This is a genomic window from Bacillus sp. MM2020_4, assembly GCF_011250555.1.
In the GTDB taxonomy this organism is placed as follows: Bacteria; Bacillota; Bacilli; order Bacillales; family Cytobacillaceae; genus Neobacillus.
Map to the genome: position 1 here is coordinate 57672 of NZ_JAANMZ010000001.1, position 57671 is coordinate 115342.

General features: G+C 38.6%; 56 protein-coding genes, 1 pseudogene and 2 riboswitches (2 of these 59 cut by a window edge). Of the genes and pseudogenes, 41 read left to right on the forward strand and 16 right to left on the reverse strand.

The genetic code is table 11. The features are described 5' to 3' along the window. Positions 1-159, reverse strand: the beginning of a protein-coding gene (locus G6554_RS00305; protein WP_166237654.1) for an alpha/beta fold hydrolase. 690 nt of this gene lie to the left of the window's left edge; the window shows 159 of its 849 coding nt (coding positions 1-159); the start codon lies at positions 157-159; its stop codon lies beyond the left edge, outside the window. A gap of 152 nt (positions 160-311) precedes the next feature. Here G6554_RS00305 and G6554_RS00310 point away from each other — a divergent pair, with 152 nt between their 5' ends. The 4 genes from G6554_RS00310 to G6554_RS00325 all read left to right on the forward strand — a co-directional run bounded on the left by G6554_RS00310 (position 312) and on the right by G6554_RS00325 (position 4041). After that, positions 312-506 carry an IDEAL domain-containing protein gene (locus G6554_RS00310; RefSeq protein WP_166237655.1) on the forward strand — a complete coding sequence of 65 codons (195 nt, stop codon included), beginning with the start codon at positions 312-314 and terminating at the stop codon, positions 504-506. A gap of 336 nt (positions 507-842) precedes the next feature. Beyond that, positions 843-2489, forward strand: coding sequence for a copper resistance protein CopC (locus tag G6554_RS00315; protein ID WP_166237656.1), 1647 nt, complete (start codon positions 843-845; stop codon positions 2487-2489). A gap of 20 nt (positions 2490-2509) precedes the next feature. After that, complete coding sequence (locus G6554_RS00320) at positions 2510-3160, forward strand: YcnI family copper-binding membrane protein (RefSeq protein WP_166237657.1); 651 nt, start codon at positions 2510-2512, stop codon at positions 3158-3160. 314 nt (positions 3161-3474) lie between these two features. Continuing rightward, positions 3475-4041 (forward strand): hypothetical protein, encoded by a 567-nt coding sequence (locus G6554_RS00325; RefSeq protein ID WP_166237658.1) that lies wholly within the window; start codon positions 3475-3477, stop codon positions 4039-4041. Positions 4042-4089: 48 nt separating this feature from the next. Here the strand turns inward: G6554_RS00325 and G6554_RS00330 are convergent, their stop codons facing one another. Next, positions 4090-4731, reverse strand: a complete 642-nt coding sequence (locus G6554_RS00330; protein ID WP_166238111.1) for a DUF6198 family protein — start codon at positions 4729-4731, stop codon at positions 4090-4092. Between the two features lie 234 nt (positions 4732-4965). Here G6554_RS00330 and G6554_RS00335 point away from each other — a divergent pair, with 234 nt between their 5' ends. The 9 genes from G6554_RS00335 (at position 4966) to G6554_RS00375 (ending at position 17990) form a co-directional block, all read left to right on the forward strand. Then, positions 4966-5415 carry an SRPBCC family protein gene (locus G6554_RS00335; protein WP_166237659.1) on the forward strand — a complete coding sequence of 150 codons (450 nt, stop codon included), beginning with the start codon at positions 4966-4968 and terminating at the stop codon, positions 5413-5415. Between the two features lie 258 nt (positions 5416-5673). Further along, positions 5674-8439 carry a phosphoenolpyruvate carboxylase gene (gene ppc, locus G6554_RS00340; RefSeq protein ID WP_166237660.1) on the forward strand — a complete coding sequence of 922 codons (2766 nt, stop codon included), beginning with the start codon at positions 5674-5676 and terminating at the stop codon, positions 8437-8439. Positions 8440-8571: 132 nt separating this feature from the next. Next, on the forward strand, positions 8572-8802 hold the full coding sequence (locus G6554_RS00345) for a heavy-metal-associated domain-containing protein (protein WP_166237661.1): 231 nt from the start codon (positions 8572-8574) through the stop codon (positions 8800-8802). Positions 8803-8807: 5 nt separating this feature from the next. Continuing rightward, positions 8808-10655 (forward strand): heavy metal translocating P-type ATPase, encoded by a 1848-nt coding sequence (locus G6554_RS00350; RefSeq protein WP_166237662.1) that lies wholly within the window; start codon positions 8808-8810, stop codon positions 10653-10655. Between the two features lie 218 nt (positions 10656-10873). After that, positions 10874-13477 (forward strand): bifunctional acetaldehyde-CoA/alcohol dehydrogenase, encoded by a 2604-nt coding sequence (gene adhE, locus G6554_RS00355; RefSeq protein ID WP_166237663.1) that lies wholly within the window; start codon positions 10874-10876, stop codon positions 13475-13477. Between the two features lie 377 nt (positions 13478-13854). After that, the gene (locus G6554_RS00360) at positions 13855-15486 is read left to right on the forward strand and encodes a long-chain-fatty-acid--CoA ligase (protein ID WP_166237664.1); all 1632 of its coding nucleotides are present in this window, start codon (positions 13855-13857) and stop codon (positions 15484-15486) included. A 111-nt stretch (positions 15487-15597) separates the two neighbouring features. Beyond that, positions 15598-16329 carry a hypothetical protein gene (locus G6554_RS00365; protein ID WP_166237665.1) on the forward strand — a complete coding sequence of 244 codons (732 nt, stop codon included), beginning with the start codon at positions 15598-15600 and terminating at the stop codon, positions 16327-16329. An 18-nt stretch (positions 16330-16347) separates the two neighbouring features. Then, positions 16348-16890, forward strand: a complete 543-nt coding sequence (locus G6554_RS00370) for a polyhydroxyalkanoate biosynthesis repressor PhaR (protein WP_166237666.1) — start codon at positions 16348-16350, stop codon at positions 16888-16890. A 20-nt stretch (positions 16891-16910) separates the two neighbouring features. Further along, positions 16911-17990, forward strand: a complete 1080-nt coding sequence (locus G6554_RS00375; protein ID WP_166237667.1) for an alpha/beta fold hydrolase — start codon at positions 16911-16913, stop codon at positions 17988-17990. 71 nt (positions 17991-18061) lie between these two features. Here the strand turns inward: G6554_RS00375 and G6554_RS00380 are convergent, their stop codons facing one another. Continuing rightward, positions 18062-18844, reverse strand: coding sequence for an alpha/beta fold hydrolase (locus G6554_RS00380; protein ID WP_166237668.1), 783 nt, complete (start codon positions 18842-18844; stop codon positions 18062-18064). 147 nt (positions 18845-18991) lie between these two features. Between G6554_RS00380 and phaQ the strand changes: the two genes are divergently transcribed. After that, positions 18992-19429: a poly-beta-hydroxybutyrate-responsive repressor gene (phaQ, locus tag G6554_RS00385; RefSeq protein ID WP_166237669.1), complete on the forward strand. Its 438-nt coding sequence runs from the start codon at positions 18992-18994 to the stop codon at positions 19427-19429. Next, positions 19410-20009, forward strand: coding sequence for a hypothetical protein (locus G6554_RS00390; RefSeq protein WP_166237670.1), 600 nt, complete (start codon positions 19410-19412; stop codon positions 20007-20009). The genes phaQ and G6554_RS00390 overlap by 20 nt, the downstream gene beginning before the upstream one ends. Positions 20010-20158: 149 nt before the next feature. Here G6554_RS00390 and G6554_RS00395 read toward each other — a convergent pair whose 3' ends face one another. Genes G6554_RS00395 through G6554_RS00405 form a run of 3 tightly spaced genes read right to left on the reverse strand, consistent with a single transcriptional unit; the run spans position 20159 to position 21865 of the window. Continuing rightward, a complete protein-coding gene (locus G6554_RS00395) occupies positions 20159-20743 on the reverse strand; it encodes a hypothetical protein (protein ID WP_166237671.1) in 585 nt (194 codons plus the stop codon). Positions 20744-20786: 43 nt separating this feature from the next. Next, a complete protein-coding gene (locus G6554_RS00400) occupies positions 20787-21227 on the reverse strand; it encodes a DUF6114 domain-containing protein (protein WP_166237672.1) in 441 nt (146 codons plus the stop codon). 38 nt (positions 21228-21265) lie between these two features. Then, positions 21266-21865: a DUF6230 family protein gene (locus tag G6554_RS00405; RefSeq protein WP_166237673.1), complete on the reverse strand. Its 600-nt coding sequence runs from the start codon at positions 21863-21865 to the stop codon at positions 21266-21268. A 289-nt stretch (positions 21866-22154) separates the two neighbouring features. Between G6554_RS00405 and G6554_RS00410 the strand changes: the two genes are divergently transcribed. The 4 genes from G6554_RS00410 (at position 22155) to G6554_RS00425 (ending at position 24361) form a co-directional block, all read left to right on the forward strand. Then, positions 22155-23336: a response regulator transcription factor gene (locus G6554_RS00410; RefSeq protein ID WP_166237674.1), complete on the forward strand. Its 1182-nt coding sequence runs from the start codon at positions 22155-22157 to the stop codon at positions 23334-23336. A gap of 181 nt (positions 23337-23517) precedes the next feature. Then, positions 23518-23943 (forward strand): CotY/CotZ family spore coat protein, encoded by a 426-nt coding sequence (locus G6554_RS00415; RefSeq protein ID WP_166237675.1) that lies wholly within the window; start codon positions 23518-23520, stop codon positions 23941-23943. A 148-nt stretch (positions 23944-24091) separates the two neighbouring features. Beyond that, the gene (locus tag G6554_RS00420) at positions 24092-24196 is read left to right on the forward strand and encodes a YjcZ family sporulation protein (protein WP_166237676.1); all 105 of its coding nucleotides are present in this window, start codon (positions 24092-24094) and stop codon (positions 24194-24196) included. 21 nt (positions 24197-24217) lie between these two features. Next, positions 24218-24361, forward strand: a complete 144-nt coding sequence (locus tag G6554_RS00425; RefSeq protein WP_166237677.1) for a YjcZ family sporulation protein — start codon at positions 24218-24220, stop codon at positions 24359-24361. Positions 24362-24407: 46 nt separating this feature from the next. Here G6554_RS00425 and G6554_RS00430 read toward each other — a convergent pair whose 3' ends face one another. Then, positions 24408-26144 carry an AAA family ATPase gene (locus tag G6554_RS00430; RefSeq protein WP_166237678.1) on the reverse strand — a complete coding sequence of 579 codons (1737 nt, stop codon included), beginning with the start codon at positions 26142-26144 and terminating at the stop codon, positions 24408-24410. A gap of 157 nt (positions 26145-26301) precedes the next feature. Further along, positions 26302-26562 carry a hypothetical protein gene (locus tag G6554_RS00435; protein WP_166237679.1) on the reverse strand — a complete coding sequence of 87 codons (261 nt, stop codon included), beginning with the start codon at positions 26560-26562 and terminating at the stop codon, positions 26302-26304. A gap of 168 nt (positions 26563-26730) precedes the next feature. On the opposite strand from G6554_RS00435, the gene G6554_RS00440 reads away from it, so the two are divergent. From G6554_RS00440 to G6554_RS00455, 4 genes are all read left to right on the forward strand, one after another. Further along, entirely contained in the window at positions 26731-28311 is a 1581-nt protein-coding gene (locus tag G6554_RS00440) for a peptide chain release factor 3 (RefSeq protein WP_166238113.1), read from the forward strand. Positions 28312-28429: 118 nt separating this feature from the next. Next, a complete protein-coding gene (locus G6554_RS00445) occupies positions 28430-28894 on the forward strand; it encodes a hypothetical protein (protein ID WP_166237680.1) in 465 nt (154 codons plus the stop codon). 181 nt (positions 28895-29075) lie between these two features. Then, on the forward strand, positions 29076-29822 hold the full coding sequence (sigI, locus tag G6554_RS00450; RefSeq protein ID WP_166237681.1) for an RNA polymerase sigma factor SigI: 747 nt from the start codon (positions 29076-29078) through the stop codon (positions 29820-29822). Next, entirely contained in the window at positions 29819-30865 is a 1047-nt protein-coding gene (locus G6554_RS00455) for an anti-sigma factor domain-containing protein (protein ID WP_166237682.1), read from the forward strand. Before sigI ends, G6554_RS00455 begins: the two co-directional genes overlap by 4 nt. Positions 30866-30906: 41 nt before the next feature. Here G6554_RS00455 and G6554_RS00460 read toward each other — a convergent pair whose 3' ends face one another. Both G6554_RS00460 and G6554_RS00465 read right to left on the reverse strand, forming a co-directional pair. Next, positions 30907-31110, reverse strand: coding sequence for an alpha/beta-type small acid-soluble spore protein (locus G6554_RS00460; RefSeq protein WP_166237683.1), 204 nt, complete (start codon positions 31108-31110; stop codon positions 30907-30909). 150 nt (positions 31111-31260) lie between these two features. Continuing rightward, on the reverse strand, positions 31261-31614 hold the full coding sequence (locus tag G6554_RS00465) for a DUF3905 domain-containing protein (protein WP_374049553.1): 354 nt from the start codon (positions 31612-31614) through the stop codon (positions 31261-31263). A 136-nt stretch (positions 31615-31750) separates the two neighbouring features. Here G6554_RS00465 and G6554_RS00470 point away from each other — a divergent pair, with 136 nt between their 5' ends. Beyond that, the gene (locus G6554_RS00470; protein WP_166237684.1) at positions 31751-31912 is read left to right on the forward strand and encodes a hypothetical protein; all 162 of its coding nucleotides are present in this window, start codon (positions 31751-31753) and stop codon (positions 31910-31912) included. Beyond that, positions 31912-32043 carry a hypothetical protein gene (locus G6554_RS25935; RefSeq protein WP_278187262.1) on the forward strand — a complete coding sequence of 44 codons (132 nt, stop codon included), beginning with the start codon at positions 31912-31914 and terminating at the stop codon, positions 32041-32043. Before G6554_RS00470 ends, G6554_RS25935 begins: the two co-directional genes overlap by 1 nt. Positions 32044-32057: 14 nt before the next feature. Here the strand turns inward: G6554_RS25935 and G6554_RS00475 are convergent, their stop codons facing one another. Continuing rightward, on the reverse strand, positions 32058-33806 hold the full coding sequence (locus G6554_RS00475; RefSeq protein WP_166237685.1) for a B12-binding domain-containing radical SAM protein: 1749 nt from the start codon (positions 33804-33806) through the stop codon (positions 32058-32060). Positions 33807-34151: 345 nt separating this feature from the next. Between G6554_RS00475 and G6554_RS00480 the strand changes: the two genes are divergently transcribed. From G6554_RS00480 to G6554_RS00490, 3 genes are all read left to right on the forward strand, one after another. Continuing rightward, entirely contained in the window at positions 34152-35165 is a 1014-nt protein-coding gene (locus G6554_RS00480; RefSeq protein ID WP_166237686.1) for a 2-oxoacid:acceptor oxidoreductase family protein, read from the forward strand. Continuing rightward, complete coding sequence (locus G6554_RS00485) at positions 35165-37459, forward strand: thiamine pyrophosphate-dependent enzyme (RefSeq protein ID WP_166237687.1); 2295 nt, start codon at positions 35165-35167, stop codon at positions 37457-37459. The genes G6554_RS00480 and G6554_RS00485 overlap by 1 nt, the downstream gene beginning before the upstream one ends. A gap of 178 nt (positions 37460-37637) precedes the next feature. After that, the gene (locus tag G6554_RS00490; protein WP_166237688.1) at positions 37638-38762 is read left to right on the forward strand and encodes a PAS domain-containing sensor histidine kinase; all 1125 of its coding nucleotides are present in this window, start codon (positions 37638-37640) and stop codon (positions 38760-38762) included. A 52-nt stretch (positions 38763-38814) separates the two neighbouring features. Here the strand turns inward: G6554_RS00490 and mtnK are convergent, their stop codons facing one another. After that, positions 38815-40017 carry an S-methyl-5-thioribose kinase gene (mtnK, locus tag G6554_RS00495; protein WP_166237689.1) on the reverse strand — a complete coding sequence of 401 codons (1203 nt, stop codon included), beginning with the start codon at positions 40015-40017 and terminating at the stop codon, positions 38815-38817. A gap of 101 nt (positions 40018-40118) precedes the next feature. Then, positions 40119-40277, reverse strand: a riboswitch (SAM riboswitch). Between the two features lie 223 nt (positions 40278-40500). On the opposite strand from mtnK, the gene G6554_RS00500 reads away from it, so the two are divergent. The 10 genes and pseudogenes from G6554_RS00500 to G6554_RS00545 all read left to right on the forward strand — a co-directional run bounded on the left by G6554_RS00500 (position 40501) and on the right by G6554_RS00545 (position 48953). Continuing rightward, positions 40501-41679, forward strand: coding sequence for a pyridoxal phosphate-dependent aminotransferase (locus G6554_RS00500; RefSeq protein WP_166237690.1), 1179 nt, complete (start codon positions 40501-40503; stop codon positions 41677-41679). Positions 41680-41757: 78 nt separating this feature from the next. Further along, a riboswitch (SAM riboswitch) is annotated at positions 41758-41869 on the forward strand. A gap of 71 nt (positions 41870-41940) precedes the next feature. Continuing rightward, the gene (mtnW, locus tag G6554_RS00505; RefSeq protein WP_166237691.1) at positions 41941-43152 is read left to right on the forward strand and encodes a 2,3-diketo-5-methylthiopentyl-1-phosphate enolase; all 1212 of its coding nucleotides are present in this window, start codon (positions 41941-41943) and stop codon (positions 43150-43152) included. Next, positions 43153-43257, forward strand: a pseudogene (gene mtnX, locus G6554_RS25650) (2-hydroxy-3-keto-5-methylthiopentenyl-1-phosphate phosphatase); the annotation flags it as partial. A gap of 25 nt (positions 43258-43282) precedes the next feature. Further along, positions 43283-43912: a methylthioribulose 1-phosphate dehydratase gene (locus tag G6554_RS00515; RefSeq protein ID WP_166237692.1), complete on the forward strand. Its 630-nt coding sequence runs from the start codon at positions 43283-43285 to the stop codon at positions 43910-43912. A gap of 27 nt (positions 43913-43939) precedes the next feature. Then, the gene (locus G6554_RS00520) at positions 43940-44473 is read left to right on the forward strand and encodes a 1,2-dihydroxy-3-keto-5-methylthiopentene dioxygenase (protein WP_166237693.1); all 534 of its coding nucleotides are present in this window, start codon (positions 43940-43942) and stop codon (positions 44471-44473) included. Between the two features lie 228 nt (positions 44474-44701). Next, the gene (locus G6554_RS00525; RefSeq protein ID WP_166237694.1) at positions 44702-44944 is read left to right on the forward strand and encodes a Spo0E family sporulation regulatory protein-aspartic acid phosphatase; all 243 of its coding nucleotides are present in this window, start codon (positions 44702-44704) and stop codon (positions 44942-44944) included. 550 nt (positions 44945-45494) lie between these two features. Continuing rightward, positions 45495-46319, forward strand: a complete 825-nt coding sequence (locus tag G6554_RS00530) for an electron transfer flavoprotein subunit beta/FixA family protein (protein WP_166237695.1) — start codon at positions 45495-45497, stop codon at positions 46317-46319. A gap of 30 nt (positions 46320-46349) precedes the next feature. Then, complete coding sequence (locus G6554_RS00535) at positions 46350-47381, forward strand: electron transfer flavoprotein subunit alpha/FixB family protein (RefSeq protein WP_166237696.1); 1032 nt, start codon at positions 46350-46352, stop codon at positions 47379-47381. Further along, the gene (locus G6554_RS00540) at positions 47374-48669 is read left to right on the forward strand and encodes an FAD-dependent oxidoreductase (protein WP_166237697.1); all 1296 of its coding nucleotides are present in this window, start codon (positions 47374-47376) and stop codon (positions 48667-48669) included. Before G6554_RS00535 ends, G6554_RS00540 begins: the two co-directional genes overlap by 8 nt. Further along, positions 48669-48953 carry a ferredoxin family protein gene (locus G6554_RS00545; RefSeq protein WP_007086187.1) on the forward strand — a complete coding sequence of 95 codons (285 nt, stop codon included), beginning with the start codon at positions 48669-48671 and terminating at the stop codon, positions 48951-48953. The genes G6554_RS00540 and G6554_RS00545 overlap by 1 nt, the downstream gene beginning before the upstream one ends. Before the next feature lie 227 nt (positions 48954-49180). Here the strand turns inward: G6554_RS00545 and G6554_RS00550 are convergent, their stop codons facing one another. The 3 genes from G6554_RS00550 to G6554_RS00560 all read right to left on the reverse strand — a co-directional run bounded on the left by G6554_RS00550 (position 49181) and on the right by G6554_RS00560 (position 52593). Continuing rightward, positions 49181-49519 (reverse strand): hypothetical protein, encoded by a 339-nt coding sequence (locus G6554_RS00550; RefSeq protein WP_166237698.1) that lies wholly within the window; start codon positions 49517-49519, stop codon positions 49181-49183. Positions 49520-49702: 183 nt separating this feature from the next. Further along, positions 49703-50941, reverse strand: coding sequence for an MFS transporter (locus G6554_RS00555; protein ID WP_166237699.1), 1239 nt, complete (start codon positions 50939-50941; stop codon positions 49703-49705). A gap of 149 nt (positions 50942-51090) precedes the next feature. Beyond that, complete coding sequence (locus G6554_RS00560; RefSeq protein WP_166237700.1) at positions 51091-52593, reverse strand: ATP-binding protein; 1503 nt, start codon at positions 52591-52593, stop codon at positions 51091-51093. Between the two features lie 203 nt (positions 52594-52796). Here G6554_RS00560 and G6554_RS00565 point away from each other — a divergent pair, with 203 nt between their 5' ends. Continuing rightward, positions 52797-53237 carry a MarR family winged helix-turn-helix transcriptional regulator gene (locus G6554_RS00565; protein ID WP_166237701.1) on the forward strand — a complete coding sequence of 147 codons (441 nt, stop codon included), beginning with the start codon at positions 52797-52799 and terminating at the stop codon, positions 53235-53237. Between the two features lie 95 nt (positions 53238-53332). After that, positions 53333-55027: a M3 family oligoendopeptidase gene (locus G6554_RS00570; protein ID WP_166237702.1), complete on the forward strand. Its 1695-nt coding sequence runs from the start codon at positions 53333-53335 to the stop codon at positions 55025-55027. A 57-nt stretch (positions 55028-55084) separates the two neighbouring features. Here the strand turns inward: G6554_RS00570 and G6554_RS00575 are convergent, their stop codons facing one another. Further along, on the reverse strand, positions 55085-57229 hold the full coding sequence (locus tag G6554_RS00575) for an ATP-dependent Clp protease ATP-binding subunit (RefSeq protein WP_166237703.1): 2145 nt from the start codon (positions 57227-57229) through the stop codon (positions 55085-55087). Positions 57230-57419: 190 nt separating this feature from the next. Here G6554_RS00575 and G6554_RS00580 point away from each other — a divergent pair, with 190 nt between their 5' ends. Continuing rightward, positions 57420-57671 carry the 5' portion of a GerAB/ArcD/ProY family transporter gene (locus G6554_RS00580; protein ID WP_166237704.1) on the forward strand. It continues 792 nt past the right edge of the window, so the window shows 252 of its 1044 coding nt (coding positions 1-252); the start codon lies at positions 57420-57422; its stop codon lies off the right edge, out of view.

The following is a 57671-nucleotide window of genomic DNA, read 5'->3' on the forward strand; positions in this document are numbered from 1 at the left end:
TTTTTTTAATAGGGAGATCAAATGACGGAATGTGAAGGTGGATGAAAGAAAGCCATGCAATAAAACTAACGTTTTTTCGGATGTTTGGTGTGGATAAAATTCATAATAGACATTAATGTTATTTACCTGTTGACTGCCGGTGAATACGTCCCGTTCCATTTATGGTTCCTCCTGTTCCCACATGAAAATAATTAAAATTACTATTCCCCATTTTTTATTCTTACATCAATAAAGCAAAAAATAAAAATAAAATATTTGAATTTTTAGATAATTAAATGTATAATGAAAAAAAGCTCAAGGAGTTGATTTCCATGGAAAAGAAATTACTAAATTCACCCCAACATTCGGAAGAGTATACAGATGCTGCAGTTGCTGAGATGTTCTTAAACAATGTCCTGCTTGAATTTAAGAAGGAAAAGATCCGTAAGGAAATCGACCAAACATTACAGGATGGTAACAAAGATTTGTTTCTTAAACTATCAGAGGAATTAAAGAAAATTTCGTAACTCCATTACTAACGAACCTATTTCTATTAAAAAGAATCCCCAATCCTTTGGACTGGGGATTCTTGGCCGTTCCAGCTGCTGAACACAATTGTAACTATTTTAAACCGTTTTGGGGCCAATTACGGTTTTTTTTATTAAAAAAATGAAGAAGGTATAAGCTATTGAAAAGAGTAATGATTGAAGAATAGTAAAATGTTCAATAATTAGCCATAATTAATTACAATCTTATTATTGTTAATACATTTTATTACCGTTATCATTGTTTAGATAGTGTAAATAGAATGAAAGAAATGTACGGGGCAAAATGGAGCCATTTGTGTTTGGGGGTGTTATGAATTGTATTATAAAAGTAAATTTTTCATGTTTATGGTAATCGTTTCCCTTTTCCTGTTTTTATTTCCGTCTATTTTTTCTGCCCACGCTTACATTAAGAAATCGACGCCAATAGAAAACCAAATGCTTGAACAAGCACCAAAAGAAATAACGATTCAATTTGATGAAACCGTCCAGCCAGCCTTTAATTCGATAAAAGTGTTTGATTCGGATGGGAACAGGGTTGACAAAAAAGATGGACGGATTGACCCAAAACAGCCGTCCATACTAAAAAGCGGGTTAAAGAAAAATCTTCCTGAAGGTACTTATCGAATAAAATGGAAGGTTGTTTCAAGTGACGGTCATCCTGTTGAGGGAGTTATCCCTTTTCAAATCGGAACTAAAGACCAAGGCCCAGCTAAAATACATAAAGAAACAACCGGCTACACACCGAAAGCAGATCTTATTATTATCCGCTGGGTGCAATATCTAAGTAATGCTTGCTATGTTGGGCTCCTGTTTTTTTACATGGTGATTTTGCCGAAGGAATATCGGAAAAATGGATCCACTGATAAACTGTTCCTAAGATTGTTAAGTTCGAGTTTGGTACTCTTATTCCTTAGTATCCTGCTCAGTTTGCCATTGCAAGCAACCATTGAATCTGGTTTCCCATGGAGTGAAGTATTTAGCTTTCAAACATTCGAAAATATGTTGATGAACACAAACTTTGGCCAAGCATGGATTTACCAGGTTGCTATCCTTTTGACATTGGCCCTCATAACATCATTTATCGGGATGGCGGAAAGCACGAAAAGGATTCTTCTATGGGTCTGTCTAGCTTTAGCCACGGCATTGCTTCTAACAAAGGCACTAACAAGCCATGCAGCGGCCCAAGCCAACCAATTATTAACGATATCTATGGATTTTCTTCATTTGCTGGCGGCATCAATTTGGATAGGAAGTTTAATTGGATTTGTAGCACTATTTTCATGGTGTAAAAACGAAAAAACGAAACAAGAATATTTACAAATGATGAAAGGTTTCTCTAAGTGGGGAATTATTCTCGTTCTTCTTTTAACCTTTACGGGGGTGTTTGGCAGCCTATTATATATCCCAAATCCTTCTTCACTTATTCAAACAACTTATGGAAAAGTGTTAACTAGTAAGGTTACACTGTTTTTGTTAATGCTGATACTTGCAGGTGTAAATTTTATAAAGGGAAAAGGAAAAAAAGAAAAGGGACTTTTTGCTTCCTTATGGGGCGAACTTTCCATTGGGGTGATCATCCTGATTCTATCTGTCGTTCTAACCAATTTACCTACAGCGATACAATCTCCAGGGCCATATAAGGAAACCAAAACAGTTCAGGGCAACCAAGTGACATTAAGGGTAACCCCTAATACTATTGGAGAAAATCTATATGAACTTACGCTACAAGATCGGCAAGGGGAGCCCATCAAGGATATTGAACAATTACACTTAACTTTTTCCATGACTGAAATGGATATGGGAAAGGAAACAGTCAATCTAAAAAAGGTTTCCGATGATAGGTTCGAGGTGCAAGGTTTGCATTTTATCATGGCAGGTGAATGGAACGTACATGTTCACATTTTGACGAAGTCGTTGGAAAGCATTGATACAGATTTTCACGTTTTAGTCGGAAGCCAATAAAAGAATTGGAGGAAATCAATATGAAAAAAACGATTTTAAAAATATCCAAGTTACTCATTCCAGCAGTTATTAGTTTATTTTTCTTTACCAGTATGGCAAGTGCTCATGTGACAGTAGTTCCAAAAACATCGGTAACCGGTGCATGGGAAACCTATACTTTAAAGGTTCCAGTTGAAAAAGATGTTGCCACAACTAAAGTAACCGTTAAGACTCCTGAAGGCGTAGAAATTATGTCCTACCAACCAGTTCCAGGGTGGACATATACAGCTGAAAAAGATGCAAGTGGAAAAGTAAAAACCTTCACATTTGAAGCAACTGGTGAGGGGATCCGAGCTGGGCAATTTCAACAATTTGTGTTTGTAGCAAAAAACCCTGAAAAGGCTTCTAAAGCAGCATGGGATGCATTTCAGTATTACAAAGATGGCAGCATTGTAGAGTGGACAGGTGACGAAAAATCGGAGTCACCACATTCCATTACGGATATTGTGACGGCAACTTCAACAGATCACCATGATTCAGCGACAACAGAACATGCAGAAAAAACAGATAAGGCGCCAACCGCTGACACTGAGAATGAGGATGAAACATCCGATTCTCTGCCACTTATCTTATCTGGTGCCGCTGCGTTACTTTCACTTATAGCACTTGTACTTGCCATTCGAAAAAAATAACAAAGAAACAGGAGAAGCCTTGTGCTCTCCTGTTTTATTTATATATTAGGGGAAATATACCAAATTCCGCTCCTAATCTAATAAACTCTCGACTATCATTTCATAAACAGTAAATTCCGTACTAAGTAAAAATAAGTTCTTCCTAGTATACGCCTTCATTAGGAATCGTAACTAAGCCCCAGGTCTTAGTTGGAAATAAAACCTGAGATTGTTCCCAATATAATAGAAGCCGTTTAGACTATTTATAGGGAATACTTGGGGATTTACTTACATTCTCCTCCCAATTGAAGATGAGTTTGTTGGAGGTATTAAATATGGAGCGGAAAATATATGTCCTTTTAACTGACACTGGTACAATTTTTACAAAAATAATAAAGTTTTATACGAAGAAGCCCCACAATCATGCATCCATTGTGGTAGATGACCATTTTAACAAGGTTTATAGTTTCGGCAGAAGAAACCCAAGGAATCCTTTCATGGCTGGATTCGTACAGGAGAATATTCGAGGTGGTTTATTTAGAAATGCCGATTGTGCTATTTATTGTGTCACGATCACAGATAACCAATTTGAAAAACTAATCGCTAAAATAAGAGAAATGGAGGAGCATAAGAGTAATTACAAATACAATCTTATCGGTTTAATTGCGGTAATGCTAAACATGGAGATTGACCGCAAGAATGCGTTCTTTTGCTCCCACTTTGTTGCAACCCTTCTTGAGGAATCAGGTATTCCAATAAAAAATCAAAAGCCGCTTTCCCTTGTAACCCCGCATGATATTAAGGAATCAGCCTCTCTAAAATTAATTTACGAAGGGAAGCTATCAAGTTACGTTCAAAATTATTATCAACCATATTGTCACGATAGAGTGGAAGTCATTTAAGGTGATACCCCTGTTTTTACTGAGATAGCAGGGGCATTACATTGATTATCAAGCAATTCTTTCTTGCGTCTCGCCTTTTTTCACTTTGACTTTTTCCACAAACACTTTAAACAGCTTTAAAGAGCGTTGAAAAACCGGGCTTTGTATAAAGGTATAAAGGAATGTGGCGATAAACACAGGACCGCCTAATATGAACCCGATAACGAGGATGAAACTTTCAACGATCATACGAGCTTGGCTTACTGACAATCTAGTTTTATCAGAGATCGAGAGCATAAAGCCATCCCGTGGACCGGCACCAATCCCTGCTGCTACATACATCCCGCCACCGATACCCGTGATGAACACTCCAGAAAGGAGAATCAGATAATCGAGCCATGTATTTGTTGCTTTTGGGAGAATATCTAACCAAAGAAAAAAGTCCATTATGGGACCAATACACAGTGCATTTAAAATGGTTCCCAAGCTTATATAGGTGCGAGCAACAAAAAAGGAAATGATGATTAAGACGAGCCCGCAGATAACGCCCCATGTACCAATGGTTAATCCAAAATGCTGATAAAGTGCCACATTTAAGACTTCCCAAGGATGCAGCCCCACATATTTAACCTTAACTGCGATGGCATTACCTAGGCCAAAAAAGGTGAGCCCCAAAAAGAATAAACAGTACTGAAAGAGTTTCAACTGTATGTCCCCCATAAATTCTAGTGACTTTTCTGAATATTAAAACCTATCTACATATCTTAAAATGTACTGTCACATTTTTCAATAGTTAATTTGAAATATGGCTAAGAATACAGCCGTACCGTTTACGAAAAATGAAGGTATGTTTCTTCTATAAACAATAAATGCAACATATAGTTAATAAAAGGCCTTCAGTCGTATGAAGGTCTTTTACTTTGACAATGAAAGAGGGATACACCAATGCCAAGCGAATTGCAACAAGTAGAATTAGATATCCCAATTGAGGTGATTTGGGACTTTATTAGAGACGAAAATAATTGGGCGCCACTTGTCCCTGGGTATATTCAACATGAAAAAATGAATGAGCGTCAAATCAGCTGGGAATTTAAAAGCGACCTTGTTGTCATGAAAAAAAAGGTTACACTCGTCATTGATATTAAGGAGTGGAATGAACCGAGTAAGGTGAGCTTTGAATTAAAAAGGAAGAACGAAAAGTATATTGGTGAAGGGTATTTTGAAGCAAAAGCCATAAATAGAAATAAAACACGAATTACTGGATTTCTCGAAATCAATGCAACAGGGCCAATGGGGACATTAGCAAATAACCTTTTCAAAAAAGCAATTCAAATAACGGATGAAGAAGTGACTGTTGCGATCTCTTCAAAGCTTGAAGAATTTACTAGAAAATAAATCAAAAAGAGCAACCCCTGATAAACAATGGGTTGCGGCTTTTTACGGTGATGATGATCGGAAAACTTATGTATTAGTAATTGATAAGATAGAATAACTAAGGAATCCTGCTTCATATTGGAGCAGGATGGTTTTTTATATGTTCTTTTTCAGTCTAAAGTGATAAAGTAAATTTAAATATTGAACATTTTCATAAAAAAATGTTATATTTATATATAAAATTTAGCGAATCTTTTGAATAAGGGGAAGGTGATCCATATGGCAATTGAAGAATCGAAAGTAAATGACAGCAGTCTTCCATTACGCCGCGATGTAAAATTACTTGGGAATATGCTAGGAGAAATCCTGGTAAACCATGATGGTCAGGAACTCTTTGAAAAAGTAGAAAAAATAAGACTTATGTGCAAAACACTTAGGACTCACTTTGATCAAGAGATTTACACAGCCCTAAAAGAGGAGATTTCCAGCCTAAGTTCGCCAATGCGGAAACAAGTTATTCGTGCATTTTCGATGTATTTCCATTTGATCAATGCAGCAGAGCAGAACCATCGAATTAGGAGGCGTAGACAGTATCAACTCCAGGACGAAACGATTGTTCAGCCTGCATCAATCGAGAGTGCTATCCTTAAACTGAAAGAAAATGACATTCAAGATGAGGTTATTCAAAATGTATTACAAACATTGTCGCTGGAACTAATCATAACTGCACATCCTACGGAGGCGACAAAACGTTCTATTCTTGAAATTCAGCAAAGAATAGCGGCATTATTAAACCAGCTTGATCATCCATTACTGTCGACAAGAGAGCAAAAAAAGCTAGAAGAGAGCCTTTTTAATGAAGTGGCGATTCTTTGGCAAACGGATGAATTGCGTGAACATAAACCGACTGTGCTGGATGAAGTCAGGAACGGGTTGTATTATTTCGATCAGACATTATTTGAGGTACTACCTGATATTCATCAGGAGGTAGCAGAGTGTCTTGAAAAAAACTATCCGAACACTTCATGGGATGTTCCCAATTTCCTTCGTTTTGGCTCATGGATTGGCGGTGACCGCGATGGTAATCCAAATGTTACCCATGATGTTACTTGGGGAACACTGGAAAGGCAGCGGAGGCTTGTCTTAAAAAAATATAAAAATGTTTTAATAGATTTAATGAAACGATACAGTCATTCTACGAAAAGGGTTAAGGTTAGTGACGAGCTTCTTTCCTTTCTTGAGGAAAAAGAGGATGTATTTTTAACAGAAGAGAAAAAATGGCCGATAAAAACAGAAGTTTACCGACGGGTTTTCGCTATGATCATTGAAAGAATACGGCAGGTTGGTAAATCCGACACGGGTTATCAATCAGCTGATGAATTATTAGCCGATTTGTTCATGATTGACAATAGCTTAAAACAACATCATCCAACAGCACATGAATTAAAAATTATTCAAAAGTTGATTCGTCAAGTTCAGCTGTTTGGCTTCCATTTAGCCACACTTGATATCCGGAACCATAGTGGTGAGCATGAGGCAGCTATGACGGAAATCCTGCGCAAAGTACAAATTGCCGAAAATTATGCAACACTTTCTGAAGAGGAAAAGGTAAAAATATTGCAGGGAATTCTTATGGACCCTCGACCACTCCTTCTACTAAATGAAGATTATTCCGCTGAAACACAGGAAATGATTAAAGTGTTCCAAATGATTAAAGCGGCGCATGAGGAATTTGGAAAGCGGTCGATTTCTGTTTATCTTGTCAGTATGACGAAATCTTCAAGTGACTTACTAGAGGTTCTTGTTTTAGCAAAAGAAGCCGGAATTTACCGACTTCATGCCGACGGAACACTAGAAAGTCATTTACATGTGGCTCCATTACTAGAAACAATCGATGATTTATCTGCTGGTCCAGCCATCATGGAAAGACTTTTCAACATGCCTGTTTACCGCAATCATTTGCAAATTATGGGGGACCAGCAGGAGATTATGCTAGGTTACTCTGATGGAAGTAAAGACGGTGGAACGTTAACGGCTAACTGGAAGCTGTATAAAGCACAGATTGAAATACATGAAATGGCAAAAAGGTATCAGATTGGCCTTAAATTTTTCCATGGGCGCGGGGGATCATTAGGACGTGGCGGTGGTCCGTTAAATAAAAGTATTCTTTCACAACCGGCAGAAACAATCGGCGATGGCGTTAAAATTACTGAACAAGGTGAAGTGCTCTCTTCAAGATATCTTCTTGAGGATATTGCCTATCGTAGTTTGGAACAAGCGACCTCTACCTTGATTCTAGCTGCCACACATGTTTCAAAAGAAGTGGAGCAGGGGCAATTACGCGAACAGGTTTGGGAAGAAGCTATTGAGGAAATCTCAAGTGATTCTTTAGCAAAATATCAAGCACTTGTATTTGGTGATCCTGATTTCCTTACCTACTTTAATCAAGGAACACCCTTAAAAGAAATCGGTGACCTAAATATCGGCTCAAGACCGATGAGTCGTAAGAATAAAGGCAGATTTGAGGACCTAAGGGCGATTCCGTGGGTATTTGCATGGACACAAAGCCGTCAGCTGCTTCCTGCGTGGTATGCTGCCGGAACAGGTTTAGACAACTATGCGGCAAAAAGTGAGCAAAACCTTAAGCTTCTACAGGAAATGTATGGGAAGTGGCCGTTCTTTCAATCAACCATTAATAATCTACATATGGCTTTGATGAAAGCAGACATTACAACGGCAAAAGAATATTTATTGCTTGTAGAAGATCAATCAATTGCAGATAGAATTTTTGGCGATATTCTCGAAGAGTATGAAAAAACAAAGGCAATTCTTCTTAAAATTACCGGTGATAAAGAATTGCTTGATCACACACCAAATATCAAAGAATCTGTCTACAGACGAAATCCCTACGTGGATCCGTTAAACTTTTTACAAGTTGATCTTATTAGAAAGTTACGAAAACAGGAGGAGCCGAGTGAAGAGTTACTCACGGAAGTGCTTCTCACTATCAGCGGAATCTCCGCCGGTTTACGAAATACAGGTTGATATAGATTTAAAAGGCGATAAACTTTTTAAAAAAGGTTTATCGCCTTTTTTTATAAATTTGACAACGGTCAAGGTTGAAGTATCTCATTCCCTATAAGATTAAGAGGAAATAACAGAAAGGGGAAATGAACAATGAAAACTATTAAATTGCACCTGGAGGACCTTACCTGCCCAAGCTGTATTAAAAAGATTGAACGAGCACTTTTAAATACGAAAGGTGTCGAAGGGGCACAGGTACTATTTAACTCTAGCAAAGTAAAGGTTGTTTTTGATGAGGGTATCATTGAATCAACTAGTTTAAAGGATGTAATTGAAAAATTAGGCTACCAAGTGTTGAGTACAAACGAAACAAACGGGAGGTGATAAAAATGAATCGAAATATGAGAGGAGCTATCGTCTTTATTTCAGGCAGCTTGCTTGCAGCTGCCTTTTTATTTCACTTTATCAAAATAAATGTCTTACAAGATGCGATGCTCATCCTTGCTACCTTAATAGCTGGTTATCCTATCGTAAAAAAGGCATGGCAATCCGCTAGGATGAAGGCCTTTAGTATTGAGTTACTTGTCACGATTGCCGTGGTGGGGGCAATGATACTGGGGGAATATGTGGAATCTGCAGCTGTTACCTTTTTGTTTTTACTAGGGGCATACCTTGAAGCACATTCTCTCGAAAAAACACGGAATTCATTAAAATCTTTGATGGAAATGACCCCTCTTAAAGCCACAGTGAAAAGAGAGGGGAAATCAATCATTGTTCCCGCTGAAGAGGTCACTAAAGGAGAACTTTTACTCATTCCCTCTGGCGAAAAAATTGCTGTTGACGGAATAATAACTTCGGGTCAAGCATTCTTAAATGAAGCAGCGATTACAGGGGAGTCTGTCCCTGTCAGAAAACAAAAAAATGATCATGTATTTAGTGGAACGATCGTTGATAGCGGATATATTGAAGTGCTGGCTGAAAAAGTCGGGGAGGACACGACGTTTTCCAGAATTATTGAGCTAGTGGAAGAGGCCCAAGAGTCAAAGGCGAAAACTCAGAAGTTTTTAGAAAAGTTCTCCAACCTTTATACACCAGCGATTATTATTCTATCCCTGATTGTCTTTGTTTTTACGAAGGATATTGAATTAACGCTGACCTTCCTGGTAATAGCGTGTCCGGGTGCCTTGGTCATTTCTGCGCCAGTATCGCTTGTTGCGGGGATTGGGAATGGTGCTAAGTACGGTGTCCTGATAAAAGGCGGAGAAATAATGGAGAAACTGGCAAAAATCGATGTTGTTGTGTTTGATAAGACGGGTACACTCACAAAAGGGCAGCCGGAGGTAACAGCTATTCAAACCTATGGAATGGATGAGGATGAATTTTTAACGATGGTGGCTGAGGCAGAGGTTATTTCGGAACATCATTTAGGTCGGACCATTGTAAAAGCAGCCGTAGGCAGAGGATTAAAACTTATAAATCAGCCTAATGATGTTGAGGTGATGAAAGGGCATGGTATAAAAGCAACCATCAAAGATAAAAAGTTGGTAATTGGGAATAGAAAATGGATGAATGAAAATCAAATACCTATTCCTGATACGGTGGAAGTATACGCAGAGCAGCAAGAGTTGGACGGAAATACAGCGGTTTTCACTGCATTAAACAATACCATTATCGGCGTTATTTCAATTGCCGATCAAATACGAGATGAGGCTGCTAAAACGATTCAAAAGTTAAAGCAATGCGGAGTAAAACAAATAGTTATGCTTACAGGAGATAACCGGCACACAGCTAATAAAGTCGCAAATCAGCTCGGAATGGACCAATATTTTGCTGAACTTCTCCCAGAAGATAAAGTAAGGCAGATTAAACAACTTCAACAGCAGGGTTATAGGACAGCTATGGTCGGTGATGGCATCAATGATGCACCTGCCATTGCAATCGCCGATATTGGGATTGCCATGGGTGGGTCAGGAACTGATGCGGCAATGGAAACCGCGGATATGATCATTATCTCTGATAAGCTTGATAGGCTAGTTCATGGATATACATTAGCGAAAGCAACTGTCAGTAATATGAAGCAAAATATGTCTTTTGCTGTTGTAACTGTTGTGATTTTATTAGCAGGAGTTTTATCCAAGAATATTTTTCTTGCCGCAGGGATGTTCATTCATGAATTTAGTGTATTGGTGGTTATCTTAAATGCACTTAGACTTGTGCGATATAAATATGCCCCGTGACTGGTGCGGTAAAATTTTGAACATTTTGTGAACTTTTTAATAATGAATGGCTATTCATTCATTTTGGCACAAAGTTCGACATTATTCGATTCATGCAACATGGTATATTTTAGCCAGAATAGGAATAAGGGAGTGAATCTGAAGAGCTCACGCACTGGTTGAGGAAGCCTCATTCTTTTGAAAATGCAAAAGTTTATAAATTCTGGAGGGGATTTTGAATGGCTGTAAAAGAAAAAGTGGTCCAAGAAAAACATTTAGTTCCGGAAATGATTGATACATTAGCCAATAAAGCTGCAAAGGCATTGGAGGAGTTTCGCTCCTTCAATCAAGAAATGGTAGATGAAATTGTTAAGCAGATGGCGCTAATAGCTCTCGAAAATCATAAATACTTAGCAAAGCTGGCTATTGATGAAACAAAAAGAGGGGTCTATGAAGATAAGGTTTTCAAAAATATGTTTGCTACCGAGTGTATCTATAACAACATTAGAGATATGAAAACGGTAGGAGTTATAAGTGAAAATGAAAATGAAGGTATGGTTGAAATGGCCGAGCCAGTTGGTGTCATTGCCGGAATAATCCCCATTACAAATCCGACATCAACCGTTATATTTAAATCGTTAATTTCACTTAAAACAAGAAATCCAATTATATTTGCCTTTCCGCGTTATGCACAAAAATGCTGTACGGTTGCTGCTGAACTGCTTAGGGAGGCGGCCATAAAAGCGGGGGCACCGGAAAATTGCATCCAGTGGATTGAAGTTCCTTCCCATGAGGCATTCCAAACCTTAATGAAACATCCATTGGTTTCGCTCATACTTGCAACAGGTGGACCTAACCTTGTCACAGCTGCCTACAGTTCTGGAAAGCCTGCACTTGGTGTTGGGGCTGGGAATGTACCGTGCTATATCGAAAAAACAGCCAATATCAAACGGGCTGTCAATGATCTTATTCTATCAAAAACGTTTGACAATGGGATGATTTGTGCTTCAGAACAGGCGCTTATTATTGACAAAGAAATATATGACGAGGTAAGGCAGGGGTTAATTGTTAATAACTGCTATTTCCTAAATGAAGAGGAGCGTCAATTGGTAGAGCAAATCGCTATTGATCCAAAACACGCTGCACTTAACCCAATGATTGTTGGATTACCTGCCTATTTGATTGCAAAAATGGCGGGGGTAAATGTTCCAGTCAATACAAAAATCCTAATTGCCGAGTTAGAAGGTGTAGGCCCGAACTATCCACTTTCTTGTGAAAAGTTAAGCCCGATTTTAGCCTGTTATAAAGTTAACAGTACGGCTGAGGGTTTGCAGATTGCTGCGGAAACATTAGAATATGGCGGTCTTGGGCATTCTGCGGCACTTCACACAGCTGACCAAAATCTAATCGAACAATTCTCACTGCAGATGAAAGCGGGACGAATTATTGTCAATACACCATCAACCCATGGGGCAATCGGGGATATCTATAATACATCGTTGCCATCTTTGACAATTGGATGTGGAACTTATGGAGGTAACTCTGTGTCGCAAAATGTCGGAGCAGCGAATTTAATCAATATTAAAAAGGTAGCGAAAAGAAGAAAAATGACGCAATGGTTTAAAGTGCCTTCACAAGTTTTCTTTGAGCAAAATTCCATTCAAATACTTGCACAGATTCCAGGTATTTCGAAAGCATTTATCGTTACCAGTGGAAGCTCTATAAAAAATGGCTATGTTGATAAAGTTCTCTATTATTTGAATAAGAATGGTGCAAAAATCCAGTTCGAATCCTTCTCAGAAGTAGAACCAGATCCTAGTATTGAGACGGTTATGAATGGTGCAGAAAGAATGAGAAGGTTCCAGCCGGATTGCATCATCGCCCTTGGTGGCGGTTCGGTTATGGATGCAGCAAAAGCGATGTGGCTTTTCTACGAACATCCAGAGACTGATTTCCATAGCTTAACACAAAAGTTCTTTGATCCGTCAAAGAGAGTCGTAAAATTTCCGGCTCTTCGCAGTAAAGCAAAATTGGTGGCAATCCCAACCACATCTGGGACAGGTTCAGAGGTTACTTCTGTTACCGTTATTACGGATAAAAAGACCAATAAGAAATATCCACTGGTAGATTTCCAACTGACGCCTGATATTGCCATTGTAGATCCACAGTTTGTCATGACAGTTCCGAAACAGGTTACTGCAGACACTGGGATGGATGTTCTGACCCATGCAATTGAGTCTTATGTATCAGTTTTGGCAAATGATTATACAGACGGGTTGGCACTTAAGGCCATCCAGCTCGTTTTTGATTATTTGCCGCGGGCATACAGTGATGGAAGTGATGAACTAGCAAGGGAAAAGATGCATAATGCATCGACAATAGCAGGAATGGCTTTCGGTAATGCCTTTTTAGGTATTAATCATAGCCTTGCCCACGTGCTCGGGGCTGAGTTTAGTATCCCGCATGGACGCGCAAATGCTATCCTCTTGCCGCATGTAATCCGTTATAATGCCGCAAAACCGAATAAGTTTATGACTTATCCTAAATACGAACATTTTATTGCGGATGTACGCTATGCGGAAATTGCCAAAATGCTTGGACTCCCCGCGAGCACAACAGAAGAAGGGGTTAACAGTTTAATCAAGGCAATTGTCAACCTTGCAGACGAATTAGATATTCAGATGAGTATTCAAGCAAATGGTGTTAATAAAGAAATGTTTGAAAACAAAGTAGCCTTACTTGCCGAAAATGCATTTGACGATCAGGATACCATTGCAAATCCAAAACAACCATTTATTAGCGAGCTTGCAGAAATATATCGTCAGGCTTTTAGGGGCGTATAAGTATGAAGGTCAGTCCCAGGATGTATGCTGGGACTGACTGAAAATGGTTATTACTTTAAGCAATTCATCTATAGTAATTTCCTTTTTTGATATAACTATATAACTGTCAACAGGATCAAAAAAAAACGAATGTTTTGTGAACAATCACGAGTACTTGTCGATTTTAATCTCCTTGTGCCGAAATTAGACTTAAAACACCCCTTCTCGAACTTAAAATTATGAAAATTGATGAAATATGTCGAAAACAGTACATTTACAAATATCTATTTTAAAACAATAATTTAAGTGGATTCAACTTCTTCCAAGTTTAATAGGGTGAAAGGTTTCAGTTTCACTTTCATGTTTCATTTGGTAGAGAAAATAAGGAGGGGAATAATATGGTTTATCAGAAAAAGCCATGGCTGAAATTTTATGATCCAAGAATTAGCAAGGTAGTATCAATTGAATATGATTCATTATTTGACCTATTAAGGCAGGCAGCAAATATTCATCATGATAATCCGGCGCTATCGTTCTTCGGAAAGTCTTGGAGCTATAAGGAAACCAGAATGATTTCTGAATGGCTTGCCGCTTCATTATATCGGGTCGGGCTGAAAAAGGGTGAGAGATTGGCTATCATGCTCCCGAACTGCCCGCATTATATTTTTAGCTTATTTGCTACATTTCGGTTAGGCGGTATTGCCGTTCAAGTAAATCCCATGTATGTCGAGAGAGAAATTGAATATATCCTCAATGATTCCGATGCGGAATACATGGTTGTTTTTGAAGCATTCTATCCTAGAGTAAAGCAGGTCCAGCCGAATACATCTTTGAAAAAAGTCATTGTCGTTGGGTTTGGAGAAAATAAACTTCCGCTTGCAGACGGAGATATTTATTTTGAAGACTTTTTAACACATGATAATGTGATGCCTGATATTCCCATTGATATTCATGATGATGTAGCCCTACTTCAATATACTGGCGGAACAACCGGGGTATCTAAAGGGGTGATGCTTACACATCATAATTTACTGGCCAATATTATTCAGGTATGCGATTTCACCTATAATGCCGTCGATGAGAAACCTGAAAACTTCAAAATTGTAAGTGTTCTGCCAATGTTTCATGTATATGGGCTCTCTTGTAATGCACTATCAGCCATAAGAATCGGCTGTAATCAGCTCATTTTACCTCGATTTGATGTTAATGAAGTGTTAGAGCTAGTTAAACGTGAGAAACCGTTTCAAATGACGGCTGTTCCGACCATGATTTTTGCTTTGAATAGTCACCCAAATTTAGAAGATAGTAATATCGGTGATATTTATTATTTAAGCAGCGGCGGCGCACCGCTCCCAATTGAACAAGTTAAATCATTTGAAAAAAGGGTGGGGGCAAGATTATCGGACGGCTACGGATTATCAGAAACAGCTCCATCAGCTATCTCTACGCCGCCATTCCTGCCGCGGAAATTAGGAAGCGTTGGTATTCCGCTCCCAGGTACCGAGGCAAGAATTGTAGAAGAAACTTCAGAAGGGATTATAGATGTACCAGTTGGTGAGGCTGGAGAGTTAATCCTTCGCGGACCACAAGTGATGAAAGGATATTGGAAGCGTCCCGGGGATACAGAAATGGTGTTAAAAGATGGCTGGCTATTTACCGGGGACATCGCAAAAATGGATGAAGACGGCTACTTTTACATTTTGGATCGCAAGAAGGATATTATTATTGCAAGCGGCTACAATGTTTACCCACGTGAAATTGAAGAGGTGCTGTACCAGCATGAAGCGGTGGAGGAAGCAATTGTCATTGGTGTTCCAGACACATACAGAGGAGAAACAGTAAAAGCCTTTGTTAAGCTAAAACCAGGTACAGATATAACACCGGAAAAACTGATAGATTTTGCAAAGATAAATTTAGCGCCTTACAAGGTGCCGAAAGAAATTGAAATACTAAATGAACTTCCTAAATCATCTGTCGGCAAGTTATTAAGGAGAATGTTACGACAAGAACAGGAAAAAGCTCAAGTATAAACACACCCCAGAAAAAGCATTAACGCATGCGATTCTTCTCTACAATACTTCATCATAGACACACTTTCACAACAATCACGCACATAATTTCTTTATAAAGGAGCGAGAAAGATGGCTGGAAAAAAAGAAAATGAAAAAGAATCAAAAAAGGTTAAAGAACTCCATGAGACACAGCCGGAAGCTGAAGTAAAGTCAGTAAATGAATCAATCGGAAGTAAGGAAGAGGACCCAGTGGTTAAGGTCCAGTCAACGGAAGAGAAAACTATAGAAAAGGACGATAGCGATGAACAGCTTTCCAGCCTTGACATTCTATGGCGCAAGGCATTTGGTGAGCTAGATGAATGGGCAAGCCGCGCTGATTTTCGTGATGAAGTTTTCTTGAAGAAGGCAAATCTTTTTGCTGAAAGTGTTCAGCGTAACCAAGGGAATGCTATTGAAATCGCTGCACAATTTTACCAAGAATTCTCTGCTTGGGAAAAGACAGCTAGAGAGGAATTCCTAATGTCTACAACCAGCCTGCAGCACTTTTTTCCCCTAAAGTCTTATGAAGATATTAATGGGAAAATTGATCAAATTCAAGAAAAGACATTGGCGATTCTTGCAGCACCGTGTCAAAAGATAGCAGGAAATCTGTCAATGGATAAGTATCTCGAAGTGATCGACCAATATATTACTCTTCGGAAAAAAGGCAGAGAACAGTATATTAAATCGGTTAAGCAAGCCGGGAACTTAATTTACGAAAATCAGAAGGGTTTTGTTAATCTCTTTGCCCGACAAATCAAAACGTTAATGTTCCCATTAAATAAATACTTAGAAAAAACAGAAGAACTAACCAAATCATAATTCAAGGGGTGCTGCAACATGTCTAATGAACAAAATTTTGATCCATTGTTTGGGTTCAAGCAATTAAGTGGAATGTGGGAAAAACAATTAAACGATGTATTATACAATCTGACCGACAATAAAGAATTTGTTCGGACTGCAAGTGTAGGATTAAATACCTATTCTCGATACATGAAGCAGCTGAGGAAAAATCAAGAATTTGTTGCAGCTCTAATGAATATACCCACTAAAAAAGATGTTGCAAATGCCGCCAAACTATCCATTCAGGCGGAGGAAAAAATGGATTTGTTAGAGGAGCAACTCTGGAATTTACAAGATAGTGTTAGTTCAATTTCAAAAGAAAACGTAAGAATGTTCGAAGAAGTCATAACTATTGTCATGCAAATGAAGAATGAATTTCAAAAAGTATCCCAGGAAATGACGGAAATCCACAATGTGAAAGCAGAACTTGCTTCCTTGAAAAATCTTATCGAAAAAAAAGAGAAGGAACAGCAGAAGAAAGAACCAAAAAAAATACAAGATAAAGAATTAGTGCTCATCGGTACTAACACATCTAAATAACATGGAAGAGGGCTATGAAAATGAGCACTAAACTCTTAGGAACAAACCTATTTCCGCTGTTAAACATAGAGAAAGAAACAAAACGGTGGAATAACCTTTATAAAATAATGACTGAGCCCAAACCGGATATTGTCCCTACACCACGACAGAGTGTTTGGAAGAAAAATAAAACAACCTTATGGTACCATCCTGCGATGGAAAAAAAACATGATGTGCCAATTTTTCTAGTCTATTCTCTTTTGAACAAGGTATACATTCTGGATGTAGGCGAAGGTAGCAGCGTTGTTGGGGGTCTGACAGAGCGTGGTTATGATGTCTACTTGTTGGATTGGGGTTCACCAGGTCTTGAAGATAGTGATATTACACTCGATAAATATATTATTGATTATATGGAGAATGCCCTTAAGCGAGCACTAAGACATTCCGGTGCAAAGGAAATATCTCTTGCGGGATATTGTTTGGGTGGAACAGTAGCAGCCATCCTGGCATCTATTACGAAATTACCAATAAGAAATTTAACTCTTGCTGCTGTTCCAATTGACTTCAGTATCGGGATTGTTCCTGACAAGTGGCTTGCAGGTCTTCAAAATGGTTCACTAAGTTTTGACCAATTTGCTGATGCCCATGAAACCATTCCATCAGAATTTCTCTATTTGATGTTTAGGGTACTATCACCCGTTTACGGAAGCCCTAAAATCAATCTCATCACGCGTGCGCATGACGAGGACTATGTAGAAAAATGGCGCCGCATGGACAAATGGACTAAAGACACGGCTTCCTTTACAGGTGCTGCCTTCAAGCAGATGTTTAACGATCTTTATAAGGATAATAAACTCTTAAAAGGTGAATTGATGATTGCTGGCAGGAAGGTAGATTTAAAGAATATTACATGTCCGCTTTTTGTTTTCTCTTGTTCACGCGATACTCTTGTGTTAGATAAGCAAAGCCTGCCAATTATGGATTTAGTCTCAAGTGAAGATAAGACGTATGAGGTTTATGAAGGGGGACATGTTTCACTGGCATTAACAGGTGTGTTCGCTGAAATTTGGGATAAATGGTTATCGTCACGTTCACTTCATAAGCAAAAAGAACTTGTTTAACCTTAGAGAAACCAGAATAAATTAGTAACGGGAAGATGGGTGGGGACCTGATTCTTCCCGTTACTCAAAGATTATATTGCTGATTTTTGTTGATTGAGAAACCTTCTTAATAGGCGGTTAAACCGGTCTTTTGCTTCCAATTTGGCAAGATGACCGGTATTCCGCATAATAATAAATTCCGAATGTGGTATCAACTTATGCATGGATGCCTGAATCCATACAGGTAAAACAGAGTCATACTGCCCCCCAATAATTAATGTAGGGACATTGATTTTTGGCAATAGGGCGCGGTTATTGACTTCAAGACAATTTTTCAAGGATTCAAGAAAAATCTGATGTTTTGGCCGGAAAAAGTGACGAAATTTTTCTGTAGTTTCCTTACGCCAGGAATACAATGCCATACGTCCAAGGAATTCCTCTTGTATTCCTGCTGTCGTAACGGCTTCAAACTTTTCTTTACGATTCTTAAAAAACCAACTTCTTAGTTTCTTCGGAAAAAAGTGGAATGTACTGACTAACATGAGTGAACGACAGAGGTGTGGAGCTTGACGGTAGATTTCCTGGGCAACGGCTCCGCCCATTGACAGACCTAGGATGTGAGCGTTTTCAATTTTTAACTCCTTCAATAATTCAATTAAGTCTGCGGCAAAGTTTGGAATCGAAATACCATCCGTTTTTGTACATTCCCCATGACCGCGTAAATCAGGAATAATTAATTCAAATTGGTCGGCTAACTCGAATTGATGTTGCCATCCCTCTTTGACTTCACCTAACCCGTGGATGAGCACGAGTGGTTCCCCTTTTCCTAAATGCAAAAAAGGTACACCTAATTTGCTGACTCTCGTATTTTCCATTTTACACCACCTTTTCATTTTATTAAGTTTATAACCAAGCCCACCCAATTGTAAACATCTAAATTCTATTTTTACATATATTTATTTTACACATTGACATAATATGACTCATAGGTGTAAAATACATGTAGGTGAGGTGATAAAGATATGGTAAACCAAGATAATCAATCAGTCAATCCATCCAAAAATTTTGTGCTGCCATTTATTTTATTGCTTCTTAGCAAAGTTTCTCTTCATGGATATGAACTTAGCCAAAGGTTGGAGACATTCGGATTTAAGACCCTTGATCAAGGGAACTTATACCGGATGTTAAGACAGTTGGAGAAGGATGAACTTGTTTCATCAGAATGGGATACAGCAGGAAGCGGGCCAGCAAAAAGAAGATATTCCATTACAAAAGCAGGGGTTACATACTTAAAAGGCTATGCCAATCAACTAGAAACCTATCAATCCATCCTAGACCAATTCTTCAAGATGTATTCCAGTGTTCTTGAGCTCTATATGCCTTCTTTTCAAAAGAGGGATCCAATAGAGAAAGTAAAAAAAAGTAGGAGGAGGAAGGACGATGGCACAGAAAAAGAGTGAAACGGTTCTTACTACGGATGAAAAAGTCATTCCAACAGTAGAGGAATCGATCGTTGTAGGATCATTTGTTACCACATTTTGGGATCAGTACGAGCAATCACGTGAACGTGCTGAGCAGCTTCGGGAAAACCGAGAAGATGCCTATGTTAATGCGGTAAGGGAGGTCATCAAGTTCAATAAACAATACCGTAAATCCTTGGCAACATTATATGAGCAAGCGAAAAGAACAAACAAGGATATGGCAACTGAACTGATGCATCAAATTAATAGAGGTAAAGAAGTTGAGAAAGAAGAAACGATCCATGTAAATGACCGAGCAGAATTAAAGAACCAATTGAAAGAGGTTACAGGTCAATTAGAGAAATTGGCGCTTACACCAATTCGATCTATCTTCCATATCGTCGATCAACTAGAAGACAATTTCGAAAAAAATGCAGAAGCAAACATTGCCAATAACCGTGGTCGTAGAAATGCTTGGCTTGCTGTTCGAAAGGAATATGTGAAGAAGGCCAGAAATACCCATTTAAATCTAGTAGAACGCGGCAAGAACGGTTTCAAAGAACTAATCAAAACTCCGTAACCATATTTATTATTAAGGGGAATTAACAGCATTGATTGACAATAGAATCCTTAACAAAAGCTAGAACCACAGTCTTTTTACAATATAAAAAGATTGTGGTTTTTACTTTATTGAACTTTTGATGTACTAATGAAAAACAAGCGATGCTTTTATTCAGCATCGCTTGTTTTTATGGTTTGAGACTGTTCTTTAAGTATATATTCGATCTTTGACTTTACCGCACTTAGATTGGTTTCATTCATGGGTTCTAATTCAACATCTCCGCCCTCTACAAAGCTTACATTAAATTTTGGAAGAATGGATTGATCACTTGTCACATGGTGTGCGAGGAGTTTAACATTTTTTAGACCAAAATTTCCGTTATCTGGTTTGTAAGTAACGATTTCCCCCGGATTTGTAACAGATAAGGACAAGTTATTAAAAAGAACTGTATCACCAGAACTAATTATGTTCGTGACGATACCATTTGGGGTCTTTATTAACTTCTTAATCTTTAATCCTTTAACATTTGTATCTTCAAATTTTAGTTCAAGCATGGGTCGACTTGGTTGATCGGCTGTTTCCCCATTTATTAATTCAGCACCTTTAATGGTACCCTCTAATTGATCTGCTTCAATAATAAATCCTATTATTGTAGATTCAACTGCAGAACTATGATTCGTGGGGATTAAAAATCCACTCATTGCAATAATTAATATGAGTCCAATTCTGAAAAGTTTTCTTCTCTGCTTCAACTCTATCACCGTTTTTCTGTAACATATAAACTGCTTCGCATGATTATTCGGGTAATGTTTCTTTGCTTGATGCAACCTCTATTTCAGCTATTTGAATTTTATTTGACTCATCTTGGGAATCTGTTACAGCCATTGTTGGTTTCCAGGCAATCATCATGGCCCCACCAACAATTCCTAAAATTGTCCCAATTAAGAAACCGCCTAATGCCCCCATAATGGATAAAACCGAGGTAAAGATTCCTACAATTCCAAACAGGGTTGAAAGCTTAGGCATGACATATGCTAGGACACCCATTAGAAGGGTCAGACCTCCTAATAATAGGCCAACAACAATCATACTACCTGGTGCAGCTGCAATTTCGTAAAGCTGTGCAGGTACCATTAAAATGATGATTCCTGATAGTATGGACAAGGTCGCCCCCCAAAAGGGGCGCCTTGCTCTCCAATTCTTAAACTTAGTACGTTTTGAATACCTAGAGCTCATTCATATCACCCTTACCTGTTAATTCCCTGATGCACAAGTTATTTAGCTGGTTCAAATGAAACCTTCATACCACCAAGAGTTACGGTTTTTTGGAAAAGATACACAGTATCAAGTACACCATTCTTAATGGTTATTGAATTAGCCGTTTGTGTAAAATGTTCTGCAGCTGCTCCAGCAAGTACTGCTGGGCTCGAAAGATCACGATCGCCAACAAATTTTTCTGCCATGGTTAGCTCATTAAATGAAGCATCGCCTTTAACCATTGTTGCTTTTTGTTGAAGACCGGTAATCTCAACTGGCTTTTCGGCAGTAATGACTGCGTTTATCCCTAAAAATGGTATGGATTTTGAGATTTTCAAATTGGTTATTGTTGCTTTGTCAATTTCATTAACAGCAACCGGGTTGTTTTGTTTCATGGCACTATCGGCAAGACTGCCATAAAGTTTAAATCCTGTACCGGTCATTTCGTCAAAGCTGACAGTAAACCCGCCCACTAATGGCATGGCTGCGGCCATACCTGTCACCCCAAAAGTACCTAATAGTGCTACTAAAAATAAAAAGCCCCCTACTAATGCAATGATGAGTTTCTTCTTAACCGTCTGCCCGCCAATAATTGCCGATTCTACTGCTAAATTCATACACATTCCTCCTTTTAATATAAAAATGTGAAACCATTCCAATGAAAATGTAAATGCTTTCACTATTCGTCATAATTTTATGATAAATTAGTTTCCATGGAAATCCCTACATTTGTAGGAAGTTAATCTTTGAAATATATGAGGTAGAGCAAGAGGTGACAAAATATTTAATAATATGGAAGAAAAGCAGGAATTTTGAATAGTTTCGGTGAATTATGTAATAGGTATAAACTGTTATAATACAAGGGGAATAACAGCCTAGATTTACAAGGAAGGGTGTTTGCTAAGGATGTCAAAGTCATTAAACCACCATTTGGATAATCTTTTAAACGATGCTGTTATCATGTTATGTCATTATCAAGAAGATCTTTTACAAGAATGGAGCCAAATGCTCCAATCGCTAAAAAATACGAAGAAAAAATCAATTGCTGTTTTTGAATTTATTAGTGAGTTTTTAGTCAGATTTTTACGTTCAGTTCATGAAGGAACCGTTGATATATATCAAATGTTAAATGAGATTCAGGATGAATGGAATGCTCAATTTCACAGGCAGCCGGAACCAGAAGCATTAATCTTTCATCTGAATTTGTTAGAGAACGCTGCTCATAAGGTTTTAAAATCGAGAATTGCTTATTCCTCGAAACTACATCCTTCGGTCCATTATTTGTTTTCAAAAATAAGCGAAGTGATGCTGTTTCAATCGAAAAATGAGAATTATAGTATTTGGAAGGATGCGGTTATCTTATTTAATGAGTGGATCATCCGCTCACAAAACTTTAAGGAGTCAGTAGAGAATATTTGCTTTGGCTTTGGTTATTTCCTTCCATTTGAACGGTGTGCACTTTTTAAGTTTACCAATAAGGAAAGCGTCGGGGTTGGTTTATTTGGTCATCATTTAAAAACGGAAGAAATTCAGGCAATTGCTGAAAAAATTACCAACATCCCGGTACTAAATGAAAGCCTTGTGAAATTAAAATCACAGGGTCACGAAATGAAAAACTTCCAGCCGATTTATATATCCTGCGCAGAACAGGATCTTCCGGAAAAGTATGTGAAGAAATTTGATTTGACCTCGTTAATTATTGTTCCTATTTATGTTCCAGAGGAAGGAAAAATAATTGGGGGAGTTGTTTTAGACCAAGGCCCTGGACAGCATTTTACTGTGGATACCAGCCTGTTTCCTGCATTGATGAAATTTGGGCAAAGTTCTGGAGAGTTGCTTTCAAAGTTTATCGAAGCAGATCTTAAAAAACCTGAGTTGCCAGAAAGAGATTCCATCACTTTGTCGCCAAGAGAAACGGAAATTATTAAGTTGTTAGCGGACGGTGCTTCAACTGCAGAAGCGGCATTAAAGCTTTATCTAAGTGAATTTACTGTCAGAGATTACATATCAAATATTATGAAGAGACTTAATGCCCAAAATAGGACGGAAGTAGCTGTCAAAGCAATACGAATGGGAATTATTGATTGAAGCTGAGGCTAAACATATCCTTTTGGCTAAAAAACTGTCAGCATATGCTGGCAGTTTTTTTAGGTATCTACCCTTTCGGATAAATACCTGTTTATCGTGTGAGAGGAGCCTATACCATATGGTAAGAATAGAATAATTTACAATAAGAGATGTTTGTGAAACAAATGGGAGGAGGCAGGGTATGGGAATAAGTGAAGTTGAACAGTGTATATGTCATGAAATGGAACAACTTCTTGAAGAACAGCAAAAATTATCTTTTGAAGGCTTCCGTTTCATCTGTGAGGATATTGGTTTTGACACAATCCCATTTATCCTTTCAAATGGAAAATGTCCATTTGAAACTTTTGGGGTAACAAGATATGGGGATTTTTTCACTACACAGGTTTTTCGGTTAGAAAATATTGATTCAAAACATTGTTGTGCAACGCTATCACTCTTAATACCAGTAGATATGGATGGTTGCCCGGTGGATTTATGTGATGATGTGTATTCGCTGATTAAAACGGATAACTGTACGATAGTTGATTTGAGCTGTTTTTGTACAATTCAGCCACTATCCCCCAAATTAGTTAATCGGGAGCTACCTATTATCGAACCAAAATGTTAATAAAACTGAAAAAATGATTAATAGCTCATCTGCAAAAGAATGGGCTTATTCTTTTTTTCAAAACTAATGAATATGGATAGGTGTCTATCGCACATTTTTATCTAGGTGAATAGGATATATGGAATTCTAGAAAAGGAGGTAATGTTAAATGTCTGGTGCAGTAGGTGGCTACGGAGGCGGATTTGCCCTACTAGTCGTTTTGTTTATATTGTTAATCATTATCGGAGCTTCTTGGGGTTATGGATTCTATTGATATAAATAAGGAGGAATTTTAATGTACGGATATGGTGGATTTGGAGGCTGCGGCTATGGTGGTGGTTGTGGCTACGGTGGAGTCGGCTTTGGCGGCGGTTTTGCTCTAATCGTCGTATTATTTATTCTGTTGATTATTGTTGGAGCGGCTTGCTTTAGATGGTAATCAAACTAGCTCCAGTGCCAAAGGTACTGGAGCTTTAAAGTCTTTTTTATGCCAATACAAGGTTTTCTGTGTTGTTCAACTTCTCCCAAACAATTTCTTCGACCTCTGAACCCTCGATTGTTTCTTTCTTTAATAAAACATCAACTAATTGCTGATACTGATGTTGATGGCCTTTAATTAAGGTCTCTGCTTTTTCTAAGCCCTTCGTAAAGAGTTCCTGCATTTTTACTTCTTTATCTTGTTTGTTAAATGTCAAAGTAAAACCGTCCTGAAGCATACCTATATCCACCATTTGTTCAATGATTTGTCTTGCCTGCTGTACGTCGCCACTTACACCGATGCTGTGTTCACCCAAAAACATTCTTTCAGCAACACCGCCGGCTAATACCATGGCAACCCGGTCAAGTAAGTCAGAGCTCGTTGACAAATGTAATTCTTTAGGAATGGGGGCTACATACCCAAGAGCCTCTCCTCGAGGGATGATCGTAGCTTTCCGAACCGAACCAGGCTTCGTTAATGAGGCGACAATTGCATGTCCTGCCTCATGGATTGCCACCCTGTGTTTAGTTTCATGTTCCTGTAAGGAACGAGAGGTGCTGCCTAGAATGGTCCTGTCAAGGGCATAGTCAAGATCATGCTTATGGACCATATCCTGCCCATTTCTAACTGCACGTCTGCTAGCTGTTTCAAATAGGGACTGAAGTTCAGCACCCGAAAAACCAGATGTACTCTCAGCTAAGTCATCCAACGATGCAAAAACATCATCGGCAAGAGACTTGCCCGTGGTATGGATATCAATAATTTCTCTTCTACCCTTAGTATCTGGTAATGGTACATGGAAGGAAAAGTCGATCCTTCCCGGTCTTAGGAAAGCCTCATCAAGCATGTCTTTTCGATTTGTAGCGGCAATAAACAATATTCCATCATTGGAATGACCGCCATCAAGTTGAACGAGAAGTTCCGTTAAGGTTTTTTCTGCTTCCTCTCCGCCATGTGCTTTTCGTTTACCCGCTAGAGCATCCACTTCATCAATAAAGATTACGGCAGGACCTTGTTTCCTGGCCGTTTGGAACAAGGAACGGACGCGGCTGGCACCAACACCAACAAACAATTCGTTAAAAGCAGATCCGCTGGCAGTGAAAAAAGCTGCATTTAACTCGCGTGCGATGGCTTGAGCCAATAAAGTTTTCCCTGTACCAGGAGGTCCGTACAACAAAATTCCTTTTGGTGGTTTTATGCCTAATTTAATGGCCCGTTCCGGCTCCTTTATGGAAGAGATTGTCTGCATGATTTCTTCTTTCATCTCTTCCCCAAGTCCACCTACGTCTTTCAAACTGATAGGAGGAAGGGGGCGAGACTTAGAAACACTGTTTTTCATTGAGTTATGAAGGCCAAATCCGCCCTTTTTCTTTTGCAGGGTAATTGCTGCACCCGCAAGTAATAAAACGAAACCGCCCATAATCCACTTGCCATATTTACTGCTAGTGGTATATGAATATTCGATATTATATTTTTCAACAAGTTTATCAATCATTTGACTGTTCGGCGGGACATGAGAAATATATTCTTTGTTTCCAGCTTTCATGTTTAGGCTGCCATCCGCACGTTCAGTCAAAGTTACTGGTTTCCCATTTTGAGCCTGAATTGTTTTTTCGACTAAAGTGAAGGGAATGGTGACCTCGTTATTTGAAGTTTGGACATACCAAACGGTACCTAAAAATACAAAAATAATCGCAGTGAATAATGGGATAAACTTGGAAACTACTTTTTTACTTTTATTCATCCTACATCATCTCCTTTAACAGGGTCATCTACTATTATTATAAAGTAACTTCCAGAAAAATGGATGTGGGAATCAGTGGAAGAAAAAAACACACAAAATGCGTGTTTTTTTTAAAGATAAAAAAGTATAAATTTCGACTTCAAAGAATTGTCTAGCGCTAAGACAGTAAACGAAGATGGGGAATAATGGGCATCAGGACACTTTGAGCAAGCACACCAATACTAACACCAAAGGAAGATGCTTTACTCCATTTAAAAACATGAACTTTTCCATCCTTCCCTTCATACAAAAATAAGAGCTGCTCACCTTCTTCAGTAATGCCAATTTTATGAAAAGAGACATTATTTTGTTCAAGAACAATTTCAAATGCTTTATGCAACAATGTTAAGGTCTGTGGGTCTATTTTATTAACTTCCATATTTCCTCCTAATATATATCCGCATACTATCTATTATAGTATTGTACCATAAGCGATAAAAGAAAAAATCAGGGTCAATCAATTGAAATATTGCAAAGATATCATTTGCTCTGATAAGATTAAAGTTATGATTAAAAATTTTTCATTGGCAAAAGAGAGGAAGACATGATGGGTAAAAATTTTAGAGAAGACGTATTATCGCGCCGGACATTTGCGATTATTTCCCACCCGGATGCCGGTAAAACGACACTAACAGAGAAATTATTATTATTCGGCGGTGCTATTCGCGATGCCGGTACTGTAAAGGCGAAAAAGACAGGAAAATTTGCTACAAGTGATTGGATGGAAATTGAAAAGCAACGTGGAATTTCTGTCACTTCCAGTGTGATGCAATTTGACTATGACGGTTTTCGCGTCAATATTTTAGATACGCCTGGACACCAGGATTTCAGTGAAGATACGTATAGAACATTGATGGCTGTTGATAGTGCAGTAATGATTATTGATTCGGCAAAAGGAATAGAGGAACAAACTCTAAAGTTATTTAAGGTATGCCGAATGCGCGGAATTCCCATTTTTACGTTTATTAATAAACTCGACCGCCAAGGGAAATCACCACTTGAGCTCCTAGCTGAATTGGAAGAAGTACTTGGAATCGAATCGTATCCAATGAACTGGCCGATTGGAATGGGAAAAGAATTCCTCGGCATTTATGACCGTTTTAATAATCGAGTAGAACAGTTTCGAGTCAGTGAAAATGAACGGTTTATCCCGTTAAATGACAAGGGTGAAATTTCAGGTGAGCACCCATTGAAATTATCAGGACTATATGATCAAACTCTTGATGAAATTATGCTGTTAAATGAGGCAGGTAATGAGTTTTCAACTGAGAAAGTGGCTGAAGGCAATTTAATACCTGTTTTCTTTGGAAGTGCGTTAACCAATTTTGGTGTTCAGACATTTCTTGAGTCTTATTTAAAATTTGCACCACCGCCAATGGCGCGGAACTCCTCGATTGGAGAAATTGATCCTTTAGGTGAACAATTTTCGGGTTTTGTCTTTAAAATTCAGGCTAATATGAATCCTGCCCACCGTGACCGGATTGCCTTTATCCGGGTTTGTTCGGGGAAATTTGAACGCGGGATGACTGTTAATATTCCACGGTTAGGAAAACAATTAAAGCTATCTCAATCAACTTCCTTTATGGCTGAAGAACGAAACACAGTTGAGGAAGCTGTCAGTGGTGATATTATTGGCTTATATGACACTGGCACTTACCAAATTGGCGATACGTTGACCACTGGGAAGGATCATTTCCAATATGAAAGATTGCCGCAGTTTACTCCAGAATTATATGTGAAGGTTTCTGCTAAAAACGTTATGAAGCAAAAATCCTTTTATAAAGGGATTGAGCAGCTTGTCCAAGAAGGAGCGATTCAGCTTTTTAAAAGGGTCAGTATCGATGAGTATTTATTAGGTGCTGTAGGGCAGCTACAATTTGAAGTATTTGAGCATCGAATGAGAAATGAATATAATGCTGAGGTTTTAATGGAACGATTGGGTTCGAAAATTGCCCGATGGGTAGAAGACGAAACCGTGGATGAAAATCTATCGAGTCCACGGAGCCTGTTGGTGAAGGACCGTTTTGACAATTATGTATTTTTATTTGAAAATGACTTTGCCCTTCGATGGTTCCAAGAAAAGAATCCTAACATAAAATTATATAATCCAATGGATCAACACGAGTAGAAAGTCCAAGGATAGGGTGGAAAAATTTTTCTTGCTAGTTATTTTGGCACAAGGATGGGAAAACTAAATTGAGAAGTTTTTTATTCTAAAAATTGCCAAGTAGAAGCGGGATTGTACAATGAAAAAATTAAGCAAATTGGAAGCTGTTTTATGGAATATTGCTTTTCCCGGTTTCAGTCAATTATTAACAGGTCATTATATTAAAGGTGTTTTATTTGTTGGCTTAGAATTTGTTATGAATGGTAAAAGTCGCTTTAACCAGGCGATCATGTATAGTTTCTTGGGTGAAATTGAAATGGCTGAGGCGGTCATAAATTACCAATGGCTTATGTTTTATCCATGTGTTTATATGTTTTCGATGTGGGATGGGTATCGGCAGGCGATGCCAGCAGATGAAAAATATTCCTTTTTGCCTTTTGTCTTTTGTGCATATTTTGTTACGGTCGGTTTAATGATTTCGCCTAAGGTGACGATTTTTCATATACACCCAGGTCCAGTTTTTTTACCCATGCTGTTTTTGATTCCTGGTCTGTTAATAGGGTTTATGATTAAATTTATATTGTCAAAAAAAGCGTTAGAATAAATAATCCATCTAATGCCTCAAATCAGGATCACTGGTTTGGGGTTTTTTTATTGGAAAAAACTTTTGCCATAACCCCCATAAACCATTTATGAAGAACCGTAATTATGTAAAGAAAATACTATTCCCTCTTAAAGTCCAAAATAGCGAAATATGTTATAATTGGTCGAATAGAGGTGAGCAAATGCTAAGTTTATTGTTTATGACCAAAAGAAAAAAAAGAACGCTAGAAGAAACGGTCTTATTAATTCAACAAGGTGACCGTGACTTGCTTGATGAGTTGATTGATGCCTATAAGCCTTTTATTGCCAAAACAGTTTCTTCTGTATGCAGGCGTTATATATATGAATCCGATGATGAATTTAGCATTGGTCTAATCGCGTTTAATGAAGCTATTGAAAAGTATTCAACTGAGCGTGGAAGCTCCCTGTTAAGTTTTTCGGAAGTAATCATTAAAAGAAGAGTTATTGACTATATTCGTAAACAAACTAAAAATCAACATATTAGTATTGATATAACCAATGCCATCAATGAGGAAGATTCAGCGGGTTCGATCATTGTAAATGAACTTTCTCTTGATGATTATCAAAAAAAGAATGATGAACAATTAAGAAAAGAGGAGATTCTTCACTTTCAGAGATTATTAACAACTTTTGATTTAAGTTTTAGCGACTTAGTTGAAAATTCTCCTAAACATGCCGATGCGCGGAAAAGTGCGATTTTGACAGCAAAAATATTAGTCGACAACCAAGAGTTGAAGGAATTATTATTTGAAAAAAAACGTCTCCCCATAAAACAATTAGAAAAAATGGTGAATGTCAGCAGAAAGACAATTGAACGGAACCGGAAATACATTATTGCGATTGCACTTATTTTATCTAATGATTATCTGTATATGAAGGATTATATAAAGGGGGTGTTAGATACATGAAAAAGGGAATTGTAATGGAAGTGGATGATACGTTTTTGACGCTTCTAACCCCCGAGGGTGAGTTTTGCCGCACAAAGAAACAAGACTATCCATATACGATTGGAGAAGAAATTTACTTTTTTCCAATGGAAAGTGGTAATTCCTCTAAAACCTCTTTTTCATTAAGGAATGCTTTTAAACTAAAAGCGGTGTGGATTGTAATGGCTGTTTTATTGATAGGAGTTGGCTCATTAATCCCAAGTTTTCAAAATAATACCGCATATGCTTATATGTCCATTGATGCGAATCCTAGTATCGAGATTGGTGTAAATAAAAAGATGCAGGTTGTAGAGTTAACTGGTTTCAATGAGGACGGAAAAAGGATTATTTCAGAATTGCCTGATTGGAAGAAAAAGGACGTTTCCCAATTAGCAAAGTCGATTTTAGTTAAAATGAAAAATGCCGGTTTTATAAGAAATAATGAACCTGTCATCATTTCTACTGTGAGAACAGAACAACCAAAGGAAAAAGCAGAAAAGGCATTTGAAAAGAATATGAGTAAGATTAAAGAAACCGTGAACAATCAGCAATTAGATGTAAAAGTGCTTACAGGTTCTCAAAAAGAACGGGAAAAAGCACAAGAACTTGGGATCTCAACAGGAACTTACCAAGAAAAAATGAGTCAATCATCATCACAAAAGAAGAGACCAAAATCAATTGTAAAAGAGAAAGGGCAAGAACAAAAAGCCCAGACTTCAGAGCGGGAAAAAATAACTCCTCCAGGACAATTGAAGAAACAGACAGAAGCAAACGCTGTTCAAGACTTGGGAGTAACAAGGGAAACCCCTAAAGATAAAACGATACATTCCGAAGGAAAACCAATACCACCGGGTCAATTGAAAAAACAAGATGAAGAGCGATGGAAACAAGATCAAGAACAATCCAAAAGGCAAGAACAATTTAAGAAGCCAGAACAACAGAGGGAAAAGCCCCAGCCACAAAATAGGGGAAACCAGCAACATAGTGTTTCTACCAGTCCTCATCAGAAAGATCATAAAAAGTAAAAGTCCGGCTATTAACCGGACTTTTTTCCATTGTTATTCATTTATTGGTTGGTAAACTGACCAGACATTTGGGCTTGTGCTTGTTGTACAAGTCTTTTTGTAATTTCGCCGCCTACGGAGCCGTTTGCTCTTGAAACTGTATCTGAGCCTAAATTTACGCCGAATTCCTGTGCAATTTCGTATTTTACTTGATCTAAATACTGCTCAATCCCCGGTACTAATAATTTGTTGCTGCTATTTGCCATGTTGTTTCAACTCCTTTTCTCTTACAGAGGCTACTCTGTCCTCTGTAAGTGTAGTATTCATTTTCTGCTCCCTTTTCATAAGTGGTAATGTTTTGCCAAACTGGAAGTTGAGCCTGTCCTTTGAGCTCCAAGCGGCTTCGGCTTTTCTTATTAATCTGTTCCTTTCCCAACATCTTTTGTAGGGTGCATAAAGGGGGAGGCTTGAGGTTTTCTTTTACTTTCAAGCAATTCACGATTTTCCGTAGTGTTCCAGCCGATATCATTTGTGGGATGAACCCAATCATCTCCTGCCATAATCGAAGGGTCAGTATCTTTTGACCAGTTTTCCAAAGGGGAATTTTCGGATGCATACATACTGTCTCCGATCGTCACCCCATGCTTGTTGACAAAGGGCTTCTCCATTTGAATACCGGTCCCTTCAAAGCTTGGTGCATTTATTTGATGTGGCATGGTTTCATCTATCCCTAGTTGTTTTGAGTTCTGATTATTTTTAGATTTCATCATGTTTGCTCACTCCTTTTTTCATTATTTTCCGCCTGAAGGGAATTTTTATTTATGAAAAATTAGGTAAGAATGATTACAACTAATTTGTTCAAAACTATGGGGGTACGTAAGAAAACTTTTTAGGAGGAATTTTACATTGGCGAAACGAAAAGCTGAATTTGATGAAGTGGAAAAATATACGAAGACCCCTCACAAAAATGTTCAGGAAAGTGAATTTTCTGCTGAGTTTACAGATAATAACAATGCCGTTAGATTCGCTAATCGTAATTCGAAACAAGGAAGAAAAGGTAGAAGGTAATGGGCAGCAGGCGTAAAACTCCACCGCGGATACCGATTGAGGAATTTAGCGTTGAAATTGGAGATGTAAATGGGGTAAAGCTTTTTGAAGCAAGGAAGCGGTTAAAATCAAAAGGAAAAAAAGAAAAATAAGCCGGAAATCCGGCTTATTTCATTCCTTTATAGGGGAAAAGAAGCGTTTTGTTATTCGTCGGGTCAAAGTAAACTAATAAATTGGCAGGATATTTTTCAAGCTCACCTGTTGTTAGATACTTCCCTAAATCAAAGGACAGATCCTCTAGTATGGTATGCTTAAACAATTCTTTTTCATCCAGTTTGAGCTCGAGGAATTTCGGGCCTAAACGGGCGGGATTTTCAACAATTTGTCTATACGATAAACTTCGTTCATTTTTATCAGAACTTGCTTCCCACCATGGCTTTCTTGGTTTATATTTATGAACTCTTAAATAATCATACTTCATAAGCCCGGAAATTACATCGAGATTATCTAGTGATTGCTGCTCAAGAAAGGTGAATAAGCGGCGGTACAAGTCTTCAAGCTGATGGCCAATTCTTGACCATCCCTGTTTGTCCCAATAGGAACCAAACCCCTGAAAGAAATCAAATGGTGTTCGGAAAACCCTTGTCACTAAGTATTCCACCGTATGATCCATGCGATGGTCATTCCAATATTTTTCTAGTACATCCTCCACTTGTTTAATTCTAACAATATCATCAAATGAAAGAACATTGTTGCTCAAGATTTCATACGGAGAATGATCCATATAGACATATTGATGTTCTTCAGCGCGCAGACGAACTCCTGTTCCACGCAGCATTTTTAAAAAGCCTAACTGCAATTCTTCGGGCCTCATTTCAAATACATCGTTAAATGTTTTCCGGAATGATGAATAGTCTTCCTCGGGCAGCCCCGCGATCAAATCCAGATGTTGGTCAATTTTGCCGCCTTCTTTTACCATTGTGACAGTTCTCGTTAACTTCGTGAAATTTTGTTTACGCATGACGAGCTCGTTGGTAAAGTCATTGGTCGACTGAACACCAATTTCAAAGCGGAAAAGGCCCTTTGGTGCCTCTTGGTTTAAAAATTCAATAACCTCCGGTCGCATAATATCAGCGGTTATTTCAAATTGAAACACCGTTCCAGGAAGATGTTCATCAATAAGAAAACGGAACATTTCCATGGCATAGCTTCGGCTGATATTAAAAGTTCGGTCAACAAATTTAATGGTTTTTGCTCCATTGGCCATTAAATAACGAATATCCTCTTTTATTTTTTCACGGTCAAAGTATCTTACCCCGACCTCAATGGAAGATAGGCAAAATTGGCAGCTAAATGGGCAACCCCTGCTCGTTTCAATATAGGTGACACGTTTTCCTAATTCGGCAACATCTTCCGGAAAGCGGTATGGAGACGGAAGGTCTTTTAGGTCAAGCTTATTCATTTGTAGGGTATTCTTTACTTGCTTATTTTCACGATAGGTTATCCCGTTGACATTTTGATAGTTTTTCGTTGTCATGATTTCCCCGAGCAGTTGCTTAAAGGTTTGTTCCCCTTCGCCCATGACAATAAAATCAACCTCTGGGTAATTTTCCATCCATTCAGCTGTATCATAGGTTACTTCAGGGCCGCCTAAGACTATGATTAGGGCAGGGTCAATTTTTTTAAGCATATTGACTACTTTGAGGGTTTCTTCGATGTTCCAGATATAACAACTAAATCCGATAACTGCCGGTTTCGCTTGATAAAGATCTGAGACAATATTCATGACTGGATCTTTGATAGTATATTCTTTCAATTGGATGTTAAATTCGGGAGCGGCATAAGACTTTAAATAACGGATCGCGAGGTTCGTGTGGATGAACTTTGCATTTAGAGTAGAACAAATAACATTCATTAAAAAGCTCCTTTTTGATAATAAAATAACACATTATTATAGCCTATTTTTGACCAAAATGATAGTCGGCAAACGGGGAATCCAAGTTAACAACATAAAATGACTTTTAGAGGCAATGAGTGGCAAAGCATCTGTTGTATAACAAAAGGAACGCTGTTATATAATTGAACTTTTTATTAAAGCCAGTTAAATTAAAGGTTTTTTCGTAGAAAAATAATGTGTTATAAAAAAAATTGCTAGATGTTTAACTTTTGTCACAGCTAAAAAATATCTGATGTCCTACAATAAATTTGGGGAAGTTAAATTTTTTTGTCTTTTTTTTGAAAGAAATAGGGGAGGGACATTATGTCTATTTTACCAAAGAAAAATGAACTGGGTTTTTTTGAAATCCGATTGGAATCAATTGGCGGACTAGGTGCAAATTTAGCTGGGAAAATGTTAGCGGAAGCCGGTGTTTTAAGCCTTGGCTTAAAAGGTTCGAATTTCTCTTCATATGGCTCAGAAAAGAAGGGCTCTCCAGTCAAGAGCTTCATTCGTTTCTGTGATCCGGACGTGGAAATAAGAGATCACAGTCCAATCGAACAGCCACATATTGTTGGTGTTTTTCATGAAGCTTTATATAGAACCATTAATGTTGTCAGTGGCCTGGATGCTGATGGAATCGTACTTGTAAATACTTCAAGAAATTTTGATGATGTTAAAAATGATCTACAGTTAGAGTACGGTACGCTTGCCATTGTCGATGCCCTAACGATTGCTGTTGAGGAAAAGACAAAAGTTAATACCGCAATGCTTGGGGCCTTATATCGGATTTGTGACTTTCTTGATCCGGAATCGATGAGAGACGTGATTCGGAAAACGTTTACAAAAAAATATCCGCACCTTGTTGAGCCAAATATTCGTACATTTGATCGCGGCTATAATGAAGTTCAATTTAAGGTCTATGAGGTGCCAGAAGACGCTGAAGGGAAGGCGTTCACACGATCCCTTCCACAGCTTGGTTATATGACCCAGGAAATCGGCGGCGTTATGGTTTCACAAGCAAATAGTGTTTTTAAAGATTTAAGTGGTTCACGCCAAGGATTCCTACCAGAGTTCCAACAAGAAAAATGTATTCACTGTGCAGCATGTGATAATGTTTGTCCAGATTTTTGTTTTGTTTGGGAAGAGGGAGAAGACAAGCGCGGCAGAAAGCAAATGTTCCTTAAAGGAATTGACTATCAATATTGTAAGGGCTGCTTAAAATGTGTTGAAGCATGTCCAACTGATGCACTAGGAGATCTTCGGGAAATGTTGGGTTATGCCGATGACAACCGCGTGAAGCAAAACTTTCCTTATATTGTAGGAGGGATTCAATAATGGCCATATTAGAAGATAAACTAACTACCCAAGATAAAGCAGAACAAATTTCTACCTTTGAATCAGGAAATGAGATGGCTGCAACGGCTGCCGCTCAAATAAACTATCATATCATGGGCTATTTCCCAATTACGCCTTCAACCGAAGTAGCACAATTTTTAGATCAAATGAAAACTCGCGGTGAACATGATATTAAGCTAATTCCTGCAGATGGAGAGCACGGGTCAGCAGGTATTTGCTATGGTGCAGCTGCGACGGGTGCACGGGTGTTTAATGCTACAAGTGCCAATGGATTTTTATATATGCTAGAGCAGATGCCTGTACAATCAGGAACTCGTTTTCCGATGGTAATGAATTTAGTAACACGTGCGGTCAGTGGTCCGCTTGATATTCGCGGTGATCACTCCGACCTTTATTATGCGTTGAATACGGGCTGGGTTATTTTAACGGCCAAAACACCGCAAGCTGTTTATGATATGAACATTATGGCGTTAAAAATAGCCGAACACTCAAAAGTGCGATTACCAGTAATTGTTGCTTATGATGGGTTCTTTACTTCGCATCAAAAACGCAGAGTTGAATACTTCAAAGACCGCAAAGTGGTTCAGCAATTTGTGGGAGAATGTCCTACTGATTATAACTTTGTTAGGGATTTATCCAAACCTGTAACGATTGGTGCACATATGAGCGGTGATGATTTCATCAACAATCACTTTCAACAATCTGAAGCGATTTATAATGCCGATGAAGTATTTAAAGAGGTTGCTGCTGAATATGCAAAACTCTCTGGCAGGGAGTATCCAACACTGGATTTATATAAGATGGAGGATGCAGATGTTGCCCTATTCTTATTAAATTCTGCGGCAGAATCCGCTAAGGATGTTGTCGATCAATTGCGTGAAAAGGGAATTAAAGCGGGTGTAATCAGCCCTAATATTATTCGTCCATTCCCTGCAAAGGAAATCCGTGAAGCACTCAAAAATGTAAAAACATTATTGGTTGGTGAACGTGCGGATTCCTACGGCGCAAACGGCCCGAACTTAACACATGAAGTGAAATCTGCGCTTCAGGATGACAAAAACAACAAGACAATCGTGTTAAGCCGTGTATTTGGTCTTGGCGGTAAGGATTTCTATGCAAGTGATGCCCATGCATTCTTTGAAATGGCAATAGATGCAATGGATAAAGGCTTTGCCGAAAAACCGTTTGATTACTATGGCCATGTTCCTGGTAATCCGGATAAAATCCTAAAGCCTGTCATCTTACCACAACACGGAGATGTGTTTAACTCCGGTTTGATTGAAGTAAAGATGGATGAAGCGAACAATAAATTAAAAGTGAAAATTCCACCACTTCGCGCGCTTACAGGAAAACCAAAACGGATTGCTTCTGGACACGGGGCATGCCCAGGGTGTGGAATATTTGCCGGTTTAGAGCTGTTCTTTAAAGGAATTGAAGGAGATATTGTTACGCTTTTCCAAACTGGTTGTGCCTATGTAACAACTACGGGCTATCCAAGCACATCACATAAGCAAACAATGATGCATAACCTGTTCCAAAACGGTGCCGCAACATTATCAGGTACACTCGAAGCATTTATGGAATTAAAAAGCCGCGGAGAAATCAATGTTTCAGATGATGCGACTTTCGTGATGATCACAGGCGATGGCGGTATGGATATTGGTATGGGTTCTGCTATTGGCACCGCACTTCGTGGACATAAATTAATTATGCTTGAATATGATAATGAGGGCTATATGAATACTGGCTCACAAATGTCCTATTCTACGCCAATGGGGCACATGACAAGCACATCAGGCGTGGGTAAAGCCCAGCGCGGAAAAGCATTCCATCATAAAGATACAGCACAAATTATGGCCGCAACAAATATGCCATATGTGTTCACTGGTTCTGAGGCCTTCCCTCAGGATTTAGTTAAAAAAGGTGCGAAGGCACAGTGGTATGCACAAAATGTAGGCACTGTTTACGGGAAAATTCTTATCACTTGTCCACTTAACTGGAAATCAGATGATCGTTTTGGAACGAAAATTGTCGAAGCTGCAGTCGACTCCTGTTTCTTCCCACTTTATGAAGTGGAGCAAGGCGTTACAACGATTACGTATAATCCAGAAGAAAAGAACAAACGGATTCCACTTTCGGATTGGTTAAAATATATGGGTAAAACAAAACACCTTCTAAAAGATGAAAACAAACCTATTTTAGAAGAGTTTGAAACCGAAGTAGAAAAAAGATGGCAGCGTCTTAAAGCTAAACACGAAAACCCAATCCTTTAACAAATACAAAAACGCAAAGCACTACTTTTGTGCTTTGCGTTTTTGTATTTTTAACTATTCACGTATTATTGTAAAAATAAAAAATAGCATATGGGCAGAAAAGGAATTTTAGCGTATTATGTAGAATATATGACTTAAAATTATTACTTGATTAATGTAGTTCGCGGGGTGCTGTGAGTTGGAGAATCAGTTCAATGAAAAAGAAATTTTTCCTCATGAAATAAATGGAGTACACACAAAAGAAACTGAAGCGCATGAAAGCGAACAAAAATATAGACGGATATTTGAAGATTCTATTGACGGACTAATTCTTTGGGATAATGAACATCGATTTGTCGATGTAAATATTGCTGCTGAACGAATGATTGGTCTGCCAAAGAATAAATTAATTGGCCAACGAGTATATGATCTATCTACCCCGCTAGAGGGGAAAAAGCAAGAAATTTTGAAGCATATTGATCAGCTTTTAAATGAAGGACAAAAAGCATCGACTATCACTTTTGAAACCGAAGATGGTAACAAGATCTATTTTGATTACACATCCCAATTGGATATTGTCGATGGTGTGAATTTAACAGTATTTAAGGATGTTACCGATAAAGTAGTGATGCAAGAACAGCTTCGGAAGTCGGATACATTAAATGTGATAGGGGAACTTGCTGCAGGAATTGCCCACGAAATACGCAATCCTATGACGGCATTGAAAGGTTTCATTCAATTACTTGAAAGCAGTATTACAAAGGAGCATTCACTGTATTATCAAGTAATCACAACTGAATTACAACGAATTGATTCAATTATTAATGAGTTTTTAATTCTCGCCAAGCCACAGGCAGTTAGGTTTCAGGAAAAGGATATAAACAAAATTATGAAAGAGACGGTTGACCTGCTGTCTGCGCAGGCAGTATTGTACAACGTTCAATTTGTAACAAATTATGATGAGAGCCTACCACTTGTATTTTGTGAACCAAATCAATTGAAAAAGGTTTTTATTAATTTAATAAAGAATGCAATCGAGGTCATGCCTAATGGCGGGAGTATTACCATTACTACAAAAAAAATGAGAAACCAGCAAATTCAGATTATCATCAAAGATGAGGGCTGTGGAATTTCAAAGGAAAAAATAAAAAAGCTAGGTGAACCGTTTTACACAACAAAAGACCGGGGAACTGGGCTTGGATTAATGGTAAGCTACAGAATCATCGACGAACATAAAGGAACTATTTTTGTTAAAAGTGAAGAGGGAAAAGGGACAATTTTTAATATAAAGTTGCCCATTAAAAAGCTTCATCCAATCGTGTAAAACACTTCCAAATTGTTTTGGAAGTGTTTTACCTATACCAGCAAAATATATGTTAATCATTCTTTTCATTTTTAATAACTTCTTTAACTTTTGAAATGAATACAGCACAATTTATGAGTTCTTTACGTTGCTTAATTAAGATCTTACCAAGGTTTAATGTTTTCCTTTTCGCAGCTAATCTTGTATGGACATCTTCAATACTATCCAAATCAGCAACATGTGCGAGTCCAATCGTTCTTCTAATTAATTCGCAGCCTGCAAATCCAAGAGAATCCTCGAAAAATTTTGCTAAAGTATAATTCAAGAATTTATCCGTTTTAGCCAAAACCTCTTTATTTTCCGTACTCCATAAATGAGTAAATTCATCCTTAAAGACTTCCCAAACGATTTCAATATGGTGGATAAAGGGTTCGCGGTTAGTAGGATTAGCAATTACTTGGAAAAGCAAATTCGCAAATACTTGGCCAATATCAAAACCAGCCGGACCGTAGAAAGCGAATTCGGGGTCAATCACTTTTGTTTCTGAATTGCTGGCAAAAACGCTTCCAGTATGCAAATCCCCATGTAAGAGAACTTCTGCCTCTGTTAAAAAGCTTCTTTTTAGCAGATTCACTTGAAACTTCAGTTCCTCATCCTGCCAGAGGGCATTGACGTCAGTTAATAGACCATCCTCAAATTCGTTGGTATCGGCATCAAAATACGGGTCTGTAAAAATTAAATCCTCGGTTATTTTGCAAAGCTCCGGATTAATAAACTTTTGTACCAGCTCTTTTTTTGCTGTCGGACCTAGGCCGTAATCTGATGTAAAGAAAATAGTTTTTGCTAGATATTCACCCAAATGGTTAGAAATGTGCCGGTATAATTCACCGTTTATAAATCCCGTTCTGGCAATGGCTAGATGGGAAAGATCCTCCATGACTGTAACGGCAAGCACATCATCTGTGAAATAAACTTTTGGGACATAATGAGGGGCGATCTGCCCAAAGGTTTTTAAGGCATCTGCTTCAATTTTGGCTCGTTTTAATGTTAAGGGCCAGCTTTCGCCAACCACTTTGGCATATGGGAGAGCTTGTTTGATAATGAGGCCTTTTCTGTCACGTCCATCAACAATATGAAAAACAAGGTTTAAATTACCATCCCCAATCTCTTTGCAGGACAGTACAGCATGTTCAGTAAAAAAATTTAAACTTAATGCTAGTTCAATAGCGGCAGTTTCAGTAAATGGTGCGTAATGTGTTTGTTTAAGGTGACTCATTCATATTCCTCCTTGTTTTATGGAGGCTTTTGTCAGCGCAATAGTGCTAAAAAAGCCTCTTTCTCATCTGAAAGAGGCTAGAAGACAATCGTCTGTCACACCTCTTATCTCTCAGAAAGTTAAACCTTCTGTTGGAATTAGCACCGTGCCATATTGGGTGAGTAACCCTGCGTTAAATTTACGCCTCATTTGACTAATGAAAATACGGTCGGTTGCTGGGCTTCAAAGGGCCAAATCCCTCAGCCAGCTCGTGATAAGAGTAAAACTATTCAATACGCTAAAAATGATAACAGTTTGATGAACGTAGTGTCAATATATTTTGAAAACTTTTATTAACCCGTGATTACGGTCTTCCCAAAACCTAAAGGCTTCACTTTTTAAAAAGTTTCAGAATTATAACTTTACAAGTTACTATAAAAGTTATAATATTTATCACTAGAATTTCTACTGTATAATTGAAAACTATTGAAGCGGGTGAAAACGATGAAGCAATTCCCACCATCAGACATGTTAACAAGTCTACCAAAACAGTTTTTTGCCGGGCTAGTTAAAAAGGTCGGTGAATATATTTCCGAGGGACACGATGTGATTAATCTGGGTCAAGGTAATCCTGATCAGCCAACCCCATCACATATTGTTGCAAGGCTTCAAGAAGCTGCAACAAATCCTCTGAATCATAAATATTCGCCCTTTCAGGGACATCGGTATTTAAAACAGGCTGCGGCTGATTTTTATTTGAAAGAATATGGGGTAACCCTTGATGTCGATAAGGAAGTGGCTATTTTATTCGGCGGCAAAGCTGGATTGGTTGAAATCCCGCAGTGTTTGTTAAATCCAGGGGACACCATTCTTGTTCCCGACCCCGGATACCCAGATTATTTGTCAGGGGTCGCACTTGCCAAAGCGGAAATGGTGACAATGCCTCTAAGAGAGCAAAATGATTTTATGCCGGATTACAGTGAGCTGTCGGAAGAGATTTTATCAAAAGCAAAGCTAATGTTCCTCAATTATCCCAATAATCCAACGGGTGCAACGGCTACTGCTGGATTTTTTGAGGAAACAGTTAAGCTGGCAAGTGAGAACAATATTTGTGTAGTACATGATTTTGCCTATGGTGCCATTGGATTTGACGGTGAAAGACCATTAAGCTTCCTGCAGGTTGAAGGAGCAAAAGAGATTGGAATTGAAATTTATACATTGTCTAAAACATATAATATGGCAGGATGGCGTGTTGGCTTTGCTGTGGGAAATGAGAGTGTCATTTCGGCAATCGAACTTCTTCAAGATCATCTCTATGTAAGTTTATTTGGAGCTGTACAGGAGGCTGCGGCGGAAGCACTTTTAGGGCCACAGAATTGTGTGAAAGAATTAAATGAACTTTATGAACGGAGAAGAAATATATTAATCGATGGACTTCTATCACTTGGATGGAATGTCACGGCACCAAAGGGCTCATTCTTTGCTTGGCTTAAGGTACCAGAGGGATTTTCATCTGAGGAATTCTCCGCAATTATTCTTGATCAAGCGAGTATTATGGTCGCTCCAGGGATAGGATTTGGAGAATTTGGCGAGGGCTATGTTCGTGTTGGTTTGTTAACAACCGAAGAACGGTTAACTGAGGCTGTCGAGAGAATAGGTAGTTTAGAAATTTTCAAAAAATAGATTGACAATTTATATTATTCTGGAGATAATACAAAATAAAGTTAAACAACTTGACAATGTGAATAAATACGAATCGTTTTCTTATCAAGAGCAGGCGGAGGGAAAAGCCCGATGAAGCCCGGCAACCGACTTAAAACTTATGGTTTAAGCACGGTGCTAATTCTTGCAGCAATGCGCTGAGAGATGAGAAGATGTTAGTTTGTGATGCTAACCTCTTCTTTTCGAAGAGGTTTTTTATATATTACGGAAGGAGGATTCATTTTGAGTGAATTAATAGCTACATATCTACTGCCTAATGAAAAAAACCCAGAAAAAAAAGCTGAGGAAATTGCTTTGGGATTAACGGTTGGCTCATGGACAAACCTGCCTGAATTAGAGCAAAGTCAACTGCGTAAACATAAAGGCAGGGTCGTTTCCATTGAAGGTTTGCCATCTATCAATGAGCATCATTCGTTGATAAGGATTGCTTACCCAACCATAAACTTTTCCAATGACCTGCCTGCTATTCTAACAACTGTTTTCGGAAAGCTTTCATTGGATGGAAAAATAAAATTAGTAGATTTACAGTTTAATGATGTATTAAAAAGTTTGTTCCCGGGCCCAAGATTCGGTATTGAAGGACTTCGCAAAAAATTGAATGTTTTTGAGCGGCCGCTGTTAATGAGTATTTTTAAAGGAGTACTGGGCAAGGATCTTAACTTTTTATCCGAACAGCTTAAACAGCAGGCTCTTGGCGGTGTTGATCTTGTAAAGGATGATGAAATCCTTTTTGAAAATAATTTAACACCCTTTGAAAAAAGAATTGCTGTCGGTAAAGCTGTTTTACAGAAAGTATGGGAACATACTGGACACCGGACATTATACGCAGTAAACCTAACCGGCCGAACGTCCCAGCTTAGGGATAAAGCTAAAAGGGCTTCTGAACTGGGTGCAGACCTTTTGTTGTTTAATGTGTTTTCCTACGGCCTCGATGTTCTGCAGGAGTTAAGAGAGGATTCAGAGATTGCACTGCCGATTATGGCACATCCTGCGGTCAGCGGTGCCTCAACCTCTTCACCGGAATTTGGCTTTTCTCATTCGCTGTTACTTGGCAAGCTTCTCCGATATGCTGGAGCAGATTTGTCATTATTCCCATCGCCATATGGAACAGTTGCACTAGATAAACCTTTAGCCCTTTCAATTGCAGCCGAACTTACGAAGGATGATGTCTTTAAGAAGGCCTTCCCGGTTCCGTCAGCGGGCATCCATCCGGGATTGGTGCCATTATTAATTCGAGATTTTGGAGATGATGCTGTTATCAATGCCGGTGGTGGTGTCCATGGACATCCGAAAGGCGCACATGGCGGTGGTCTTGCATTTAGACAAGCGATTGAAACGACTCTCCAAGGGAAACCGCTGGTTGAAGGAGCGGAACTATTCCCTGAACTTAAGCAGGCCTTACAACTTTGGGGAAGTGCCGAGGTGATCCACTAAATGGCAAAGCCAATCATTTTTTTTGACTTTGACGGAACCATAACTCAAAGTGACAACATCATTGCCATTATGAAAAAATTTGCCCCCCCAGCGTGGGTGGAGCTTATAGAATGGAGGTGGGTGAGCTAACATGCTAATGGAAAAATGGACTGAACTGGCTGATGTAAAGGATGAACTGGCTGAGCGTGATTGGTTTATGGGCACAAGTGGAAACCTTGCGATTAAAGTGAGTGACCATCCTCTTCAATTTTTGGTAACGGCAAGCGGGAAGGATAAACGGAAGCGAACGGACGAAGACTTTTTACTTGTTGATGAATTTGGTCGTGCTGCCCGTGAAACCCATTTAAAGCCTTCCGCAGAGACACTACTGCATGTGGAGATTTACCGCAAGACGAATGCAGGCTGCAGCCTACATGTCCATACAATTGATAATAACGTCATTTCCGAAGTATATGGGGATCATGGTGAGGTGACATTTAAGGGTCAGGAGCTTATTAAAGCCTTTGATAAGTGGGAAGAGGATGCTGTATTAACTATCCCAATTATCCATAACTATGCTCATATCCCGACATTGGCAAGTAAATTTTCAGAACATGTTTTATCGGATTCTGGAGCTGTTTTAATCCGTAACCATGGGATTACTGTATGGGGAAGGAACGCTTTTGAAGCAAAGAAAATTCTTGAAGCTTCCGAATTTCTATTCCGTTACCAATTACGCTTATTAGAACATAAATCATATCAATTGTTTAAAGTAGTGTAAAACTTAATTAATAAGGAGAGATACACAATGGCATATATTACATTCCAAAACAAAGAAGAGCAAATTCACGAACAAGAGGCAGTAGCAAGGTTCCTTGCGACACAAGAAGTTATTTATGAAAATTGGAATATTCGTAAACTCCCAGAGGAACTTGTAGAAAAATATCTTTTGAGCGATGAAGAAAAAGAAGATATCCTCACTACTTTTGCTGATGAAATTGCTGATATTTCCGCAAGACGAGGCTACAAGGCTCAAGATGTGATTTCTTTGTCTGAAAATACACCAAATCTCGATACCCTGCTGACAAACTTTAAAAATGAGCACCATCATACAGATGATGAAGTCCGCTTTATCGTGAGCGGACATGGGGTGTTTATTATCCAAGGTAATGATGGGGAGTTTTTCGAAGTGCATTTGAATCCTGGTGATCTGATATCAGTCCCTGAAAATACAAGGCATTACTTTACTCTTGAAGAAGACCGGAAAGTTGTCGCCATAAGAATCTTTGTAACAACCGAAGGCTGGGTACCAATCTATGAAAAAGAAAAAGTGAATTTATAGGTAAAAAACTGACTGGCGGATCGCGCCAGCCAGTTTTTTGGTTCTGAAGGATTTTGTCGTAATCACATGAAAGACACCGAGAAAATTGTCGAAAAACAAGAGAAATAGAATGTTTTGTCTTCTTTTGCGAATGTATTTACTTTTAAAGAAATTCTTGTAATAATTCTTCAAGTAGTCTATTTTTTTAGTGGATTAAAGTACGTTTTTGCTAGAGTAGGAGGATAACAAGTGTACAAGCATAGTAGTAGTCAATCTGAGATGATTGCAGAGATAAAGGTAAAAAGAGAACTAATGATCAAAAGTGCGAACAACCTTGGCTTTACGAGTGAGGAAACGATAAAATACAGCCAAGAGCTAGATGAATTAATAAATGTGTACCAAAGGACAGTTGAGCAAACCTCAAGACCAATTGAAGAAGTTAAATTTTCCTTTAAACAAATGATCATGATTTGGCCCAAAGTTTTAGTATAATGTATATTGGAAAGCACCTGGTAAGGTGCAGGAATGAAGGCCTTCTACTTATTAATCAGTTGATTTAAAGAAATGATCACATGCCAAGAAGGTCTTCCGGCGCATTTTGTATATCACAAACACAAATGCGATTAATTTTCCAGCAAACTCCTTTTTTACTCCCCTATTTTTCTAATCCAACCCAACCCATAATTGAATTCAACAATATTTGACAAGCTGTGATTTTTATCATTGTTTATATCTCAATATTTCATATAGTTATATTAGTAGTAATTACATAAAATACACACCAAGATTATCTACCAATCATTCCACATCAAGTTAGTACTTCAACTACTTTTTTTAAATCACTTCATAGAACCACATTAAGTTTGTTAAGGCTTTCCCTGATTTAATTTTTGTTAAACACCAAAGAAAAATAGAAAACTCTCATTGTTTGGTACTATGCTAATGTTGCGATACATATATCGTTAATAAAAGCATTTTTAATAACCAAAGGAAGCAAACGCTTTCAACATTCTTAGATTATATGGAGGAGGGAAAGTCCTACATGCACATTGTCGTATGTGTCAAACAAGTCCCTGATACAAAGATTATTAAAATTAATCCAAAAACAAACACACTCGACCGCCGAAGTGCGCCAGCCATTTTGAACCCTTACGATGCCCATGCGGTTCAAGAGGCCGTCAAAATTAAGGAAAAAACTGGTGGTACGATTTCGGTATTGTCAATGGGACCGCCGCAAGCAACAGCAGTCATTAAAAAGAGTATTGAAATTGGGGCTGATAGAGGTTATTTAATTTCTGATCGTGCCTTCGCCGGAGCGGACACACTTGCAACTAGTTATGCCCTATCAAAGGCACTTGAACGAATCAGTAAGGATCTCCCAGTGGACATGGTGATCTGTGGAAAACATGCCATCGATGGTGATACTGGGCAGGTTGGACCTGGTATCGCAAGGAGAATGGATATTCCTCCCGTTACCAATGTAATCGAAGTTACGGAGGTTAACCAAAAGGAAAGAACAGTATTAATAAAACGAAAGCTGACCAGCGGACATGAATTGATTCAGGCGGAATTGCCATGCTTATTAACTGTTGAAAAAGAAATCAATGCGATTGAATATTCACCAATGACGAATATGATTAAAGCCGCTAGGTACGAACCCGTTATTTGGGCAGTAAGCGATTTGGAAAATGTGGAACGGACACAGCTTGGTCTAAAAGGTTCACCAACTATTGTTGGTAAAATGTTTACACCTCCACGACCAGAAGGTGGGAAAAGGTTAGAAGGTTCTGCTGATCAACAAGTTGGTCAACTCATGGAAATCTTAATGGAGAAAAGGGACCTATTAACGGTACAGACATCTAAATAAAGTTTATCTTTTGGGCAGGGAGGGATTTACATGAATCTAGACGATTATCGTGGAGTCTGGGTATTCATCGAACAGAACGATGCTAAAATCGAAGGTGTTTCATTAGAATTACTTGGCGCCGGTAGAAAGCTAGCTGATAAGTTACAAGTTCCATTGGCAGGTTTTCTACTAGGCAGCAACATTTTGCCATTAGCGAACCAAGTTATTTCCTTTGGTGCTGATGAAGTGTACGTGATTGATCATCCGGTACTTAAACATTATAGAACAGAATCGTATATGCAAGGAGTTATGGTTCTTGCCCAAAAATATATGCCTGAAATTATCCTTTACGGTGCAACACCAAATGGAAAAGACTTAGCAAGTGCGGTAGCAACAGATTTAAGCACCGGATTAACAGCTGATACAACCATGCTTGATGTTGATGTGGATAATAGATTGCTAGAGGCGAGCAGGCCGGCATTTGGCGGTAATATTATGGCGACAATCCTCTGTAAGAAACATCGACCGCAAATGGCTACAGTGAGACCAAAGGTCATGAAGGCGTTAGAGCAAGATAACAAGAGATTTGGCAAAGTCATTGAAGAGAAAATGGATTTAAAAGAAGAAGATATGCGCACAAAAGTATTGCAAATTGTGAATGACGTAACAAAAAAAGCCAATTTAGCCGATGCCCATGTTATCGTCTGCGGTGGAAAAGGGATGGGTGACTTACAAAACTTCCAGCTCATCCATGAACTGGCCGAAACAATCGGAGCAAGTGTTGGCGGTACACGTGACGTGGTCGAAGCAGGATGGCTGCCCCACGAACAGCAGGTTGGTCAAACGGGCGAAACTGTAACACCAAAAATCTATTTTGCAATTGGCATTTCTGGAGCGATTCAGCATGTCGTGGGAATGAAAAATTCCGAGTTCATCATTGCAATTAATAAGGATCCCAACGCCCCGATATTTGATGTGGCAACCTATGGAATTGTAGGAGATGCGATGGAAATCGTCCCCAAACTAATCGCACAATTTAAGCAGCTAAGATCTGAAAAAGGCGGTGAAATAAGTTATGCCTGAAAAATTTGATGTCATCGTAGTTGGAGCAGGGCCTGCTGGTACTTCTTGTGCCTTAACATGTGCTAGAAATGGGCTTAACGTCTTACTTATTGAAAGAGGAGAATACCCAGGGGCAAAGAATGTTATGGGGGGAGTCTTATACCGTAAGCAAATGGAAGAGCTTATTCCTGAGTTTTGGAAGGAAGCACCGCTGGAGAGACCAGTGATTGAACAGCGTTTTTGGATGATGGATAAGGAATCAGTCGTGCAATTCGGTTACAAGGGCCTTGAATGGGCTGTTGAACCCTATAACAACTTTACCGTGCTGCGGGCACAGTTTGACCAATGGTTTGCGGCAAAGGCTGTGGAAGCCGGAGCGCTTCTCATTAACGAAACGGTTGTGACCGAATGTATTGTTGAAAACGGAAAAGTTGTAGGTGTACGCACCGATCGTCCGGATGGCGAGGTTTATGCGGATGTCGTTGTTCTTGCCGATGGAGTAAATTCACTTCTTTCCAAACAATTAGGCTTTCATAAAGAATTCCGTCCCGATGAGGTCGCTTTGACTGTAATGGAAGTTATTAATCTGCCAAAAGAAAAAATCAATGATCGTTTTAACTTACAGGATAACCAAGGGTGCACAATCGAAATTTTTGGCGATTCTACGAAGGGAAACCTTGGGACAGCTTTCCTTTATACGAATAAGGACAGCTTAAATATCGGAGTAGGTACAACCCTATCAAGTATGATTAAAGCCAAATTAAAGCCATATGAGCTCCTTGACTATCTAAAAAAACATCCGATGGTCCAACCGTTTATTGCAGGAGGGGAATCTGCAGAATATCTTGCCCATCTCATTCCAGAAGGCGGATATCGTTCCGTACCAAGAGTAGCAGGTAATGGCGTTCTAGTCGTAGGAGACGCAGCACAGCTTGTTAATGCAATCCATCGTGAAGGTTCGAACATGGCAATGCATTCAGGGTTATTGGCGGCGGAATCCATCCTTGAAGCTAAAGCAAGGGGTGGCTATACGGAGGCTAACTTAAACATTTACCGAGAGAAGCTTTACGATAGCTTTATCATTAAAGACCTAGAGAAATACAAAGATGCTGCACATACATTTGAGAAGTATCCACAATACTTTAATGAATATGTCCCAATGATGAACAAGGCTATGAGCAAATTCTTCACCGTTGATGGCACAACAAAACGAGAAAAACAAAAACAAATCATGAAGAGTGTAACAGCAGAAAAAGGAACGCTTCGAGTATTGCAAGATATCTATCGAGCTTGGAAGGCGGTGAAATAATGTCAACGAAGAATATCGAGGAAAAACAGTACCTCCTCAGGTTTAAGTGTGATACGAAGTCCCATTTGACGATCCTTGACCATGATGTTTGCATGACACAATGTCCCGATAAGATTTGTACAGTATTTTGCCCTGCTGAGGTTTATAAGTGGGAAGGGACACGGATGCAAGTAGGGTACGAAGGTTGTCACGAATGTGGCAGCTGCCGAATCGGTTGTCCGTACCAGAACATTAAATGGGAATACCCTAAAGGCGGACATGGGATTGTGTTCCGACTGGCATAATGAAGATGTTGAAAAGTGTTGTTTGCGGTTAGTGCAGGCAGCACTTTTTTTATGGGCTAGGAAATGATAAACTCATCCCAATTATGGATAACTTGGAATAGTCATCTGAATCCAGCTCGAGCGCCCTTGCGCCTTTTGTTCTGAGGAAAGATATATAATCACTATATGTAGGTTTTTTCACAAGTGAGGGTAAAAAGAAGGTGAAGCAAATGGTAGGTAATGAGGGATTAACTTATTTTCTCTAAGAGTGTAACGGTGGTAAGTTCATCATTTTTGCTTGCAGATGCTAATGTGGACGCGAGTGCCATTGCATCATCCATCAATTTCATATTTGTCGAGCAATAATAGGGTTTCTTCCAATTAAAATCGCCATCGCCATCTGCAGGGTAGACACTTACTTTCCAATGGTAAAATATCTTTGGCTGCGGGAGCTGTACCCCTTCTACTGCAATTAGCCAATGTGTTGAAGTGGAATCAGGATGGTTTTCATCTAAAGAGTTCTGGTCATTTAAACCAATCGGAATTAGCGCCTTTTCATAAAAATCATGATAATTTGGAGTTTTCATCTCTGTTTTCCTCCCTTATAGGTTCTATCTATATTATATGAAACATTAACCGCTTTTTTGTGTGATAAATGTTAAAAGTTTTCAAAAAATTTGAGCGTTTTCATTAAATTGACAAAAACAAGGCATTAGACTGGAGTTTTATAAAAAAGTCAACACAAAAAGGGTGGGCATAATGCCCATCCTTTATTTTGGGTTATTCCATTTCCATACCTTTTGATCTGTTGGAAGAACGAATGCGATTAAGCCTAGCAATGGCAGGACACCCAGCCAGGTAATCATCGACTGCAATCCAATCAAATCTGCAATGTACCCTAGACCAACTGAACCAATTGCCCCCATCCCAAATGCAAGCCCAACTGTAAGACCAGACATTGTGCCAATTTTCCCAGGGACTAATTCCTGTGCATAAACCACGGTCACGGAAAAGCTAGTCATTAAAATAAATCCAGTTAGAATAAGGAAGATAAAGGCCAGTGTTGGTGGAACATAGGGAATTAGAATAGAAAAGGGCACGGTAGCTAACATCGAAAACGAAATGATGTTTTTCTTCCCAAAGCGATCCGCAAGTGGTCCGCCAAAAAAGGTACCCACTGCCCCGGAAAGTAAAAAGGCGAATAAAAAGACCTGTGATTCTTTAATCGATAATGCATATTCTTTAATTGCAAAAAACGTGTAGAAATTGGTAATACCCGATGAATACCAAGTTCTTGCGAAGATTAATAATAGAATCAGCGATAATGCCTTTTTAACCTCTTTAGATAAACCTTCTTTACCTACACCACTCATGCTCTTTTTTCTTGCTACCTTCGGTGGTGTTATTAATCTCTGTTTATACCAATTGGCGATATAAACTAGCAATATAACGGCAACCGCGGCAACAATCGTAAACCAGGATGCACCAATTTGCCCAAGTGGAACCAAAATAAGTGCAGTAATGACTGGAGCTAATGCTTGACCAGTATTCCCTCCTACTTGATAAATGGATTGTGCAAGCCCCCGGCGACCACCGGCAGCCATAAAAGCCACCCGTGAACCTTCCGGATGAAATACTGCTGAACCGAGGCCAATGAATAGAACCGACAAGACAATCATGGCGAAGTTGGGAGCAAATCCTAGTCCAAGAATACCAAATAAAGTAAATGTTAGTCCTATTGGCAGGGCATAGGGCATCGGCTTTTTATCAGTTACGATTCCGACTACCGGCTGCATAACAGACGAGACCATATTTAAGGAAAATGCTATGATCCCTAGCTGGGTAAAGCTTAATCCCATAGTTTCTTCTAAAATAGGAAACATTGCCGGTACAACCGCTTGAATGGCATCATTCAATAAATGGCACAGCCCGATAATAATAAGAATTTTATATAAAGTTGATTCAGAGGCTTTTGGAGCTTTAGCTTTTATTACCACTGGTTGATTCATAGGATACCTCCCTTAAGATAAAATAACGACCTATTTTTCTTTCCTATTTTACTACTTAAAAATTAAAATAAGAAATGTTTATTTCTAATTTCGAAATATTTAGCAAATAAAACAAAAGAATAACAAAACGAGACCATTGTGATCTCGTTTTATTTTACGATTGGCAATGTAATACTGACGGTCGTCCCCATCTTTTCTTTGCTCTCAATTAGTATACTGCCGCCAAATGAGTTGATGATCCTTTTACAAATGACCAGTCCAAGGCCTGTCCCTGTTTCTTTGGAAGTGTAAAAAGGAACAAATATATTCCCCAACTCATCCTTCGGTATTCCTTTCCCATTATCGCTAATTTCTAGTTTACAAAAATCCTTATCATGATGTAGCAGCTTAATTTCTAGAATTCCAGGTTTTTCAAATGATTCAAACGCATTTTTTGTAAGATTCAAGATAACCTGTTTCAATTCGTCCTTAACACAGGTAACGATGATGGGTTCACTAGAAAGTTGAAAGTTACATTCTACATTTTGTGAATTTCCCTCAGATATGATGAGGGGTTTCAATTCTTTAAGTGTTTCTGCAATATTGATGTTATTCGTCACTTGTGCTGTCGGCTTACCAAGGATTAAGAACTCACTAACTATTTCATTTATCCTCTTCAGCTCGGAGTTTATAACATCGAAATAGAAGCGATCCTCTTGATCGGTATACTTTTCACCTAGAAGTTGGATTAACCCTTTTACACCTGTCAATGGATTTCGAATTTCATGCGCAGTGCTTGCAGCTAAGGTGCCAACTAATTCTAGCTTTTGCAACTCATTTTGCCGTCTTTCTTTATATGAAAATCTTCGTAAAAGGAGATATTCAATTAGTAAGTAAAGGATATGGGTTATGACGAGAATGATAAATAAAACCTTACCCAAAGTTTTCCCGATTTGTTTATTATTCCGCTCTGCGATTTTCACTTTAATACTCCATGGTATACGGTCCATTTGTGAAGTGACCCAATGGGTATTATGCTCATCTATTTCATTGTTGGTTACATTCATTTCAAGGATGGCAGATTTTCCACCATTCACAACATATAGTTTGGTTTCTGGAGTCAGAACCTTCATCAGGTTCCTCATATAATCGATCCGTAAATCTGCAATGAGAATAGCTTTTAATTCGCCATTTTCATCGAGAACGGGTCTAGCTATTCCAACAATTCTTTGATTATTTTTAAGAATTTCCTCATGTTCTGAAATGATTGTATCCTTTGTGTTGATTACTTCTTTTATAAACGGTAATTTGGAAAAGTCATCTTCATTACGCAAGGGAACGGAGCCCGTTAACAAATTTCCATTTTCGTTCAGTAGGTACAGACCTCCATACCGGGGATCGTTTTGGTTAACCTTCATGAGTAATGGTTCCATTTTCTTAGGAGAATCTATGTTTTCCATGGCGGAAAGGGAAAGAATATCTAGGCTTGTCGTTGTTTCACTAATGAATTGATCCCAGTTCTTCTGATAAATCGAAGCGACCCATAAAGCATCTTTTTTTCTTTCCAAGTCGTTTTCTTTTAAAATATCAAAAAAATAGTATGTACCTAAAATGATAACAGGTAAGATCACCACGATAAAATAAATAAAAAAATTGCCTTTACGACTTTTCATGTAAATACCCCAACTTGATCTGTAAATAATAGTGTTTTTATTATATCAGAAGTATTACCATTTTTCTGAACTATTCCTGTTGATTAAAAGGAAATTGACAGTAAGTAAAAAGTTTTTTATAATAGCTTTGAAATCGAGATAATTTGAAATGGTGGTGCCCTTCTTCGGACCATTATATAAAAAACCTAAAAGGATGCGTTTTTATGGAAAATGATTCTGTTGCAAAGTCATTAAAGCTATTTATTGTCCTTTCCCGAGCATATAAAGCAATCAATGAACATGTAAATAAAGCCATTCAGGCGAATGGTTTAAATCCAACGGAATTTGCTGTGTTAGAACTTCTCTATCATAAAGGCGATCAGCCCATGCAACAAATCGGTGGGAAAATTTTGCTAGCAAGTGGCAGCATCACCTACGTTGTTGATAAACTTGAACAAAAAGGGTTGTTAAGGAGAATAGCGTGTCCGAAGGATCGACGAGTGACATATGCTCAAATAACGGAGGAAGGGGAAAATTTCATTCAAGAGATTTTTCCTGAACATGCAGGTGAAATCGATAAGCTGATGTCGAGCCTTACAGAATCAGAAAAAACGGTTGCAATTGAGCTGCTAAAAAAATTAGGATTGCCTGCAGGTAAATTTTAATACGGCCATTAGGTCGTATTTTTTTTAGTTGAAGGAATAGTAATAAATAGTGTCGAACTAATTTAGTTGGAAATTGAAAATAGGGGGATGTTCATATGAGTTTTGAAAACTATACATACCTACGTCCGAATTTAGAAGAAGTAACGGCAAAATTTACAGTGGAGCTTGATCGCTTTACTAATTCAGCATCTGTCGAGGACCAAAACAAGGTTATGAATGAGATAAATAAGATTAGGAATGACCTTGGTACAATGTTCAATCTTTGCTATATTCGTCATTCGATTGATACAAACGATGAGTTTTACAAGCAAGAACAGGATTATATGGATGAAGTTCAGCCTGAGGTTGAAGGATTAGTGACAAAGTATTATCAAGCCCTTGTTAACTCAAAGTTCCGAAAAGAACTGGAAGAAAAGTGGGGAAGGCAACTATTCGCACTTGCCGAAGGGCAGCTAAAAACCTTTAAGCCAGAAATTGTTCCTTTATTGCAAAAGGAAAATCGCCTGTCCACAGAATATACAAAGCTGCTTGCATCAGCCAAAATTGATTTTGAGGGTGTGGAGCGAACACTTGCACAATTAGAGCCATTTACGGAGTCAACTGACAGAGAAATGAGAAAACGGGCAACCGAAGCGAAATTTGCCTTCTTTTCAGAGCATGAAGCAGAGTTAGACCGTATCTATGATGACCTGGTTAAAGTTAGAACAGAGATTTCCCAAAAACTAGGTTATAAAAACTTTGTCGAACTTGGATATTATCGGATGATGAGAACGGATTACAATGCCGAAATGGTAGCAAATTTCCGTACGCAGGTGAAGGACTATATTGTTCCAATTGCGACTAAATTAAAGATGCGTCAACAAGAAAGAATCGGACTCGATAAATTAAAGTACTATGATGAAGGATTCAATTTTCAAACAGGAAATGCAGTGCCAAAAGGCAGTCCCGATTGGATTATTGAAAACGGTCAAAAAATGTATGAGGATCTTTCCGTCGAAACAGGGGCTTTTTTCCGCTTTATGCAGGATAACAACCTAATGGATTTAATTGCAAAGAAAGGTAAAGCTGGCGGTGGTTATTGTACGTTTATTGAAAATTACAAAGCACCATTTATTTTTTCTAATTTCAATGGAACATCAGGTGATATTGATGTTTTGACACATGAAGCAGGCCACGCCTTCCAAGTTTATTCTAGTCGTCACTTTGAGATTCCGGAATATAACTGGCCAACCTATGAGGCATGTGAAATTCACTCGATGAGTATGGAATTCTTTACATGGCCGTGGATGGAGTTATTCTTCAAGGAAGATACGGACAAATACAAATTCTCTCACTTAAGTGATGCCTTATTATTCTTGCCATATGGAGTTTCCGTTGATGAATTCCAGCACTGGGTATACGAAAATCCAGAGGCTTCACCAAAAGAGCGTAAACGTAAGTGGCGAGAGATTGAGAAAAAATATTTGCCGCATAAAGACTATGATGGCAATGAATATTTAGAAAACGGCGGCTTCTGGCAGCGCCAAGGCCACATCTTTAATTCACCATTTTATTATATTGATTATACGCTTGCACAGATTTGTGCCTTCCAATTCTGGAAGCGTTCTAGAGAGGACCAGGAGGAGGCATGGGCTGATTATGTTAAGCTTTGCAAACTTGGCGGCAGCATGTCATTCACTAAACTTGTCGAGGCAGCAAACTTAATTTCTCCGTTTAAGGATGGCTGTGTGGAGTCGGTAGTTGGTGTTATTGAAAACTGGTTAAATTCTGTAGAAGATCAAAGACTTTAATAAATCAAAAAGCGAAGCCGATGAATAAACAGGCTTCGCTTTTTGATTATTCTACATTTATGATTCTGTCACCACTTTTATTTCACTATTTTCAACAACAGCCGCTAATTTTCTAGCTTCCGGCTCTTCCAAAATAAAATCAGCAATTTTGTCTTCTATCTGTTCCTGTATGACCCTGCGAAGCGGACGTGCGCCAAAAGCAGGATGATAGCCAAGTTCAGCTAACTTTTCCTTTGTTTCCGTAGTGACGATTATGTCAATATTTTGCTCATTTAATGTCTCTTGTAATTCACTTAGCATTATATCGACAATGGTCAATAGATGTTCTTGGCCCAGTGTGTTAAATTCGATAATATTATCAAACCGATTTAGGAATTCAGGTTTAAAGAAGCTGCCAAGTGAGTCTAGAATACTTGCTTCTTCGATGATTTCATTTGCTCCGAATCCAACGTGAACTGTTTTGTGGCCGACACCTGCGTTACTTGTCATTATTATGACGGTATCCTTAAAGCTGACGATTCTACCCTGACTGTCAGTAAGCCGTCCGTCTTCAAGTATTTGCAGGAACATGTGCTGAACGTCGGGATGTGCTTTTTCAATTTCATCCAATAAAATGATACTATATGGATTTCTACGTACTTTTTCTGTAAGCTGCCCGGCCTCATCATGACCAATGTAGCCTGGAGGTGAACCAATTAGTTTTGACACACTGTGTTTCTCCATATATTCACTCATATCAAGACGGATCATAGAATCTTTGGTGCCAAATAACTCTTCGGCAAGAGTCTTAGTTAACTCTGTCTTACCAACCCCAGTTGGGCCGACAAAAAGGAAGGAGCCGATGGGACGATGTTTAGATTTTAAACCGGCACGGCTGCGTCTAATCGCCTTTGCCACTTTTTTAACAGCCGTTACTTGACCGATAACCTTAGAGTTTAGATTTTCTTCCAATGATTTCATTTTAAGCTGTTCATCCTGCTGCAGTTTTCCGACTGGAATTCCTGTTTTTTGTTCGATTATTTCTTGAATATGGGAGACAGTAACAATCGGTCTTTCTGAACTAAAATCATTATTTAGTTCCTTTTCTAGTTTAGCCTCCTCATCTCTCAGGATTGCAGCCTTTTCATATTGTTCACTTTTAAGAGCATCCTCTTTTTCAACTGAAATTTCATTGAGACGTGACTCAATTTGCTCATTGTTCTTATAATCGGAAGTTAGATTTAGTTTCGATCCGGCCTCATCAAGCAAATCGATTGCCTTGTCGGGTAAGAAGCGGTCTTGAATATAGCGCTGTGACAATTGAACACAGGCCTTAATTGCTTCCTCAGAATAGGTGACTTCATGGTAATCTTCATATTTCTTTTGAATTCCTTTTAAGATTTCAATTGCCGCCTCTGAGGTTGGTTCAAGGACATGCACAGGTTGGAAGCGGCGTTCTAATGCGGAATCCTTTTCAATTTGACGGTATTCCTTTAATGTTGTTGCCCCGACTACCTGTAGTTCGCCCCGTGCGAGCGCAGGTTTTAAAAGGTTACCCGCATCCATGGAGCCTTCGGCAGAACCTGCACCAACAAGCAAATGAATTTCATCGATAAACAGAATGATATTTTTTTGCTCCTGCAATTCAGAAATTAATTGCTTCATTCTTTCCTCAAATTGTCCGCGAATCCCAGTATTGGCAACAAGGGAGGCAACATCTAGCAAATATACCTCCTTATTACGTAATTTGCCTGGGACATCGCCGTTTGCAATTTTAATAGCAAGTCCCTCAGCAATAGCGGTTTTTCCGACACCAGGTTCCCCAATTAAAACCGGATTGTTTTTGTTTCTTCTGTTCAGAATTTCGATTACTCGTTTTATTTCTTCATCACGGCCAATGACAGGGTCAATTAGACCTGCCTTTGCCATCGTGCTTAAGTTCCGACCGAATTGATCGATAAAGCCGCCATGTTCTGTTTTTCGCTCACCTTGAGGTGGTTGTTGTCCTGTCATATCCTGACCGTATGGCATGCCATTTGACATAAATAGGTTTTCAAAAGGAAAGTTTGGGAATGAATTCATATTCTGACCAAAACCAGCCCCTAAAGCTTGTTTTTCTCTTTTGTAGCATTCATGACAAAGTTTTATTTCCTTATGTTGACCGTTAAGATTCATCGTTAATTGGATATTTGCATGATTTTGATTACATTGTTGACAAAGCATTGAACATAACCTCCTTGGTTTTGTGCTTTTATCAATTTGACTTTGACTATCTTTGATCTTATGACCATAGTATACTCTGACCTTTTTTGACTTTCAAGTAATTTGCTTATAGCAATCGTTGCCAATTAAGGAAAAAAGCTCGTCTTTGTTTGTCCCTATAATCATATATTGATGATGAGGGGGAGATGGTGTGAAGAAGAATTGGACGCAAGCTTTTCAAATTGCGGCAGTCTATGTAGGTACAGTAGTTGGAGCTGGATTCGCCACTGGGAAAGAAATCGTAGAATTCTTTTCGCGATTTGGTTTCTTCGGCTTTATTAGTATATTAATGAGCGGCTATCTTTTTGTCAGTATTGGTTCAAAGATGATGAGAATGGCGGCACATATTGAGGCAAAATCCTACCAAGAATTTAATGAGCACCTATTTGGAAAATGGGCGGGC

Coding starts and splice junctions, on each gene's coding strand:
- G6554_RS00310 (WP_166237655.1), top strand. CDS start 312: ATGGAAAAGAAATTACTAAATTCACCCCAACATTCGGAAGAGTATACA.
- G6554_RS00320 (WP_166237657.1), top strand. CDS start 2,510: ATGAAAAAAACGATTTTAAAAATATCCAAGTTACTCATTCCAGCAGTT.
- G6554_RS00325 (WP_166237658.1), top strand. CDS start 3,475: ATGGAGCGGAAAATATATGTCCTTTTAACTGACACTGGTACAATTTTT.
- G6554_RS00335 (WP_166237659.1), top strand. CDS start 4,966: ATGCCAAGCGAATTGCAACAAGTAGAATTAGATATCCCAATTGAGGTG.
- ppc (WP_166237660.1), top strand. CDS start 5,674: ATGGCAATTGAAGAATCGAAAGTAAATGACAGCAGTCTTCCATTACGC.
- G6554_RS00345 (WP_166237661.1), top strand. CDS start 8,572: ATGAAAACTATTAAATTGCACCTGGAGGACCTTACCTGCCCAAGCTGT.
- G6554_RS00350 (WP_166237662.1), top strand. CDS start 8,808: ATGAATCGAAATATGAGAGGAGCTATCGTCTTTATTTCAGGCAGCTTG.
- adhE (WP_166237663.1), top strand. CDS start 10,874: ATGGCTGTAAAAGAAAAAGTGGTCCAAGAAAAACATTTAGTTCCGGAA.
- G6554_RS00360 (WP_166237664.1), top strand. CDS start 13,855: ATGGTTTATCAGAAAAAGCCATGGCTGAAATTTTATGATCCAAGAATT.
- G6554_RS00365 (WP_166237665.1), top strand. CDS start 15,598: ATGGCTGGAAAAAAAGAAAATGAAAAAGAATCAAAAAAGGTTAAAGAA.
- G6554_RS00370 (WP_166237666.1), top strand. CDS start 16,348: ATGTCTAATGAACAAAATTTTGATCCATTGTTTGGGTTCAAGCAATTA.
- G6554_RS00375 (WP_166237667.1), top strand. CDS start 16,911: ATGAGCACTAAACTCTTAGGAACAAACCTATTTCCGCTGTTAAACATA.
- G6554_RS00380 (WP_166237668.1), bottom strand. CDS start 18,844: ATGGAAAATACGAGAGTCAGCAAATTAGGTGTACCTTTTTTGCATTTA.
- phaQ (WP_166237669.1), top strand. CDS start 18,992: ATGGTAAACCAAGATAATCAATCAGTCAATCCATCCAAAAATTTTGTG.
- G6554_RS00390 (WP_166237670.1), top strand. CDS start 19,410: ATGGCACAGAAAAAGAGTGAAACGGTTCTTACTACGGATGAAAAAGTC.
- G6554_RS00400 (WP_166237672.1), bottom strand. CDS start 21,227: ATGAGCTCTAGGTATTCAAAACGTACTAAGTTTAAGAATTGGAGAGCA.
- G6554_RS00405 (WP_166237673.1), bottom strand. CDS start 21,865: ATGAATTTAGCAGTAGAATCGGCAATTATTGGCGGGCAGACGGTTAAG.
- G6554_RS00410 (WP_166237674.1), top strand. CDS start 22,155: ATGTCAAAGTCATTAAACCACCATTTGGATAATCTTTTAAACGATGCT.
- G6554_RS00415 (WP_166237675.1), top strand. CDS start 23,518: ATGGGAATAAGTGAAGTTGAACAGTGTATATGTCATGAAATGGAACAA.
- G6554_RS00420 (WP_166237676.1), top strand. CDS start 24,092: ATGTCTGGTGCAGTAGGTGGCTACGGAGGCGGATTTGCCCTACTAGTC.
- G6554_RS00425 (WP_166237677.1), top strand. CDS start 24,218: ATGTACGGATATGGTGGATTTGGAGGCTGCGGCTATGGTGGTGGTTGT.
- G6554_RS00430 (WP_166237678.1), bottom strand. CDS start 26,144: ATGAATAAAAGTAAAAAAGTAGTTTCCAAGTTTATCCCATTATTCACT.
- G6554_RS00435 (WP_166237679.1), bottom strand. CDS start 26,562: ATGGAAGTTAATAAAATAGACCCACAGACCTTAACATTGTTGCATAAA.
- G6554_RS00440 (WP_166238113.1), top strand. CDS start 26,731: ATGGGTAAAAATTTTAGAGAAGACGTATTATCGCGCCGGACATTTGCG.
- G6554_RS00445 (WP_166237680.1), top strand. CDS start 28,430: ATGAAAAAATTAAGCAAATTGGAAGCTGTTTTATGGAATATTGCTTTT.
- sigI (WP_166237681.1), top strand. CDS start 29,076: ATGCTAAGTTTATTGTTTATGACCAAAAGAAAAAAAAGAACGCTAGAA.
- G6554_RS00455 (WP_166237682.1), top strand. CDS start 29,819: ATGAAAAAGGGAATTGTAATGGAAGTGGATGATACGTTTTTGACGCTT.
- G6554_RS00460 (WP_166237683.1), bottom strand. CDS start 31,110: ATGGCAAATAGCAGCAACAAATTATTAGTACCGGGGATTGAGCAGTAT.
- G6554_RS00465 (WP_374049553.1), bottom strand. CDS start 31,614: ATGATGAAATCTAAAAATAATCAGAACTCAAAACAACTAGGGATAGAT.
- G6554_RS25935 (WP_278187262.1), top strand. CDS start 31,912: ATGGGCAGCAGGCGTAAAACTCCACCGCGGATACCGATTGAGGAATTT.
- G6554_RS00475 (WP_166237685.1), bottom strand. CDS start 33,806: ATGAATGTTATTTGTTCTACTCTAAATGCAAAGTTCATCCACACGAAC.
- G6554_RS00480 (WP_166237686.1), top strand. CDS start 34,152: ATGTCTATTTTACCAAAGAAAAATGAACTGGGTTTTTTTGAAATCCGA.
- G6554_RS00485 (WP_166237687.1), top strand. CDS start 35,165: ATGGCCATATTAGAAGATAAACTAACTACCCAAGATAAAGCAGAACAA.
- mtnK (WP_166237689.1), bottom strand. CDS start 40,017: ATGAGTCACCTTAAACAAACACATTACGCACCATTTACTGAAACTGCC.
- G6554_RS00500 (WP_166237690.1), top strand. CDS start 40,501: ATGAAGCAATTCCCACCATCAGACATGTTAACAAGTCTACCAAAACAG.
- G6554_RS00515 (WP_166237692.1), top strand. CDS start 43,283: ATGCTAATGGAAAAATGGACTGAACTGGCTGATGTAAAGGATGAACTG.
- G6554_RS00520 (WP_166237693.1), top strand. CDS start 43,940: ATGGCATATATTACATTCCAAAACAAAGAAGAGCAAATTCACGAACAA.
- G6554_RS00530 (WP_166237695.1), top strand. CDS start 45,495: ATGCACATTGTCGTATGTGTCAAACAAGTCCCTGATACAAAGATTATT.
- G6554_RS00535 (WP_166237696.1), top strand. CDS start 46,350: ATGAATCTAGACGATTATCGTGGAGTCTGGGTATTCATCGAACAGAAC.
- G6554_RS00540 (WP_166237697.1), top strand. CDS start 47,374: ATGCCTGAAAAATTTGATGTCATCGTAGTTGGAGCAGGGCCTGCTGGT.
- G6554_RS00545 (WP_007086187.1), top strand. CDS start 48,669: ATGTCAACGAAGAATATCGAGGAAAAACAGTACCTCCTCAGGTTTAAG.
- G6554_RS00550 (WP_166237698.1), bottom strand. CDS start 49,519: ATGAAAACTCCAAATTATCATGATTTTTATGAAAAGGCGCTAATTCCG.
- G6554_RS00555 (WP_166237699.1), bottom strand. CDS start 50,941: ATGAATCAACCAGTGGTAATAAAAGCTAAAGCTCCAAAAGCCTCTGAA.
- G6554_RS00560 (WP_166237700.1), bottom strand. CDS start 52,593: ATGAAAAGTCGTAAAGGCAATTTTTTTATTTATTTTATCGTGGTGATC.
- G6554_RS00565 (WP_166237701.1), top strand. CDS start 52,797: ATGGAAAATGATTCTGTTGCAAAGTCATTAAAGCTATTTATTGTCCTT.
- G6554_RS00570 (WP_166237702.1), top strand. CDS start 53,333: ATGAGTTTTGAAAACTATACATACCTACGTCCGAATTTAGAAGAAGTA.
- G6554_RS00575 (WP_166237703.1), bottom strand. CDS start 57,229: ATGCTTTGTCAACAATGTAATCAAAATCATGCAAATATCCAATTAACG.